The 56,803-nt window shown below is 59.9% G+C and carries 53 protein-coding genes and 2 pseudogenes (1 of these 55 running past the window's edge); 26 read left to right on the top strand and 29 right to left on the bottom strand.

Annotation, left to right across the window (positions count from 1 at the left end; translation table 11 throughout):
* Positions 1 to 200 precede the first annotated feature (200 nt).
* The 4 genes from BJF91_RS13540 to BJF91_RS13555 form a co-directional block, all read right to left on the bottom strand.
* Entirely contained in the window at positions 201 to 632 is a 432-nt protein-coding gene (locus tag BJF91_RS13540) for a hypothetical protein (protein WP_075615017.1), read from the bottom strand.
* A 188-nt stretch (positions 633 to 820) separates the two neighbouring features.
* Positions 821 to 1,243, bottom strand: a complete 423-nt coding sequence (locus tag BJF91_RS13545; protein WP_075615018.1) for a secondary thiamine-phosphate synthase enzyme YjbQ — start codon at positions 1,241 to 1,243, stop codon at positions 821 to 823.
* A 171-nt stretch (positions 1,244 to 1,414) separates the two neighbouring features.
* Positions 1,415 to 2,965 carry a putative bifunctional diguanylate cyclase/phosphodiesterase gene (locus BJF91_RS13550; protein WP_075615019.1) on the bottom strand — a complete coding sequence of 517 codons (1,551 nt, stop codon included), beginning with the start codon at positions 2,963 to 2,965 and terminating at the stop codon, positions 1,415 to 1,417.
* Positions 2,962 to 3,501 carry a heme NO-binding domain-containing protein gene (locus BJF91_RS13555; RefSeq protein WP_075615020.1) on the bottom strand — a complete coding sequence of 180 codons (540 nt, stop codon included), beginning with the start codon at positions 3,499 to 3,501 and terminating at the stop codon, positions 2,962 to 2,964. Before BJF91_RS13555 ends, BJF91_RS13550 begins: the two co-directional genes overlap by 4 nt.
* A gap of 320 nt (positions 3,502 to 3,821) precedes the next feature.
* Between BJF91_RS13555 and BJF91_RS13560 the strand changes: the two genes are divergently transcribed.
* Positions 3,822 to 4,424 (top strand): LysE/ArgO family amino acid transporter, encoded by a 603-nt coding sequence (locus tag BJF91_RS13560; RefSeq protein ID WP_075615634.1) that lies wholly within the window; start codon positions 3,822 to 3,824, stop codon positions 4,422 to 4,424.
* Positions 4,425 to 4,433: 9 nt separating this feature from the next.
* On the opposite strand, the gene BJF91_RS13565 is transcribed toward BJF91_RS13560, so the two are convergent.
* Positions 4,434 to 5,726: a DUF930 domain-containing protein gene (locus BJF91_RS13565; protein ID WP_075615021.1), complete on the bottom strand. Its 1,293-nt coding sequence runs from the start codon at positions 5,724 to 5,726 to the stop codon at positions 4,434 to 4,436.
* Between the two features lie 184 nt (positions 5,727 to 5,910).
* On the opposite strand from BJF91_RS13565, the gene BJF91_RS13570 reads away from it, so the two are divergent.
* Positions 5,911 to 7,161, top strand: coding sequence for an amidohydrolase (locus BJF91_RS13570; RefSeq protein ID WP_083943303.1), 1,251 nt, complete (start codon positions 5,911 to 5,913; stop codon positions 7,159 to 7,161).
* Here BJF91_RS13570 and BJF91_RS25340 read toward each other — a convergent pair.
* From BJF91_RS25340 to BJF91_RS13585, 3 genes and pseudogenes are all read right to left on the bottom strand, one after another.
* Positions 7,055 to 7,450: pseudogene (locus BJF91_RS25340) on the bottom strand (type II toxin-antitoxin system VapC family toxin); the annotation flags it as partial. The gene BJF91_RS13570 and the pseudogene BJF91_RS25340 overlap by 107 nt on opposite strands.
* Positions 7,447 to 7,707, bottom strand: a complete 261-nt coding sequence (locus BJF91_RS13580) for an AbrB/MazE/SpoVT family DNA-binding domain-containing protein (protein WP_075615023.1) — start codon at positions 7,705 to 7,707, stop codon at positions 7,447 to 7,449. The gene BJF91_RS13580 and the pseudogene BJF91_RS25340, both read right to left, overlap by 4 nt.
* Before the next feature lie 66 nt (positions 7,708 to 7,773).
* Positions 7,774 to 9,429, bottom strand: a complete 1,656-nt coding sequence (locus tag BJF91_RS13585; RefSeq protein ID WP_075615024.1) for a hypothetical protein — start codon at positions 9,427 to 9,429, stop codon at positions 7,774 to 7,776.
* 305 nt (positions 9,430 to 9,734) lie between these two features.
* On the opposite strand from BJF91_RS13585, the gene BJF91_RS24790 reads away from it, so the two are divergent.
* Positions 9,735 to 10,022, top strand: coding sequence for a hypothetical protein (locus BJF91_RS24790; protein WP_139310694.1), 288 nt, complete (start codon positions 9,735 to 9,737; stop codon positions 10,020 to 10,022).
* A gap of 171 nt (positions 10,023 to 10,193) precedes the next feature.
* On the opposite strand, the gene rpoD is transcribed toward BJF91_RS24790, so the two are convergent.
* From rpoD to dnaG, 3 genes are all read right to left on the bottom strand, one after another.
* A complete protein-coding gene (gene rpoD, locus BJF91_RS13595) occupies positions 10,194 to 12,239 on the bottom strand; it encodes an RNA polymerase sigma factor RpoD (RefSeq protein WP_075615026.1) in 2,046 nt (681 codons plus the stop codon).
* Between the two features lie 239 nt (positions 12,240 to 12,478).
* Positions 12,479 to 12,637, bottom strand: a complete 159-nt coding sequence (locus BJF91_RS25030) for a hypothetical protein (RefSeq protein ID WP_162843869.1) — start codon at positions 12,635 to 12,637, stop codon at positions 12,479 to 12,481.
* A 478-nt stretch (positions 12,638 to 13,115) separates the two neighbouring features.
* Entirely contained in the window at positions 13,116 to 15,173 is a 2,058-nt protein-coding gene (gene dnaG / locus BJF91_RS13600) for a DNA primase (RefSeq protein ID WP_075615635.1), read from the bottom strand.
* Positions 15,174 to 15,606: 433 nt separating this feature from the next.
* On the opposite strand from dnaG, the gene BJF91_RS13605 reads away from it, so the two are divergent.
* The 3 genes and pseudogenes from BJF91_RS13605 to BJF91_RS25575 all read left to right on the top strand — a co-directional run.
* The gene (locus BJF91_RS13605) at positions 15,607 to 16,095 is read left to right on the top strand and encodes a biotin transporter BioY (protein ID WP_267890157.1); all 489 of its coding nucleotides are present in this window, start codon (positions 15,607 to 15,609) and stop codon (positions 16,093 to 16,095) included.
* The gene (gene bioB, locus BJF91_RS13610; protein ID WP_083943304.1) at positions 16,092 to 17,114 is read left to right on the top strand and encodes a biotin synthase BioB; all 1,023 of its coding nucleotides are present in this window, start codon (positions 16,092 to 16,094) and stop codon (positions 17,112 to 17,114) included. Before BJF91_RS13605 ends, bioB begins: the two co-directional genes overlap by 4 nt.
* Positions 17,115 to 17,117: 3 nt before the next feature.
* Positions 17,118 to 17,208: pseudogene (locus BJF91_RS25575) on the top strand (class I SAM-dependent methyltransferase); the annotation flags it as partial.
* A 125-nt stretch (positions 17,209 to 17,333) separates the two neighbouring features.
* Here BJF91_RS25575 and BJF91_RS13615 read toward each other — a convergent pair.
* Positions 17,334 to 17,789, bottom strand: a complete 456-nt coding sequence (locus BJF91_RS13615; protein WP_075615028.1) for a GatB/YqeY domain-containing protein — start codon at positions 17,787 to 17,789, stop codon at positions 17,334 to 17,336.
* 342 nt (positions 17,790 to 18,131) lie between these two features.
* Here BJF91_RS13615 and carA point away from each other — a divergent pair, with 342 nt between their 5' ends.
* Entirely contained in the window at positions 18,132 to 19,382 is a 1,251-nt protein-coding gene (carA, locus tag BJF91_RS13620) for a glutamine-hydrolyzing carbamoyl-phosphate synthase small subunit (protein ID WP_075615029.1), read from the top strand.
* Between the two features lie 87 nt (positions 19,383 to 19,469).
* Here the strand turns inward: carA and BJF91_RS13625 are convergent, their stop codons facing one another.
* The 3 genes from BJF91_RS13625 to BJF91_RS13635 all read right to left on the bottom strand — a co-directional run bounded on the left by BJF91_RS13625 (position 19,470) and on the right by BJF91_RS13635 (position 22,888).
* Positions 19,470 to 20,105, bottom strand: coding sequence for a VC0807 family protein (locus tag BJF91_RS13625; RefSeq protein ID WP_075615030.1), 636 nt, complete (start codon positions 20,103 to 20,105; stop codon positions 19,470 to 19,472).
* Between the two features lie 196 nt (positions 20,106 to 20,301).
* The gene (locus BJF91_RS13630; protein ID WP_075615636.1) at positions 20,302 to 21,696 is read right to left on the bottom strand and encodes an MATE family efflux transporter; all 1,395 of its coding nucleotides are present in this window, start codon (positions 21,694 to 21,696) and stop codon (positions 20,302 to 20,304) included.
* A gap of 292 nt (positions 21,697 to 21,988) precedes the next feature.
* On the bottom strand, positions 21,989 to 22,888 hold the full coding sequence (locus tag BJF91_RS13635; RefSeq protein ID WP_075615031.1) for a LysR family transcriptional regulator: 900 nt from the start codon (positions 22,886 to 22,888) through the stop codon (positions 21,989 to 21,991).
* A gap of 101 nt (positions 22,889 to 22,989) precedes the next feature.
* On the opposite strand from BJF91_RS13635, the gene BJF91_RS13640 reads away from it, so the two are divergent.
* Positions 22,990 to 23,979 (top strand): aldo/keto reductase, encoded by a 990-nt coding sequence (locus BJF91_RS13640; RefSeq protein ID WP_075615032.1) that lies wholly within the window; start codon positions 22,990 to 22,992, stop codon positions 23,977 to 23,979.
* Positions 23,980 to 24,026: 47 nt separating this feature from the next.
* Here BJF91_RS13640 and BJF91_RS13645 read toward each other — a convergent pair whose 3' ends face one another.
* Positions 24,027 to 24,704, bottom strand: coding sequence for a glutathione S-transferase family protein (locus BJF91_RS13645; RefSeq protein WP_075615033.1), 678 nt, complete (start codon positions 24,702 to 24,704; stop codon positions 24,027 to 24,029).
* Between the two features lie 345 nt (positions 24,705 to 25,049).
* On the bottom strand, positions 25,050 to 25,763 hold the full coding sequence (locus tag BJF91_RS13650; protein WP_075615034.1) for a DUF1868 domain-containing protein: 714 nt from the start codon (positions 25,761 to 25,763) through the stop codon (positions 25,050 to 25,052).
* Between the two features lie 323 nt (positions 25,764 to 26,086).
* Between BJF91_RS13650 and carB the strand changes: the two genes are divergently transcribed.
* The 5 genes from carB (at position 26,087) to BJF91_RS13675 (ending at position 33,952) form a co-directional block, all read left to right on the top strand.
* Entirely contained in the window at positions 26,087 to 29,569 is a 3,483-nt protein-coding gene (carB, locus tag BJF91_RS13655; protein ID WP_075615035.1) for a carbamoyl-phosphate synthase large subunit, read from the top strand.
* Between the two features lie 181 nt (positions 29,570 to 29,750).
* Positions 29,751 to 30,989, top strand: a complete 1,239-nt coding sequence (locus BJF91_RS13660) for a DUF2235 domain-containing protein (RefSeq protein ID WP_075615637.1) — start codon at positions 29,751 to 29,753, stop codon at positions 30,987 to 30,989.
* Positions 30,990 to 31,469: 480 nt separating this feature from the next.
* Positions 31,470 to 31,946, top strand: coding sequence for a transcription elongation factor GreA (greA, locus tag BJF91_RS13665; protein WP_075615638.1), 477 nt, complete (start codon positions 31,470 to 31,472; stop codon positions 31,944 to 31,946).
* Positions 31,947 to 32,050: 104 nt separating this feature from the next.
* Complete coding sequence (locus tag BJF91_RS13670; protein ID WP_075615036.1) at positions 32,051 to 33,121, top strand: glycosyltransferase family 4 protein; 1,071 nt, start codon at positions 32,051 to 32,053, stop codon at positions 33,119 to 33,121.
* Positions 33,122 to 33,130: 9 nt separating this feature from the next.
* On the top strand, positions 33,131 to 33,952 hold the full coding sequence (locus BJF91_RS13675) for a glycosyltransferase family 25 protein (protein WP_075615037.1): 822 nt from the start codon (positions 33,131 to 33,133) through the stop codon (positions 33,950 to 33,952).
* Positions 33,953 to 33,961: 9 nt separating this feature from the next.
* Here the strand turns inward: BJF91_RS13675 and BJF91_RS13680 are convergent, their stop codons facing one another.
* From BJF91_RS13680 to BJF91_RS13695, 4 genes are all read right to left on the bottom strand, one after another.
* The gene (locus BJF91_RS13680; protein WP_075615038.1) at positions 33,962 to 34,717 is read right to left on the bottom strand and encodes a hypothetical protein; all 756 of its coding nucleotides are present in this window, start codon (positions 34,715 to 34,717) and stop codon (positions 33,962 to 33,964) included.
* Positions 34,718 to 34,815: 98 nt separating this feature from the next.
* A complete protein-coding gene (locus tag BJF91_RS13685) occupies positions 34,816 to 35,853 on the bottom strand; it encodes a glycosyltransferase family protein (RefSeq protein ID WP_075615039.1) in 1,038 nt (345 codons plus the stop codon).
* A 303-nt stretch (positions 35,854 to 36,156) separates the two neighbouring features.
* On the bottom strand, positions 36,157 to 37,059 hold the full coding sequence (locus tag BJF91_RS13690; RefSeq protein WP_075615040.1) for a hypothetical protein: 903 nt from the start codon (positions 37,057 to 37,059) through the stop codon (positions 36,157 to 36,159).
* A 36-nt stretch (positions 37,060 to 37,095) separates the two neighbouring features.
* Positions 37,096 to 37,563, bottom strand: a complete 468-nt coding sequence (locus tag BJF91_RS13695; RefSeq protein ID WP_075615639.1) for an Lrp/AsnC family transcriptional regulator — start codon at positions 37,561 to 37,563, stop codon at positions 37,096 to 37,098.
* Positions 37,564 to 37,841: 278 nt separating this feature from the next.
* Here BJF91_RS13695 and trxB point away from each other — a divergent pair, with 278 nt between their 5' ends.
* The 4 genes from trxB to BJF91_RS13715 all read left to right on the top strand — a co-directional run bounded on the left by trxB (position 37,842) and on the right by BJF91_RS13715 (position 41,864).
* Positions 37,842 to 38,816, top strand: coding sequence for a thioredoxin-disulfide reductase (gene trxB, locus BJF91_RS13700; protein ID WP_075615041.1), 975 nt, complete (start codon positions 37,842 to 37,844; stop codon positions 38,814 to 38,816).
* Between the two features lie 25 nt (positions 38,817 to 38,841).
* Complete coding sequence (locus BJF91_RS13705; RefSeq protein ID WP_075615640.1) at positions 38,842 to 39,738, top strand: LysR family transcriptional regulator VtlR; 897 nt, start codon at positions 38,842 to 38,844, stop codon at positions 39,736 to 39,738.
* Between the two features lie 659 nt (positions 39,739 to 40,397).
* On the top strand, positions 40,398 to 40,715 hold the full coding sequence (locus BJF91_RS13710) for an ArsR/SmtB family transcription factor (protein WP_075615042.1): 318 nt from the start codon (positions 40,398 to 40,400) through the stop codon (positions 40,713 to 40,715).
* Between the two features lie 33 nt (positions 40,716 to 40,748).
* Positions 40,749 to 41,864 (top strand): alkene reductase, encoded by a 1,116-nt coding sequence (locus tag BJF91_RS13715; protein ID WP_075615043.1) that lies wholly within the window; start codon positions 40,749 to 40,751, stop codon positions 41,862 to 41,864.
* A gap of 104 nt (positions 41,865 to 41,968) precedes the next feature.
* Here the strand turns inward: BJF91_RS13715 and BJF91_RS13720 are convergent, their stop codons facing one another.
* The gene (locus BJF91_RS13720; protein WP_083943306.1) at positions 41,969 to 43,045 is read right to left on the bottom strand and encodes an NAD-dependent epimerase/dehydratase family protein; all 1,077 of its coding nucleotides are present in this window, start codon (positions 43,043 to 43,045) and stop codon (positions 41,969 to 41,971) included.
* A gap of 96 nt (positions 43,046 to 43,141) precedes the next feature.
* Between BJF91_RS13720 and BJF91_RS13725 the strand changes: the two genes are divergently transcribed.
* Positions 43,142 to 44,050 carry a LysR family transcriptional regulator gene (locus BJF91_RS13725; protein WP_075615044.1) on the top strand — a complete coding sequence of 303 codons (909 nt, stop codon included), beginning with the start codon at positions 43,142 to 43,144 and terminating at the stop codon, positions 44,048 to 44,050.
* Between the two features lie 15 nt (positions 44,051 to 44,065).
* On the opposite strand, the gene BJF91_RS13730 is transcribed toward BJF91_RS13725, so the two are convergent.
* Positions 44,066 to 44,329 carry a DUF2188 domain-containing protein gene (locus BJF91_RS13730; protein ID WP_075615045.1) on the bottom strand — a complete coding sequence of 88 codons (264 nt, stop codon included), beginning with the start codon at positions 44,327 to 44,329 and terminating at the stop codon, positions 44,066 to 44,068.
* A gap of 348 nt (positions 44,330 to 44,677) precedes the next feature.
* Between BJF91_RS13730 and BJF91_RS13735 the strand changes: the two genes are divergently transcribed.
* Both BJF91_RS13735 and BJF91_RS13740 read left to right on the top strand, forming a co-directional pair.
* Positions 44,678 to 45,829, top strand: coding sequence for a calcium:proton antiporter (locus BJF91_RS13735; protein ID WP_075615046.1), 1,152 nt, complete (start codon positions 44,678 to 44,680; stop codon positions 45,827 to 45,829).
* Positions 45,830 to 45,999: 170 nt separating this feature from the next.
* Positions 46,000 to 47,238, top strand: a complete 1,239-nt coding sequence (locus tag BJF91_RS13740; protein WP_075615047.1) for an OpgC family protein — start codon at positions 46,000 to 46,002, stop codon at positions 47,236 to 47,238.
* A 131-nt stretch (positions 47,239 to 47,369) separates the two neighbouring features.
* Here the strand turns inward: BJF91_RS13740 and BJF91_RS13745 are convergent, their stop codons facing one another.
* Complete coding sequence (locus BJF91_RS13745) at positions 47,370 to 48,572, bottom strand: pyridoxal phosphate-dependent aminotransferase (RefSeq protein WP_075615048.1); 1,203 nt, start codon at positions 48,570 to 48,572, stop codon at positions 47,370 to 47,372.
* Positions 48,573 to 48,922: 350 nt separating this feature from the next.
* Between BJF91_RS13745 and BJF91_RS13750 the strand changes: the two genes are divergently transcribed.
* From BJF91_RS13750 to BJF91_RS13760, 3 genes are all read left to right on the top strand, one after another.
* Complete coding sequence (locus BJF91_RS13750; protein WP_075615049.1) at positions 48,923 to 49,378, top strand: hypothetical protein; 456 nt, start codon at positions 48,923 to 48,925, stop codon at positions 49,376 to 49,378.
* Between the two features lie 103 nt (positions 49,379 to 49,481).
* On the top strand, positions 49,482 to 50,372 hold the full coding sequence (locus BJF91_RS13755; protein ID WP_075615050.1) for a DMT family transporter: 891 nt from the start codon (positions 49,482 to 49,484) through the stop codon (positions 50,370 to 50,372).
* Positions 50,373 to 50,854: 482 nt separating this feature from the next.
* Positions 50,855 to 51,070: a cold-shock protein gene (locus BJF91_RS13760; protein ID WP_015916682.1), complete on the top strand. Its 216-nt coding sequence runs from the start codon at positions 50,855 to 50,857 to the stop codon at positions 51,068 to 51,070.
* 148 nt (positions 51,071 to 51,218) lie between these two features.
* Here the strand turns inward: BJF91_RS13760 and BJF91_RS13765 are convergent, their stop codons facing one another.
* Complete coding sequence (locus BJF91_RS13765; protein ID WP_075615051.1) at positions 51,219 to 51,866, bottom strand: MBL fold metallo-hydrolase; 648 nt, start codon at positions 51,864 to 51,866, stop codon at positions 51,219 to 51,221.
* A 152-nt stretch (positions 51,867 to 52,018) separates the two neighbouring features.
* Positions 52,019 to 52,219 (bottom strand): hypothetical protein, encoded by a 201-nt coding sequence (locus BJF91_RS13770; protein WP_075615052.1) that lies wholly within the window; start codon positions 52,217 to 52,219, stop codon positions 52,019 to 52,021.
* A 390-nt stretch (positions 52,220 to 52,609) separates the two neighbouring features.
* Between BJF91_RS13770 and BJF91_RS13775 the strand changes: the two genes are divergently transcribed.
* From BJF91_RS13775 to BJF91_RS13785, 3 genes are read left to right on the top strand one after another with little or no spacing between them, the layout of a single operon-like run.
* Positions 52,610 to 53,122 carry a MarR family winged helix-turn-helix transcriptional regulator gene (locus BJF91_RS13775; RefSeq protein WP_075615642.1) on the top strand — a complete coding sequence of 171 codons (513 nt, stop codon included), beginning with the start codon at positions 52,610 to 52,612 and terminating at the stop codon, positions 53,120 to 53,122.
* A gap of 5 nt (positions 53,123 to 53,127) precedes the next feature.
* Positions 53,128 to 53,826, top strand: coding sequence for a response regulator (locus BJF91_RS13780; protein WP_075615053.1), 699 nt, complete (start codon positions 53,128 to 53,130; stop codon positions 53,824 to 53,826).
* Positions 53,827 to 53,868: 42 nt separating this feature from the next.
* Entirely contained in the window at positions 53,869 to 55,251 is a 1,383-nt protein-coding gene (locus tag BJF91_RS13785) for a HAMP domain-containing sensor histidine kinase (protein WP_139310695.1), read from the top strand.
* A 371-nt stretch (positions 55,252 to 55,622) separates the two neighbouring features.
* Here the strand turns inward: BJF91_RS13785 and BJF91_RS13790 are convergent, their stop codons facing one another.
* The 3 genes in view from BJF91_RS13790 to BJF91_RS13800 are tightly spaced (at most 14 nt apart) and all read right to left on the bottom strand, a layout consistent with a single transcriptional unit that may run on beyond the window.
* On the bottom strand, positions 55,623 to 55,964 hold the full coding sequence (locus BJF91_RS13790) for a tRNA-binding protein (RefSeq protein WP_075615644.1): 342 nt from the start codon (positions 55,962 to 55,964) through the stop codon (positions 55,623 to 55,625).
* 14 nt (positions 55,965 to 55,978) lie between these two features.
* Positions 55,979 to 56,797: a pyrroline-5-carboxylate reductase gene (gene proC, locus BJF91_RS13795; RefSeq protein ID WP_075615054.1), complete on the bottom strand. Its 819-nt coding sequence runs from the start codon at positions 56,795 to 56,797 to the stop codon at positions 55,979 to 55,981.
* A 3-nt stretch (positions 56,798 to 56,800) separates the two neighbouring features.
* On the bottom strand, positions 56,801 to 56,803 hold the 3' portion of the coding sequence (locus BJF91_RS13800) for a type III secretion system chaperone family protein (protein ID WP_075615055.1). The gene runs 498 nt beyond the window's last position; only the last 3 of its 501 coding nucleotides appear in the window; its start codon lies off the right edge, out of view; its stop codon occupies positions 56,801 to 56,803.

Below are 56,803 nucleotides of genomic sequence, written 5' to 3' on the forward strand. Positions count from 1 at the left end.
CTGGCTAAAAACACAAAATAAATGCCGTCGGTCGTATGAAAAAGCACGACCTTTAAAAAGGGCATTGTTTGCCGAATGCGACGGTAAGTCCAGATATGTCGCCCCCGTGCTTTTCCGGGGGTAAAGTAGGGGCGCCACCGGACAGCAAAAAGGCGTGCGCCCGGTTGGACGCACGCCTATTTGAACATCGATACCGGCTCTTAATCCGCGAACGGGCAGCCTGGGCGATTGGCGAGCACGACGCGATCATATTCGCCGTAGCGCAGACCACCGACAATCACGCGGCGGGGCGTGACGCGCTCGATATTCGGGCGGCGCAGTCCGTCGCGGCGAGCCTGGCGGATAGCATCACCCGGCGAGCACATTGCACCGTAGCGAGGATCCGGACGATCCCAACGCGGCGGAGGCGGACCACCCCATGGCGGCGGTGGCGGTGGGCCACCCCACGGTGGCGGTGGTGGCGGGCGGCGGTAGCCATCCCCATCCCATGCCTGAACCAGTTGGGTAGAGCCATCGCCGATATAAACACCGACCTGGACATCCGACTGGGCTGCTGCCGGACCGACCGTGGCAACCGCGGCCCCGATCAGGGCGAGGCCCGCCAGAGCTGTTTTGGCAAAAATGTTGCGCATTGTCTTTCTCCTCGAAGGACGAAATCTCATCTCGCTCCCGACCAGCCCGGTTCGGCAGCGATTGATCTCACAGTAGTGTGTGAAGAGTGAACGCTGCCCGAAGCCCTTGTTCACAAACGGTTCATCAGTTTCACCTACCGGCTGTCGAACATTGTTGATACGTCAAAACAGTTTGACGAGCGTCATGCTCAAGCGCCTAGGTGCAGCGCGATTTCGCGCCTATGCGGCTGGTCGCGATGTTCGAACAGGTAGATCCCCTGCCAAGTTCCCAGTAGCAGCCGGCCCGCCGCAACGGGAATGCCGATCGACACCTGCGTCAACGCCGACTTGATGTGCGCGGGCATATCGTCCGGCCCCTCCTGACGGTGGCTGATCCAGGCCATGGACGGATCGATCGAGGGCGGCACAAGCCGCTTGAAAAATGCCAGAAGATCCCGCTTCACATCCGGGTCGGCATTTTCCTGGATGATCAGGGAGCAGGACGTGTGCCGCACGAAGACGGTGAGCAACCCGGTCTCGACACCGTTGCGCGCCACGAAATCGGCCGCCTCGTCGGTAAATTCGTACAGACCCTGACCCCGTGTAGAAAGCGACAGAGTGGTTTGCGGCATCACAGGCTCCCATCATCAGAAATCGACAACCAGCTCGGGCGCCGGCGGCGTCTAAAGCATTTCCAGCAAAAGTGCTTAGGCGTTTTGCGCCCGGAAATGCATTAAAAAACAAGTTAACCTGAAGATGGTCTCTTTCACCGATGCGTCAAGGGACGCACGGTTTTACGTCACTCACGAACGTTGCGCGATCCTGGCATCCTGCTCGATCTTGATCTCCTTCGGCAGCGTAAGCTGTAATTCATCGAACGGCGCAGGTCGGCCATAGAGGAAACCCTGATGCTTGCGACAGCCGGCCTCGACCAGCCAGCGCGCCTGCACCTCGGTCTCGATGCCCTCGGCGACCACGTCCATGCTCAGCGCCTGGGCCATCTGCAGCACCGCCTGAACGATCACCTGCCCAACCCGGTCGTCGCCAACCCGGCTGATCAGGCTGCGGTCCAGCTTCAGCCATTGGATCGGCAAGCTGCTGAGCGAGGAGATATTCGAATAGCCGGTGCCGAAATCGTCAAGCGCGATTCGCACGCCAAGCTGCGCCAGCTCCCTGAGTTCGCGCCGGGCCCGAGCGAGATCCGACATGATCAGGTCTTCGGTGATTTCAACCACCAGCGAGGTGGCGGGAAAGCCGGTCTGGTTGAGAATAAGACCGACCGCCGCGGCGATGCTACCGCTCTTGAACTGGCTCGGCGAGACATTGATCGAGACATAGGCGAGCTTGCCCGACCGCACCAGAGGCGCGGTTTCAGTACAGGCTTGCATTGCGATCTGGGTGAACAGCTGTCCCAGCAGATTTCGCTCTTCGGCGAGCGGCAGAAACACACCAGGCAGAACCAGACCGCGATAAGGATGATGCCAGCGCGCCAGCACTTCCACTCCGAGGACACGCTGATTGGCGCCATCGACGATAGGCTGATACCAGGGGCCGATCTCCTGGCGGTCCATCGCCAGCACCAGTTCCAGTTCCAGCAACCGGCGCTCATTGGCCTCGGCCCACAAATCGTCATCGAAACCGGTTGCCAGCGACAGCCCTGCTTTCTTGGAGACATAGAGCGCCAGATCCGCATGCCGCAGCAACTCGGTGGACGAGGCAGCGTGATCGGGAAGGCTCGCATAGCCGATCGAGGCGGAAACATCGAGCTGCCGGCTGTTGAAGCTGACAGGTTGACCGAGCATGGCGCCGAGCCGGCCAACGAAGGCCTGATCGGCCTCGCTGTCGGGCAAGTGATCGAGGATCAACGCAAATTCGTCACCGCCCAGCCGGGCTGCGGTACCGCCCTCGCAGGCGAGTGCCAGCCGGCTGGCAATCTCGCGCAGCACCACATCACCGGCTTCATGGCCGTGGGCATCGTTGATGATCTTGAACTGGTCCATGTCGATCAGCACGACCGTCACACGGCCACCGCTCAGGCGCCGTTTCTGGCATGCATCAGCCAGCACGGCGGTAAAGCTCCGTCTATTGGCGAGGCCTGTCAGCTGGTCCTGCTGCGCCAGCGCCAGCGCCCTTTCGCGCTCTTGCACCAGCTCGGCCGTGCGCTGCACCACCCGCTGTTCCAGCTCCTGTGCCTGGCGCGCCAAGGCACAATTGGCGAGGTAGAGTTGGCGCGAACGCTCTTCCAGCAAGGCTTCCGCCTGCCGCCGTGCCTCGCGCTCGCGGTCCAGCCGCCGCGTCAAACGGTCGATCCGGTCGGTTTCCGACTGGTCAGGCGATAAAGGAGGCTGCGTCACGACAGGCTCTCCGTAATCACGAACAAGGTGGCGCCATCGTCACGCCCCTGCCGTTCGACCTGTACCGGATGTCCGAAATGGCCGGCGGCTCCATGGATCAGCCCCTCAGCCAGGGCCTCCATGTGACGGCCGGAGCGATAAAGCATCGACAGGCTACCCGGCTGACGGTCGAGAATTTCGAACGACGGCAATTCGGCATCGGGATAAAGCTTTTTCACCTCGACATGAATATGGTCGTCGATACTGGCCAAAAAGCCGAACAAATTGCCTGCAGTGTCGAAGAACACCGGAAACATTGCGGCGAAACGGCCGGCCAGATGGCGGCCGAACGCCTCCTGCAAGGCATCGACGCCCAAGCCGGAGCGCGCCGACAAGGCACCCAGCAGCGTCACCATCTCTCGATGGTCATAGGTTCCAACACTCGTATATGCCCCGCCGCTCGCAAGCGAAGAGGACTCGATAATGTCGTCGGCCATGTCCTCATCCCAGGTCGCCGCGACAAATTCGAGCATTTCGGTAAACACGATTCCCTTCATGCGGCAGCCGGCCTCCCTTGTCTTGGCAAGAGATAATATGAGGAATTCCTTAACAACAAGGGATTGTATCTCTATCCCATCAAAGTCAAATCGAGATTGTGGTGAACGCGCTGTTACCCGCATCCGTCAGACCTGGAGGATCAATGGCAGGCCGCACTGAACTGCCGAAAGTACGCTTGCCGTCAGCCGAGCGAGTGCGCGACCGAGCCGCGTCGACCTGCATTGGATTTTCTTATGTTAGATGAGAATTATGCGCTTTTCTAATGAACGCCAGCGGTCTAGTCAAAGCCCGACCTTCTGACGCGCTAACGGATATTTCCATGCAGAATGCCTTTCTCTCTGGCCTTGGCCTCGGCCTCAGCCTGATCATTGCCATCGGCGCGCAAAACGCCTTTCTGCTGCGCCAGGGCCTGCGCCGCGAGCACGTATTCTTGATGTCACTCACCTGCGCACTGTCGGATGCGCTGCTGATCGCACTTGGCGTCACCAGCCTTGCTCGGGTAACGGCGATAATGCCGGCGGTCGAGCCAGTGCTGCGCTATGGCGGGGCGGCGTTTCTCATGCTCTACGGCGCCCGCCACGCCTATGCCGCACTGAAAACGGAGAGCGGCCTGACCCCGACCGAAGCCCCGCCCAGCCCGCTTGCCGCCAGTCTTGCTACCTGCCTGGCACTCACCTTCCTCAACCCTCATGTCTATCTCGACACGGTTCTGCTGGTCGGCTCAGTGTCCAGCCGCTACGGCGAACACAGAAACGCCTTTGGTGTTGGCGCAATGACTGCGTCCTTCGTGTTCTTCTTCTCGCTTGGCTATGGCGCAAGACTGTTGGCGCCGATCTTTGCCCGGCCATTCTCCTGGCGCTGCCTGGATGCCATCATTGCGGTTGTGATGGTCTGGATCGGCATCGGCCTGATCCGGGGGTGAGCCAATCTCTCAGTTGGCCGGGAACCGCCGCGCCTGCCACTGGCTTTTCGGCACGGCGGCGCCCAGCGAATAGCTGAAGCTGCTGATCGTCTCGGTTTTCGCATCTGTCTCGCAATGATAGCCGATATCGTACCACTGGCCCTTGCTGCGGAAGGCCGCGCCTGAGACATCCATCAGCCGCGCCGTGATCGTCTGGCGCGTCGAGGGCGAAGGGGCGATCAGGTCGGGCACCACGCCCGGCACTGCGCGGCGAATCTGTTCGAGCATTTCAATGCTGCAGATCTGCACGATCCGCTTTTCCGGCGGCAGCTTGCCCAGCGCTTGGCGCACGCGCGAGTCAGCCAGCGTCGCCTTTGAATAGATCCGCTTCGCCGGCTTCAGGCTGGAAACCGGCCCCGAGCTTTTCTCCGCCGGTGGGGCGGAGGGCACGGGCACGCCCGCGGGATTCTGCTGCGGCTGGCTGGCGCTGTTTTCCCCAAGCGAAAAACGTTCCTCCGTCACGACCCCGCCGTGCGGCTTTTCGATCTGATCCGGTGTTGGCAGGAGCGGGCTGAGCCCGGTCTCGGGCGGCGTCACATCCTTTGGCAAGGCTGGCGGTGCGGGAGGCTCGGTCTTTTGCGGATCGCCACTCGCGGATTTGTCTGGTCCGGTCTTTGCAGCCGTCGGCGGCGGCCCCTTGATGTCGGGAGCCTGTGTTTCCGTAGGCGGCGGTTCAGGCGCCTCCTTGTCCTCAGGTGCCGTTTCGTCCTTCAACGCCGATTCCAGCGCCTGCGATTTATCCTCGGCAGGTTTTGCCTGCGCATCGTCGGGTGATGGCGGTGGCTTGGCGCTGTCCTTGCTCTCGGTTTTTTTCTCCGGCGCCTTTTTCTCTTCCGCCTTTTTCTCCTCCGCCTGCTTCTGAGCAGAGGCAGACGGCGCCGGCGCATCCTTGGGCTGCGGCTTCAATTCCAGTTGCAGCTGCTTTTCCGGCGCGGGCTTCGGTTTTTCCTTTTCCGCAGGCGGCGGCTCGAGCGACACCGAGACAACCTCCTCCTTCGGTGCATCCGGCGCCCGGATCGGCCAGGGCACCAGCACGGCAACAAGCAGCAACCCATGCAGCAGCACAGACGCAGCAATGCCCCAGCGCACTCGCCGCGACAGAGGCATCCGCATTGCCGAAATGGGCTGCGGTCCATGATCTGGCGTCGACGCAGGATCCTGCGCGGCCACATCGGGCATCGCCTGATCGGCCAAGGTGCGATCGGTGAGATCCTGGTCAATCGATGCCTGATCGGACGGTATCGGGGGCGGCTGGTCCTGCATGGTCCGATCCATACACGGCCCGAGCCGCCCCCGCAAATCAGCAGACCGTGGCTATGATCCTGTCGGGCAGAAACGAAGTCATCTTCCAAAATGCAAAACGGCGGATACCTGACATAATCCCGCCCTTTCGAGCAGACGGACTGCATGCTAGCAATGGCTTACAAGCCGGACCTGCGGAGCAACCATGTTTCTCACCTCAGATGATCTCAACCACCTGATCACCCTGCGCCATACCATGCACAGCCAGCCGGAGATCTCTGGCGAAGAGGAAATGACCGCCCGGCTGGTCGTAGAAACACTGACGCCGCTGCGGCCAACGAAAATCCTCACCGGCCTTGGCGGTCACGGCGTGGCCGCTGTGTTTGCCGGCACGAGCCCCGGCCCGACCCTTTTGATCCGCAGCGAACTCGACGCTCTGCCGATCGAAGAAAAAAACGATCTGCCCTATCGCTCTACCATTGCAGGCAAAGGCCATCTCTGCGGCCATGACGGTCATGCGACCGTGCTTCTGGCGCTGGCGCAGGGCCTGTCGCGGCAGCCGCCGGCGCGGGGACGCGTTGTGCTGCTGTTCCAGCCCGCCGAGGAAACCGGCGCCGGAGCCGCCGCCGTCATAGCAGATCCGCGCTTTGAAGAGATCCGCCCGGACCTCGCCTTTTCCCTGCACAATTTCCCGGGTATCCCGCTCGGCCATGCAGCGCTGATGACAGGCCCGGTCAACTGCGCTTCGCGCGGGTTGAAAATTGCCTTCAGCGGCAAGACTGCCCATGCGTCCCAGCCCGAAACCGGGATCTCGCCGATGCAGGCGATCAGCCAGCTGATGCCTGCCCTCACCGCCCTCTCCCACGGCGCACCGCCAGCGCCCGACTTCCGGCTTGCGACCGTCACCCATGCCAAGCTCGGCGAACCCGCCTTCGGCATTGCACCCGGTGACGCCGAGATCTGGGTGACCCTGCGCAGCCTGACCGATGACGGCATGGCCAGCCTTTGCAAGCAAGCCGAGGCGCTCGCCCGCGCCACCGCAGAAAGTCACGGCCTCGGCCTGACCATGGATTACCACGACATCTTCCTGCATTGCGAAAACAGCCCGGAAGCCACCGCCCTCATCGCCGCCGCCCTCGATGCCCAATCCATCCCGCACGGCCCCCACGGCCTGCCGATGCGCGCCTCCGAAGACTTCGGCCGCTTCCGCACCTTCTGCCCCGCCGCCATGGTCTTCCTCGGCGCCGGCGAAACCCACCCGGCTCTGCACAATCCGGATTATGATTTTCCGGATGAGTTGATTGGGATCGGCGCGAGGGTGTTTATGACTGTCGTGCGAGGGACGTTGGGGTCAGCAGATGGGCCTGCCGTCCTTGGGATTGCAAAAGCTTCACCGCCTTTTTATCGAAAGACGCAAACACGTCGCCACCAAGCCATAGCCCCTCGTAGGCAATGACTCCGTCGGCAAAATCGCCGCCAGCGTCCAGCAATGCCAGCCCAGCTTCGACCGATGGCAGATTGGTGATTACATTCTCCGTATCGAGAAATGCACGAATCGCGGCGGAGACCATAGGGCGAGAGACACCATAATTCCGGGACAGCACCCAAGCCAATTCGCAAAAGGACTGGAGTGTGATTGCCACCAATTCCGCTGACGCAAGCAGGTCAACGACTGTCCGGGTCTGATCAGGATTGTCCTGCACTATGACGCGAACAAGAAGATTGGTGTCGGCAATAATTTTCATCCCTCGCCAGCCTCAGCACCTGCTTGCGCAATTGCCTCGTTCAGCTCGTCAATCGTCAACACCCGACCATTCGTCTTGCCCTTGAGGAAACCATGAAGATCATGAAATGTCTTGTTGCGCGCCGCCGCCCGCAATTGCGCCCGCCCATCCGGCAAAAGATCGATCTCGATCTTTTCGCCAGGCTGAATCCCAAGATGCTGCAATACGTCCTTGCGAAAGGTCACTTGCCCGCGAGATGTGACTGTCAACGTGGTCATGACTTACTCCTGTAGCCCACCAGAAAGTAAGGGAAATTCGCATTATTTTCAAGGTCTTTGCGGCAATCAATCCGATTTAAAAACCTGCTGCGTAATATAAAATGCCCATTGGACGTAAGCGAGCATTTCGGGAGAACTAGCAAAGAACACCAGTAGAGGGGATGCGAAATTATAGATGAAGGAAATTGCAGCTTTTAAAGATGGAAATCCAGATGCTGCGCTCACACCTTCAACGGCATCCTTAAATCCATAAAATACCGCCCAGCGTATGACAACTCTGACCGCATTTCGAACGAGCAAATAAGCAGCATAACCAACGCGTCCGGACGCCCAACCAAACTCCTGCACATAATTATTGACCGACCGATGCACCGCCCGCGTATCGTCATGCACCAAATCCGCGTTGGATGCCAATTCTGCGATCAGCGGATTACCGCTTTCCTCAAGGCCACGAGTTGTTTCGGTATCAAGCGCAAAGCGATCAGCGCGATCGACAAGATCACGCCCCTCCTCAAAGCCCATGATAAAAGCGCCATGCTGGCGGATCACGCTTTGTAAAAGCCCATCCACTTCCGGCTCAAGCGGCTCGGCAAGCGTTCGGTTCCGATTTTGCTCGCGAAACGATTGGGCAAAGCCGGCAAGACTGCTACCGACAGACCAGACCCCGGTAACGTCCAGTTCCGCTAGGGACGTATCCAGCAAGGTGCCGTATTCTCGGATGGAAAATGCCAGATTGGGGTGGCTGTTATCGATGCGATCAGCAGCATTGACCAGACGCTCCACATCACGCTGCAACCGCTCGAAGAGACGCAACTGAGGAGTAATCTCATCCTCCAAAGGTGCGCTTGCTACAATACTGAGTTTGCCGTCGATAATGTCATATTGCGGACCGGGGCCGGGCTCTGGTTCGGGAGGCTGTCGGGGCAATAATGTCAATCGCTCGAAAATGTCTTTCATCACGACTTCAGGATTGCGATCCCAAAATTCGTTACCTTCCTGACCAAGTCCGGTCACAACATTTTCAAATATGCCTCTCAAGTTTTCGAAGGGAAGCATTCCGCTTTTAACATGTGAATACCAATCCCAAATAGGTGTCCATTCCACTCCAAGGGAAGAAATGTCTTTCCAGAATGCAGCGTCAGCTTGCTTTACCTTTTCTGGAACTTCGCCACCCGGCCAAAGCGGTGACTGCAAGAGAGAATATGCACCAGCGTTCGCTATAATTGACAAATCATGCCGGACGAGATGCCAAACAATCGGGCGCTCTCCAACGGCGTAAATAGTACCAATTAAAACTCTTTTTGCTTGGTGAATAGAATCAATGTTGAGACGGTAAGTTGCTGAAGCTGCTGCTCTCGCCGACACTCGAGCACTGTCGATGAGAGTTAAAGCTGCTGTGTGAACTGATGCATTATGTGCTGCAACGTCCGAACTATCAGCAGCCACTGCGGCTGCGTCGATATTCAATTGAAGGTCGGCAATTTCATTGCGGTAGCGCAGATCCGCCCAACACAAAAAGAGCGCTCGAAAAGCCGAGACTCTTAATCGGCCAGCCAAATGAATGTCATTTCTCAAAAAAGCAGCTTGAGCCAAGAATGGCATAATCCTTAACGCCGACCGAAACGCTATAACCTGCGCCTCCTCAACAGGCCGCGTCCTCAGATAAGCCTCAAGCTTATCAACGTTATCAATCTCATCAATCGTCGGCGCGCGATCTGCCATAACACCCCTGCCCTCGGCCTCTCCGCACCATGCACAACCGGACCTTGCTCAACAAGGGGAAGTTGGGGAGCCTATAAAGCCGTACTAATCTTTCCACCGGCAATATTTAAAGTCCGCAACTGGACTGGAATACCTACCTTTCCGCCCATTCCCTAAAATTGTTCTGTTCTATATCAATCTTTCCTCATCTCCACCCGTCATAGTCGCAGCATGCCGACAGACGCCGGCAGATGGCGGGGCGATGGTTGTCCTGCCTGTTACCGGTTGCGCGCATGAGGCGACGGGGACCGGTTCAGGAGAGTTTGATGGCATCCATTTCCGCGATCAGTGCAGCCTTCGCCTCGGCCGCGACAGCACCGCCGCAACCGGCGGCAAAGCAGCAGGCGCCGGATGATACACCCCCGCCCCCACAACCGAAGCCGACGGTGCAGACCGCGTCGGCGGCCAATGTGCCCTCGTCGATTGCCGCCATGTCGGTCAGCGACAACAGCGCCAGCAATGGCAACAGCAATTCGACTTCGGCGCAAGCGGCGTCCAACGCCTATGCCAGCAGTACCAGCGAGAGCACGGCGACGGATTCGATTACGCTTTGATGGAAAGCTGTGGCCTGGTGAGCGGAAGTCATTGCCGCAGGCGGCGCACACGCGCCCCGCATGCATCCGCCAAAAAGCCGCCTATCAGGACGTGGCCGCAAAGCCTTGCCAATAGCAACAAAAAACCCGGCGTTTCCGCCGGGTTTTTCGTATGTCGCGTGAGCCGTAAACTCAGCTATCGAGGAAGCTGCGCAGTTTGCGCGAGCGGCTCGGGTGCTTGAGCTTGCGAAGCGCCTTGGCTTCGATCTGGCGAATACGTTCGCGGGTAACCGAGAATTGCTGGCCGACTTCTTCCAGCGTATGGTCGGTGTTCATGCCGATGCCGAAGCGCATGCGCAGCACGCGCTCTTCGCGCGGCGTGAGCGATGCCAAAACACGAGTCGTGGTTTCGCGCAGGTTGGCCTGGATGGCAGCATCGATTGGCAGAAGCGCGTTCTTGTCCTCGATGAAATCGCCCAGATGCGAATCTTCCTCGTCACCCACGGGGGTCTCGAGCGAGATGGGCTCCTTGGCGATTTTCAGCACCTTGCGCACTTTTTCAAGCGGCATGGCCAGCTTCTCGGCCAGTTCTTCCGGCGTCGGTTCGCGGCCGATCTCGTGCAGCATCTGGCGCGAGGTGCGCACGATCTTGTTGATCGTTTCGATCATGTGCACGGGAATACGGATCGTGCGGGCCTGGTCGGCGATCGAGCGGGTGATCGCCTGCCGGATCCACCATGTTGCATAGGTGGAGAACTTGTAGCCGCGCCGATATTCGAACTTATCGACCGCCTTCATCAACCCGATATTGCCTTCCTGAATCAAATCCAGGAACTGCAGACCACGGTTGGTGTATTTCTTGGCGATGGAGATGACGAGACGCAGGTTGGCCTCGACCATTTCCTTCTTGGCGATGCGGGCTTCGCGCTCGCCCTTCTGCACCATGGAAACGATACGACGGAATTCGGCGATGGAAATGCCGGTTTCGGTCGCGAGATTCTGGATTTCCTGACGGATTTCCCGGATCGTGTTGTTTTCCTCGCGGGCGAAATCCTTCCAGCCGCGGGCAGACAGGTTGGCAACCGACTTCATCCAGTTCGGATCGAGTTCGGCACCCTGATACTGTTCGAGGAAGCTGTCGCGCTTGACGCCATAGCTTTCGGCAAGGCGCAGCAGCCGGCCTTCGTTCTGCATCAACCGCTTGGAAATGTCGTAGAGCTGCTCGACAAGGCTGTCGATACGGTTCTGGTTCAGCGACAGCGACTTGACGGCCGTGATCAGCTGATCCTTCAATTCCTTATAGCGACGCTCCTGGCCGGACGACAGCGTGCCGGCACAGGCGAGACGCGCCTCCACCTGCTGATCCTGCAGCTTGCGCAGCTTCTTATAGGTATCGGCGATCAGGTCGAGGGTTTCCATGACCTGCGGCCGCAGCTCGGCTTCCATGGCGGCGAGCGAGAGGTTGGATTCGTCCTCGTCCTCCTCCTCTTCTTCCGGCATGGGCATGTCGCCGCCGACATTGGTGATGTCGTCTTCGCTGACACGCGTGCGGCGGGTCTTTTCCTTTTCCTCGGCAGCCTTGCGGTCGGCCTCGATCTTCTCTGGGCTCTGGAACTGCGGTGCAGCCTTGGCTTCCGGACCGGAATAGGTGGTTTCGAGATCGATGATCTCGCGCAGCAGCGTCGTGCCTTCGTTCAATTCGTCGCGCCAGATGATCAGCGCCTGGAAGGTAAGCGGGCTCTCACAGAGACCGGCAATCATCGTTTCGCGGCCGGCCTCGATGCGCTTGGCGATGGCAATTTCGCCCTCGCGCGACAGCAGCTCCACCGAACCCATTTCGCGCAGATACATGCGCACCGGGTCGTCGGTGCGGTCGGTCGGCTCTTTTTTCTTGGTGGTGGCAACGGCGGTGCCGCCGGTCGGCGCAAGTTCACCGCCTTCGCTATCGGCCTCGTCGTCGCTGTCGGAATCCTCGGCTGCCGGATCTTCGGCGTCCTCGTCCTCAACGACATTGATGCCCATGTCGGAAAGCATGGCCATAGTGTCTTCGATCTGCTCCGAGGTAACTTCCTCGGACGGCAGAACCGAATTCAGCTCATCCATGGTGACGTAGCCGCGCTTTTTAGCGGCCTTGATCATCTTTTTGACCGCGTCATCCGAAAGATCGAGAAGCGGACCGTCCGTCGCGCCGTCGCGCTCGTTCTCGGCTTCTTCGTTTTCCTTGACCTTGGTTGCCATCTATCTCGTCGCTTTCCCTGACGCTTTAATTTCCGCAGTGCCGGCGCCCGCCAGCTAGAACAGGAACCCAGTTTACGGGCCTCGTCCTGACCGCTTACCAACACTGGTTTGACCTACAGCATGTCCCGCATCGACCTTATGCGGGAAAAAGTCTGTAAAACCTTAACCTTCCATCTTCCGCAAAAGCCGGCAGCACTTTCTGCCGACCAGATGCAAACGATGGGTTTCGATGCTCGACATCATCTCAATCCGGCAATCCCTTGATGTGGGCCGGCCAAGGCCGGGTTCAATGGGAAGACGAAGATTGATCGCTCCATCTCTTCGCTTTGACGCGCTCCCTCAAGGGAAATCGCTAAATATTTCTCCTGGAAAAGCTCTAATTCCAGATCGATCACCATGGTTCCCGCAGATTGCGGCTCAACTACACAAACAGGCGACGAAGCCCGCCAGCATGGAACCGGCGCCACTTGCGTCACCTTCATTGTCTCAGTTGACCGTGATTCCCACAATTTATCGATACGTCAAGCCTTTTAAAGCGATTCTGCCTGTTGATATCGCGAAAAACCCATTCCCAACTCGCTTTAAGCTCCCTACTTCAACGTTCTACATTAGTCGAGCGTTCGAAGGCTATTTTGGCTCCAGTATCACGCCACTGCCGCGATTGCGGGCATGCCGTTCGTTTCGCAACAGAGCCTGAACTTCTCTCCGGTTCCGATTGAACCAGACAAACTTTCGCTTTTCCTGTTTTTGTTCGTCTTTCGGGAAAACCGGTTTCCGCTTCTCCCCGACAAACTCCAGTTGCAGTAAATTTAGGCAGTCGCATGGCCGTTACAAGAGGTCAGGTCGGTATCTGCCATAACAAAGCTTGCGAAACCGTTATGAATTGTGACCGTAAGCCGGCCCCTTCACCCGCCCTGACATGACGCCGAAGCCATCGATAATCGCCTCCTGGTTTTCCATCCGTACGATTTCGAGCTGAACCTCGCGCAGCATGCCCATGGCACTGTCATGCCGCTCGGCATCGCCGGCCTCGACGGCCTCGGCCATTTCCCGCTCCAACTCCGCCTTCTGGCGGCGCAGCGCTTTGGCCCGCTTATAAAGCGACAGCGCCTGCACATAGCATTCCCGGGCATCCTCAAGTGCTGCCACCGTGGTTGCGGTCCAGAGCCGCGCATTGCGAATCTGTTGGTCGAGCGCCTTGATCAAGCCATCGAAACCGCCAGTCGCCAGCCGCTGCTCAAGCTCTTCGCGAGTCAATTGCGCTCCGGTCTCGGCCACCGCCGTCAGCACCGCCGGCCACAGGCGCTGCAGATCACGGCTATCGAAATCGATGCAGGAAATCTCGTCATAATCCTCCTGCAGCAATTGCGGATGATTGACGATGGTCAACGCCAGCACGGTTTCGCGCAGTGTCGGCTGGTCATGGTTGCGGCTGATCATGCCCGAGCGCGCCAGCCGGTCTGACACCGCCATGGCCGCACCCGCCTGCCCATTGGTGCGCTGGCCGCCACCGCGCCCGCCTGCCCCGCTACCAAAACGGTTGCTCCCAGAGCGTTGGTCGGCAAAACCGCCGCCACCGCCTTCGAAATTGCCACGCCCTGATCGACCGTTGCCTTGGCCTTGGCCCGAACTCCGGCCCCGGCCTTGGAAGAACCCATAGAGCCGGTCGCGGACATTCTGCTGATAGTGGCGACGCACATTCTCATCGGCAATGCCATTGACGATCTGTTTCAGCCGCGCCTCAAGCTCGGCCCGCTGCTCCGGCGTATCGAACCGGCCCTGACCGGTCTCGCGCAGCCAGACCATTTCATCAAGTGAGCGGGCCTCGCCCAGCACCCGGTCAAAGGGCGCACGTCCGTCCTGCTTGACGAGATCATCAGGATCCTTCCCGTCGGGCAACATGGCAAAGCGCACGCTGCGGCCCGGCTTCAGATGCGGCAAAGCGAGATCGACAGCGCGAAACGCCGCCCGCTGGCCGGCACCGTCGCCATCGAAACACAGCACCGGCTGGGGCACGATCTTCCACATCAGATCCAGCTGGTTTTCCGTCAAAGCGGTGCCGAGCGGGGCCACGGCGTTGTCGATGCCGGCCTGGTGCAGCGCGATCACATCCATATAGCCTTCGACGGCAATGATGGTCGTCGCTCCATCCGCTCCCTGTAGTGCGCGGCGGGCGCGCGAGAAATTGTAGAGCACGCTACCCTTGTGAAACAGCTCGGTCTCGTTGGAATTCAGATATTTGGCCGGCGCATCCGGGGACATGGCGCGGCCGCCAAAGGCAATCACCTTGTCGCGCGACGACAGAATCGGAAACATGATCCGGTCCCGGAACCGGTCGTAAGAAACCGGAATATCAGGCCCATGCACGACAAGGCCGCAGGCCTCGATCTGGTCCTTCGGCACGCCTTTGCCGGCCAGATGCTCCTTCAATGCGTTGCGGCTTTCAGGCGCATAGCCAAGACGGAAAGTCTCGATGGTGCGACCCGACAGGCCGCGCTCGCGCAGGTAAGCCCGCGCCTTCGCGCCCTGGGCCGATTGCAGCTGATCCTGAAAGAACAGCGTCGCCAGTTCCATGACGTCCTGCAAGCCGGTGCGGGCCCGGTCACGCTCAACCTCGCGCGCGTCGACTTTCGGCATGGCGATGCCGGCCATGTCGGCGATCCGCTCGACCGCTTCGGGAAAGCTCAAGCCTTCGAGATCGGTGAGAAAGCGGAAATGGTCGCCCGAGACACCGCAGCCGAAACAATGATAGCGACCCTTGCGATCCTCACAGTGGAAACTTGGGCTTTTTTCGCCGTGGAATGGGCAGCAGGCCCAGTAATCGCCGCGCGCCACATTGGTTTTCTTGCGATCCCACGGCACGCGCGCGCCAATCACGGCCGAAATCGGCACGCGGTCGCGAATCTCGTCGAGGAAGTCGTTTGAAAAGCGCATGAGCCAACCTTGGAGTGATCGTCCCATATAGGCGCTTGGCAGCGTGAGCGCCATGGCTTTCATCGGCTGTGCCCGCTATCCACACCATGGCTCAAGCCCTTGAGGCACACGTGGCGCGTCGGTTCCAATGTCAGAAACGAGCGCAAGAACCCGCGCGATTCTTTGCAGCCTTGGCATTTTTAGCGAGGCTACCCCACCCTCTCAAGCGCTGGGCTTTGCCCACAGCACACCGCCCCTCCGACACGATGCCCCGTCAAAAGCACGAGGCCCCGTTGACAAGCCGTAAGTAGGCTGTAATTTTATCGATAATATTGACGTACCCAATACAAAATGGACATATCTCATGCAAAATTCATCTTTAGATTCTTCAAAGCTTTATGGAGCCGCTTATTTTATCGATAAAATAGCCATTCTAGCCGTTGGTACCCTGCTCATGGCATTGGCTGCCAAAATACAGATTCCCTTCTGGCCAGTGCCGATGACCCTGCACACATTTGCAGTGATGAGCTTTTCGCTGTTGTTCGGGCCGCGGATGGGCCTTGCCATCCTGTCCGCTTATCTGGCGGCGGGCGCCTTTGGCGCGCCGGTGTTTTCCGGTTCGCCGGAACGCGGTATCGGCCTTGCCTATATGGCAGGTCCGACCGGCGGCTATCTTGCCGGTTACTGGATCGCCGCCTGGGTGGCCGGTGCGCTTGGCTACGGTCGCGGACTGCTGATGCGCTTTGGCGCCAGCCTGGTTGCGCTTGCGGTTGTCTATGCACTGGGCCTCGTCTGGCTTGCGGCGTTCGTGCCCGCCAAGGCTCTGCTGGCGGCCGGGTTCTGGCCGTTTCTGGCAGGCGACCTGATCAAATGCCTGCTTGCAGCCCTTGTCGCCGGCGTCTGGCCGCTGAAAGCCAAGGCCCGTCCGGAGGCATCGCTATGAACCGGCCACAGCCCACGATCCGCCACGACTGGAGCACCGACGAAATCCTCGCGCTTCACAATCTGCCGCTGCTGGAACTGGTCGGCCACGCCAACGCCGTCCATAGCCGCCACCATGACCGCAACGCGGTGCAGAAAGCGAGCCTGCTGTCGATCAAGACCGGCGGCTGCCCGGAAGATTGCGCCTATTGTCCGCAATCGGCCCATCACCGCGAGGTCAAGCTGACCCGCGACAAGCTAATGGACCCGGCTGGCGTGCTGGCGCTGGCCAAGCGGGCGCGCGACGCTGGCGCCGAGCGCTTTTGCATGGGGGCCGCCTGGCGCCAGGTGCGCGACGGTCGTGAGTTCGACGCCGTGCTGACCATGGTGCGGGGCGTGCGCGCTCTCGGCATGGAGGCCTGCGTAACGCTCGGCATGCTAAAGCAGCACCACGCGGCACAATTGGCCGAAGCCGGCTTGACGGCCTATAACCACAATCTCGACACCAGCCCGGAATTCTACGGTGAGATCATCACCACCCGCACCTATGCCGACCGGCTGGAAACGCTGGCCATCGTGCGCTCTTTCGGAATCGACCTCTGCTGCGGCGGCATTATCGGCATGGGCGAAAGCCGGCGCGACCGCGCCTCGATGCTCCAGGTTCTCGCCACCATGGCGCCGCATCCCGAAAGCGTACCGATCAACGCTCTGGTTCCGGTCGAAGGCACGCCGCTTGCAGACCGCCCTCGGATAGACCCGCTGGACCTGGTGCGCATGGTCGCCACCGCCCGCATCGTCATGCCGGCGTCGACGGTGCGCCTATCGGCCGGCCGCTCGGCGCTCAACCGCGAGGCCCAGATCCTCTGCCTGCTCGCCGGCGCCAATTCGGTCTTTTATGGTGACACTCTGCTGACCACCCCCAATGCCGGCATTGGCGAGGACGGGGCTCTGTTTGCAGCGCTGGCGCCGCTGACGGAAAGCGACGAGCACGACCCGCTGCGGCAACCATCCTCAGAGCTTGTGACCGCTGCTGCGTCTTGATGTCCGGCTCACCTGCGGGTCACCGATCCCGAGGATCTTTTTCTCGCCCTGACGTCGTTCCCACCAGGCGATAGCGCAAGCGAGACGGAATTGTCTGCTCTGCGCGCCGAGATCACCAAAGCTTTCGACGCCGAAGGTGGTGTGCTCGATATGGAAAAGCAGTTCGGCCTGTTCATCAGTACCAAGGTGGGCTGACGAACAGGCCGGACACTAAGCTTCTTACTTCGTCAGCAATTCCTTCACCGCGCCCGACGCCTTGGCGAAATCCATCTGGCCGGCATAGCGCTCCTTCAGGGCGGCCATGACCTTGCCCATATCGCGCACGCCTTCGGCATTGAGTTCGGCAATGATGCCGGTAATGGCTTCGCGCACCTTGGCTTCGTCCATCTGCTCGGGCATGAAGCCCTTGATGATCTGCGCTTCCTCGCGCTCCTGAGCGGCAAGCTCAGGCCGGGCATTCTCTTCGTAGATCTTGGACGATTCGTCGCGCTGCTTGACCAGCTTGGCCATCAGCTGCAGGATATCGTCATCGCTGGCCTCGCCCTTGCCTTCGCCGCGATTGGCAATGTCGCGATCCTTGATCGCCGATTGCACGAGGCGAATGGTCGACAGCCGACGGCTATCCTTGGCTTTCATCGCTTCCTTGAGAGCGGTCGTCAGGTCCTCGCGTAGCATAATATGTCTCCTTCATTCTGAAGCGGTCTCGCGCGTGCGGCTTTCGACGCGCGACCGATGTCTGGCGTGGTGATACTCTTACCAGCCAATCCGCGCAATCGGCCACGCAATCCAGCCATGCAATCCAGGCGCAATCGAAGACGGCAAGGGAAAACGCCTCTTTTACAGCAGGAACAATTGACCCGGCCGACGCTTCTCGTCTATGTACCATCGCCTGCACAGACATCGACATCAGGTTTCCGCACGCGCATGACAATGCAGCGTCACGACACTTGGCACACATTCAAGGCCATGCGCCGCCGGTTTTAAAAGCCGGGGCAAGCGGCTGGAAAAGGAACGGACATGACCGCAACATCCGTATCAACCCAAAGCTCTTCGGCCCCTGGCGCTTCGGCAACCGCTCCCTGGACGACCAGCAAGCCCACAGCCCTGCTGGTTCTGGCCGATGGAACTGTCATCGAGGGCCAGGGCGTCGGCGCGACTGGCGATGTGCAGGCGGAAGTTTGCTTCAACACCGCGCTGACCGGCTACGAGGAGATCCTCACCGACCCCTCCTATCTCGGCCAGATCGTCACCTTCACCTTCCCCCATATCGGCAATGTCGGCACCAATGAGGAAGATATCGAAGACCTGACGCCCGCCGCCCGCCACGGCGCCGTCGGCGTAATCTTCAAGGCCGATATCTCCGAGCCGTCGAATTACCGCGCTGCCAAGCATCTCGATGACTGGTTGAAGGCCCGCGGCATCATTGGTCTGGCCGGCGTCGACACCCGCGCGCTTACCGCATGGATCCGCGAAAACGGCGCGCCCAATGCGGTGATTGCCCATGACCCGAACGGCAATTTCGACGTCGAGGCGCTCAAGGAAAAGGCCAAGGCCTGGAGCGGGCTTGTCGGCCTCGATCTCGCCAAGGTGGCCTCGTCTGGCCAGTCCTCCGTCTGGAACGAAAAGCCATGGGTGTGGAACGAAGGCTTTGCGGAGCTCGCCGAGAAGGACGCCTCCTATCACGTCGTCTGCGTCGATTTCGGCGTCAAGCGCAACATCCTGCGCCTGTTTACTGGCCTCAGCTGCAAGGTCACGGTCGTGCCGGCCACGACCAGTGCCGAAGACATTCTAGCGCTTAAGCCCGATGGCATCTTCCTGTCCAACGGTCCCGGCGACCCGGCTGCGACCGGCACCTATGCCGTGCCTGTCATTCAGGACCTGATCAAGACCGAGATCCCGCTGTTCGGCATCTGCCTCGGCCACCAGATGCTCGGGCTGGCCCTTGGCGCCAAGACCGAGAAGATGCATCAGGGCCACCACGGCGCCAACCATCCGGTCAAGGATTTCACGACAGGCAAGGTGGAAATCGTTTCGATGAACCACGGCTTCGCGGTGGATTCGAAGTCTCTGCCTGAAGGCGTTGAAGAGACTCACATTTCCCTGTTCGACAACACCAATTGCGGCCTGCGCGTCACTGGCAAGCCGGTCTTTTCCGTGCAGCATCACCCCGAGGCATCGCCAGGCCCGCAGGACAGCCACTACCTCTTCCGCCGCTTCATCAACATGGTGCGCGAGAAGAAGGGCGAGCCTGCACTGGCCGAGCGCTGAGACTTTATCATAAATTCAAAAAACCAAGGCCGGACAATCACTTGTCCGGCCCTTTCGATTCAATTTATGCAGTGGTTCGAAAATTAGTTAAACAGCATTTGATGGGCTAATCTCATTAGCACCTGATGGCATCGAAGCCTGCGATTGCGCCCTGGCTGTCATCCGCCGACCGTAGCGGTAGCTCCAGGCCGTCAGCAGCGTAAAGCAGCCGATCCACATGACCTCGCTCACCGGCAGAAACACGGCAATGGGCAGAAGCGGAATAAGGAGAAGGCGGAGCCCGGCTTCCAGAACCAGTCCCGCAAACCAGACGAAGGTGATGAGGCGCATGATCCGCCGATAGGCAGGCAACGTCTGCCACCGTGTCTCGGCATGCTCGCGCTCTTCCGGAGCGGCACTGGCGAGGTAGAAAACAAGCGGGCGCGGCGCCAGAAGAGACGCGCCGAAAACCAGACCGATAATCCCCGTGATCAGCGATCCCTTGGCAAGCGCCATAGCAGGGCTCTGGAAATAAAGACTGCCGATGACAGAAGCGAAATTGGCTGCAAGTGTAATCACGCCGATGACCTGCAGGCGCTTTTCACGCCAAGCAGCGACAATGATCGAAACGATGGGAAACAGCGAGCCAGCGACGAGGGCCATGACCATATCGACCCCGTAGGCGGTGAGCACGAGATAAGCCAAATAAGGCAGCACCGCACTGACCACGATATCCTTCAGCATGTGTCTTCTCCCGCTGTCATGATGAGGTCTATCGTAAAGCAGGACCAAGGCCGGTAACAAGATACCTATATTTTCCGGACAGGGACAACACATTGGTCGCGCAGACCGAAACGTTCCGTCTCTGTCGGTTCGGCCGGCGTATGCGTCCGATCATCAAGAACAGCTGCCGTTTTCCATCGGTCCTGCCCAGACGGGTTTATGCCGCCGCCAGCATTTCCCGCTTGAGCAGCCGATAGAAACGGTAGCCGAGCAGGCTTGCGGCACAGGTGAGACCGATCAGGAAGCCTATCCAGACGCCGATACCGCCGAGCCCAAGCGGGAAGCCCAGCACCCAGGCGAGCAGGAAGCCGACCGGCCAATAGGAAATCAGTGCCAGAATCATCGGCACGCGCGCATCCTTCAGGCCACGCAGCAGACCGCCGGCCACGGCCTGCATGCCATCGACCAATTGGAAAATGCCGGCGATGACCACCAGCGGCGCGGCGTAATCCAGCACGGCAGCGGCATCGCCGCGGTTGCGGTCGAGGAAAAGGCCGGAGAGTTCATTGGACAGGAAGAAGAACATCAACCCGCCACACAGCGAAATCGTCGCGGCAACGCAGACCACGGCCATCGAAGCCCGTGCCACGTTGATGACATCGCCACGCCCATGGGCAACGCCGACCCGCACCGTCGCTGCCTGCGCCAGGCCGAGCGGGATCATGAAAGCGATGGAGGCAAGCTGCAGCGCTATACCGTGGGCGGCAAGCTCGATCGTGCCGATGCTGCCCATCAGCAGCGAGGCCGCCGTAAACAGCCCGGCTTCGGCCAGAACCGTGACGCCGATCGGCAGGCCAAGCTGGATGACATCGCGCAGCGCATCCCAATCAGGCCGCCAGAAACGCACGAACAGCTCGTATTTGCGGGTCGTGGCGTTGAATTGCAGGAAGAGCGCCATCACCAGCAGGCTGAACCAGTTGACGGTGACCGCAACCCAGGCGGCCCCCAGCACGCCAAAGGCCGGCAGGCCGTAATGGCCGAGCACCACGCCATAGGCAAGGCCGGCATTGAGCAGCAGTGTGGCGATGGTGATGTAGAGCACCACCTGCGCCTTGCCGATGGCGCTGACCAGCGCCCGCATCACCGCAAACATCAGCGCCGCCGGCAGGCTCAGCCACATGATGCGGATATAGCTCGAGGCGAGATCGACCACATGCGGCACCTGGCCCAGCGCCAGCAGCACGTCGCGGGAATAGTGAAAGAGCGGCCACATCAACAGGCTGAAGGCCAGCGATACCCAGAGCCCCATGCGGATCGAGCGTCGCGCCAGCCGCACATCGCCCTTGCCATAGGCATTGGCAACCATGGGCATCACGGCAATGGCAAAGCCTGAACCGAAGATGAAGACGGTGAAAAAGAACTGCCCGGCCAGCACTAAGGCCGCCAGCGATTCGGCGCCAAGACGCCCGACGATGACAACATCAGTCGTATGAATTGCCAATTGCGCCAGCTGCGCTCCGACCAGGGGAATGCCAAGCGCCAAGGTTGCGCGAAAATGGCTGAGCCAACCGGAAACCGGCGCCTGGGTGGACGTTGAAGATGCAGCGGTCATGACGAATTCCAAAAAGAAAAAAAGCCGCTTCCAGTCGGACTGGTGAGCGGCGGGCTCCTGCATGCTTTCTGAACCGGAATCGATTTAGGAGAAAATCATGCAGCAGATTTAAAACATTGCAGCGACATGTTTTTCATGAGGCTCGCGGTGCTGTACCGTCTGGTTACGTCAAAGCTATGACGGATTCAAGACACGGGGCCATGCTTCATAAAAAGTCACGCTCCCATCAGCATGTTTGATGGATCGCAGATCTACGAGAACGGACCAGGATTCCAAATCGAACGAAGCCGGATCATCGTGCGCCGAGTTGGCGGACATGATCTATGAAGACCCGAAGTGGGACCGGCATCTGCCGACGGCTGTGATAATAAAGGAAAGGACCGGAAAACTCGTCCTCCCAATCGGTCAGCACGCGCACCAGCCGGCCAGCCGCAATGTCGTCGGCGACGAAATCCTCGAACGTGCGCATCAGACCAAGCCCCGCCCGCACCGCAGCCAGTTCGAGATCGACGGTTTCAGCAATCAACCGCGGCGGAGGAGTGACGTTGATCGTCTGGCCGCCTCGCTCGAACCGCCACTCATTGACGAGGCCTGCTGCAAATCGGTGCAGGACCGAATGATGGTCGACAAGCGCGCCTGGGTCTGCAGGCATGCCATGGCGCGCCAGATAATCGAGTGAGGCGACGCAGACATAGCGTTGCCGACGCGGTCCGATCGGCACGGCGATCATGTCGCGATGCAGCGACTCCTCATAGCGTATACCGGCGTCGAACCCTTCGGCGAGCACATCGATCAGTGCATCGTTGACGCTGACTTCCACGACGATATCGGGATAGGCCTGGAGGAAGCCGTTGACGATTTCAGGCAGCACGCAACGGGCGACTATGCCGGGCACATTCAGCCGCAGCCGCCCGAAGGGCCGTTCGCGAAACTGGTTGATGTCGTCAAGCGCAAGTTCGATCTCCGACAGTGTCGGACTCAATCGCTCCAAAAGCCGCGCCCCGGCGTCGGTCAGCGTCACGCTGCGGGTGGTGCGGTTGAGGAGCCGCACGCCGACCCGCGCCTCCAGCCGCCGCATCGCTTCGCTGAGAGAAGAGGCGGAGACGCCGCGCAACTTTCCCGCCGCCCGGAAATTCTTCAGGCGGGCAATGGTGGCGAAGGCATCGAGATCGGCCAGAGGAAGATCAGGCATTGTGCGGTTTTCCAAACAACCCATACAGATTTGCCCCAGTTATCGCACAAAGAAAAACAGCGTAAAACCCTCTTCGAACCGACTGACAAAGGAGATTGGACATGCAAACCGTAAAACTTGGAAAGACTGGATCACAGACATCGCGCATCGGCCTTGGCTGCATGGGCATGTCGGGCATGTATGGCCCGGCGGACCGCACGGAAAGCATCGCCACCCTGCACGCCGCCATCGATGCCGGGGTGACGCTGATCGATACCGGCGATTTTTACGGCATGGGCCACAATGAGATGCTGATTGGTGAAGGGCTGAAGGAGGGTCTGCGCGACAAGGTGCAGATCAGCGTCAAATTCGGGGCCCAGCGCGACCCGGCTGGCAACTGGCTTGGCTATGACGCCAGCCCTTCGGCGGTGAAGACGGCGCTGGCCTACACGCTGCAGCGGCTCGGCACCGACCATATCGACATTTACCGCCCTGCCCGGCTCGACCCAAATGTGCCGATCGAAGAGACGATCGGTGCCATCGCCGACATGGTCAAGGCTGGCTATGTCAAACACATCGGCCTTTCGGAAGTCGGAGCAGAAACCATTCGCCGCGCCGCTGCCGTGCATCCTATCGTCGATCTGCAGATTGAATATTCGCTGATCTCGCGCGGTATTGAAGACGCCATCCTGCCGACCTGCCGCGAACTCGGCATCGGCGTCACCGCTTACGGTGTGCTGTCGCGCGGGTTGATCAGCGGTCACTGGACCGCGCCGACTGCACCGACGGATTTCCGCGCCCACTCGCCGCGGTTTCAGGGCGATAATGCGCAGCGCAACCTTGCTTTGGTCGAGGCGCTGACCGCGGTCGCCAAGGCCAAGGGCATGACCACGGCGCAAGCCGCCATCGCCTGGGTTCTGGCCAAGGGCGAGGATATCGTACCGCTGATCGGCGCCCGCCGCCGGGAGCGCCTGGCAGAATCGCTGGGCGCGCTGGATCTCTCACTGTCGCCTAACGATATCGAGGCGCTGGAACAGGCCGTGCCGAAGGGTGCCGCTGCCGGCAGCCGCTATGCAGAAGGGCAGATGGCCCACCTCGACAGCGAGAAATGATACCAAAGCGAGGGGCGGATCGAGCCGCCTCCTCGCTCAACGGTTTTTCAGGTCTTCGAGAAGCGATAGGCTCCGCGCTCCAGGGCGCGCTGATAGGCGGGTCTGGAGCGGATCTTCTCGATATATTCGCGCAGCACGCTGATATCGCCGGTGTCGCCCGGCACCGACAGGGCAGCTTCGACTGGAAAGCTCATGGCGATATCGGCTGCCGTGAAATCATTGCCGGCGAAATAGCCTGTTCGCTTCAACTCGGCCTGCCAGAAGGCCAGATGTTCGCGGATCTGTGGATCGGCAAAAGAGGCGCTGATGCCATCGCAGATCCGCCGGGCCAGGCCACGCAGCAGGAACGGCGCCTGCTTATGGACCCTGGAAAATATCAGCTTGATGAAGAGGATCGGCATCGCTGACCCCTCGGCATAATAGGACCAGTAGCGATAGCGCTCGAAGGCCTCGCTCTGCGGCGACGGCCGCAGCGCTGGCGCTTTCTCAGTGCTGCCATAGGTATCGATGAGATATTCGATGATCGCGCCGCTCTCGGCGATGATCCGGCCCCGATCCTCGATAACAGGCGATTTGCCGAGCGGATGCACCGCCTTCAGCGCCTCGGGAGCGCGCATGTCGGGAAGACGCTTGTAGGTCTTCATGTCATAGGGAACACCCAGCTCTTCCAGCAACCACAGGATGCGATGCGCCCTTGAATGTTCGAGGTAATGGACGGTGATCATACGCATGTCTCCTGCCTGAATATATGTTTCAATTCAGATAGGCCGGAGCCACCAGCCCGCCAAGGGTCAGGACAGAAGGCCTTCGAAAGGTCGAAAACTGACAAACAGGAGACTGCAGGCAAACGAAAAAAAAGGCGAAAGACAAACATCAATAAAAGCCTAGCATGAAACGATTGAGAGACGGGCCTCATGGCCGGTCGTGGCATAATGTCCACGCAACCACGTTGCGCGCCGAAGCGGGGCAAGTCGACCGCTAAAACCGCAAGGCAGGCAGCTTGATACAGCAGGTCGCACGCCGTGATTGCGCCTGCTTTGTGGGTAACGGGGCGGCGCGACGCGCCCGCTTCAGGCGAGAACGACCAGCTCTTCGAAGTGCTTCATGTCCTCAAAAGCGCAGAACGCCGGGGGATTGAGGTCGACATGGTCGAAGCGAGCCGCAAATTCTTCCCTTGCCTGCGTCAGCATCGTCTGCCAGGCGAAAAGCGCGTCAAGCGAAAACGGCCGCACCATATAGGCGAAGGTTACGTGGAATTCATAGGTCTCGTGATCGGGGTGGCGATAGCCGAACAGATCGGCCAGCCGATCGCGCCACTCAGCCATAGCGCGACGGTCGGCCTCGGTTACCGGCACCAGCCGCAGCCCGGTTGGGCGGATCGTTGACACCGTGACCTTGAAATCGGGACCGGCACGAAAGTGCGCCAGCCGCTGTGCCAGGATTTCGGTCATGTCATCGATCGGCACATCGAATGGCAAGTCATGAGGCCAGAAAGGCGCACTGCGGCGATGTTCGATGATCCCCTGGAACAACGTCATATGCAGGCTTGAGGCAGGCGTGATCGCAAGATGATCAGCCTCCGGCATCTGCCGATAACGCTCCTGCATGCCGACGATCGCCGCCCGGCTGTCGCTGCCCTCGGTCAGATGGCAAACCACGGTATTACCGGGCTCCGGCAGGAAATGCCCCTTGTCGTCGAAGCGCGTGCCAATATGGCGCGACGGACCAGCGCCGTCTGCGGCCGAGAAGGCAATAAGGTCGGTTGAAAGCGCGGTCTGCGACATGCCGTTAGTCCCCTGAATCACGTGCGGTTCTGAATGACGACTGATCCTGCGCCACCTGCCTTAAGGCATGCCCTATGATATGGCTGCGAAGGCCATGTGACAGGCCGGTTCTGTGCCGCGTCGCCGCCCTATCAATCATGGGTTTCAGGAAGAGCTGCAACAGGCCTCAGGAATCCAGAGAAAAAGCGAAATCGGGGGTTCCGCTCGCCGCCACAATTCCCTATAAGCCGCTTCTAGCCTGAAATGACCATGATCTGCGCCCGGCCGGTGATGCCCTTCACCCTGGCCGGTTTTTCGCGCAGGTGAAGAGATCGGATAGAGACATGCCAAAGCGCCAAGACATTAAATCCATCCTCATCATCGGCGCAGGGCCGATCGTCATCGGTCAGGCATGCGAATTCGATTATTCCGGCACCCAGGCCTGTAAGGCGCTGAAGGAGGAAGGCTACCGGGTCATCCTCGTCAACTCCAACCCGGCAACGATCATGACCGATCCGGGTCTGGCCGATGCGACTTATGTCGAGCCGATCACGCCTGAGGTGGTCGCCAAGATCATCGCCAAGGAACGGCCAGATGCGCTGCTGCCGACCATGGGCGGCCAGACGGCACTCAACACCGCGCTTTCGCTGAAGCGCATGGGCGTGCTCGACCGCTACAATGTGGAAATGATCGGCGCCAAGCCGGCCGCCATCGACATGGCCGAAGACCGGGCGCTGTTTCGCGAGGCGATGGGCCGCATCGGGCTCGAAACCCCGAAATCCATGCTGGCCAATGCCACCGAAATCAAGGACGCCGACCGCAAGACCCATGAAGCGGCCCGCAACGAGCTGAAGGCCAAGCTGTCGGGCGATGCGCTGGACAAGGCACTGGACGAGCTGGAAAACCAGTGGAACCTCGGCGAAACCGACCGTAAGCAGCGCTACATGAGCCATGCCATGGCCGTTGCCGCGCAGGCGCTCGACGTCGTCGGCCTGCCCGCCATCATCCGCCCGTCCTTCACCATGGGCGGCACCGGCGGCGGCATTGCCTATAACCGCTCGGAATTCTTCGAGATCATCGGTTCCGGTCTCGACGCCTCCCCGACCACCGAAGTGCTGATCGAAGAATCGGTGCTGGGCTGGAAGGAATATGAAATGGAAGTGGTCCGCGACAAGGCGGACAACTGCATCATCATCTGCTCCATCGAAAATATCGATCCGATGGGCGTCCACACCGGCGACAGCATCACCGTTGCCCCGGCGCTGACGCTGACGGACAAGGAATACCAGATGATGCGCAACGCCTCGATCGCGGTTCTGCGCGAGATCGGCGTTGAGACCGGTGGCTCCAACGTCCAGTTCGCCGTCAATCCCAAGGACGGCCGCCTGGTCGTCATCGAAATGAACCCGCGCGTGTCGCGCTCTTCCGCCCTGGCATCGAAGGCAACCGGCTTCCCGATCGCCAAGGTCGCCGCCAAGCTTGCCGTCGGTTATACGCTTGACGAGCTGGACAACGACATCACCGGCGGCGCGACGCCCGCATCGTTCGAGCCTTCGATCGACTATGTCGTCACCAAGATCCCGCGCTTTGCCTTCGAAAAATTCCCCGGCGCCGAGCCGACGCTGACGACCGCCATGAAGTCTGTCGGCGAAGTCATGGCCATCGGCCGCACTTTTGCGGAGAGCTTGCAAAAGGCGCTGCGCGGCCTTGAAACCGGCCTCACCGGTCTCGACGAAATCGAAATCCCGGGCCTCGGTCAGGGCGACGACAAGAACGCCATCCGCGCCGCCATCGGTACACCCACGCCAGACCGGCTGCGCATGGTCGCCCAGGCGCTGCGCCTTGGCATGTCGGAAGCCGAAGTGCATGAAGGCTGCAAGATCGACCCCTGGTTCATCGCCCAGCTGAAGTCGATCACCGATCTGGAAGCCCGTATCCGCGAGCATGGCCTGCCGACGGACGCCGAAAACCTGCGCATGTTGAAGGCCAAGGGCTTTTCCGACGCTCGCCTCGCCAGCCTGTCAGGCAAGCGCCCGAAGGAAGTGGCTGAGCTGCGCAACGGCCTGAACGTGCGCCCGGTCTTCAAGCGCATCGATACCTGCGCTGCCGAATTCGCGTCGCCAACGGCTTACATGTATTCCACCTATGAGACGCCTTTTGTCGGCCAGCTGCGCTCCGAAGCCGAAGTCTCCGACCGCAAGAAAGTCGTCATCCTCGGCGGCGGTCCGAACCGGATCGGTCAGGGCATCGAGTTCGACTATTGCTGCTGCCATGCCGCCTTCGCCCTGAAGGATGCCGGGTTCGAAGCGATCATGATCAACTGCAATCCGGAAACCGTGTCCACCGACTACGACACCTCGGACCGCCTCTATTTCGAGCCGCTGACGGCCGAAGACGTAATCGAGATCCTGCGCGCCGAGCAGGAAAAAGGCGAAGTGGTCGGCGTCATCGTCCAGTTTGGCGGCCAGACCCCGCTGAAGCTCGCCGAAGCTTTGGAAAAGAACGGCATCCCGATCCTCGGCACCGCGCCTGATATGATCGACCTTGCGGAAGACCGCGACCGCTTCCAGAAGCTCTTGATGAAGCTGGACCTCAACCAGCCGAACAATGGTATCGCCTATTCGGTCGAGCAGGCCCGGCTTGTTGCGTCGGAAATTGGCTTCCCGCTGGTCGTGCGCCCGTCCTACGTGCTCGGCGGCCGCGCCATGCAGATCATCCACAGCGAAAGCATGCTGCAGAGCTACCTGCTCGACACCGTGCCCGGTCTGGTGCCCGAAGATATCAAGCAGCGCTACCCGAACGACAAGACTGGTCAGATCAACACGCTGCTGGGCAAGAACCCGCTGCTGTTCGATAGCTACCTCACCAACGCTATCGAGGTGGATGTGGACGCGCTTTGCGACGGCGAAAACGTGTTCGTGTCAGGCATCATGGAACACATCGAGGAAGCCGGCATCCACTCCGGCGACTCGGCCTGCTCGCTGCCCTCGCGCTCGCTCAGCACCGAAACGCTGGACGAGTTGGAACGCCAGACGGCGGCCATGGCCAAGGCATTGCATGTCGGCGGCTTGATGAACGTGCAATATGCCATCAAGGACGGCACGATCTACGTTCTCGAAGTCAATCCGCGCGCCTCGCGCACCGTGCCCTTCGTTGCCAAGACCATCGGCGCGCCGATCGCCAAAATCGCTGCCCGTATCATGACCGGCGAGAAGCTCGACGCAGCGATTGCCGCTTATGGCGCGAAGCCCGATCCGCGCAACCTCAAGCACATTGCCGTCAAGGAAGCGGTCTTCCCATTCGCCCGCTTCCCCGGCGTCGACACATTGCTCGGCCCGGAAATGCGCTCGACCGGCGAAGTCATCGGCCTCGACAGCAGCTTTGCGCTGGCCTTCGCCAAGAGCCAGCTCGGTGCCAGCGTCGAACTGCCGCGCGACGGCGCCGTCTTCGTCTCGGTGCGTGACGAGGACAAGGTGCGGGTCCTGCCGGCGATCAAGCTCCTGACCTCGATCGGCTTCAAGGTGCTCGCGACAGGCGGCACCCAGCGGTTCCTGGCCGAACAGGGTATCGAGGCAATCAAGATCAACAAGGTGCTCGAAGGCCGCCCTCATATCGAGGACGCCATCCGCAACCGTCAGGTCCAGCTCGTCATCAACACGACGGATAGCAACAAGGCGATCTCGGATTCGAAATCGCTGCGCCGCGCCGCCCTGATGCAGAAGGTGCCATACTACACGACCATGGCCGGCGCTCTGGCAGCTGCCGAAGCCATCCAGGCGCTGAAGAACGGCCAGCTGGAAGTACGCCCGCTGCAGAGCTACTTCTGATTGGCTGACCGGCTTTCGGGCCGGTCCATAGTCGGCGAATCATCATCGAAGCCCGCGTCTTCCCTTTAGAGACGCGGGCTTTTTCTTTGACGACTGCGCCCTGCTTACCCTTCAATCCCTGTGGATGCCGAGGCATGGCGATAATGCTATGGATGGCCTTTACCGCGACCGAGGGGCTAGCGTGGCAAAGAATATCGTCATCCTGTTTGATGGCACATCGAACGAAATTTCGGCTGATCGCACCAATATGGTCCGGCTGCTCGGTTGCCTGACACGCAGCGAAGACCAATTGGTTTATTACGAGCCCGGCGTCGGCACATTTGGCGCCGAGGATGATTGGCTGCGGCTGGCGCGCAAGACGGCCGAGGTCTGGGGCCTGGCCACCGGCTGGGGCCTCGACCGTAATGTCAAGCGCGCCTATCGGTTTCTGGTCGAAAACTACCGCCATGCCCCGCGCGACGAGGCCGGCAACAAGCTTGGCGAGGATGACCGAATTTATATCCTCGGCTTTAGCCGCGGCGCCTATAGCGCGCGGGTCTTGGCCGGCTTCATCAACAGCCTCGGCATCGTCACTCCAAATTTCATCAATCTCGTCGATTACACCTACCGCACCTACAAGACTATTCCGAAGACCCAGCGGCGCGGAGAGACCGCCGAACATACTCACGCTGCCCCTTCGGCCTTCGCCGCCATGCGCCTCTACGAGCGCACGCTGCGCGCCTATCGCCCGGCCATCGTCTTTCTCGGTCTGTTCGACACCGTCTCCACTGTCATCAACCAGACGCAAAACGGCCTGACCTTCCAGACCTTTCCTTTCACCACGCGCAATCCAAGCGTCGCCGCAGTGCGCCAGGCCCGTGGGATCGACGAGCGGCGCACCATGTTCCGGCCGGTCTATTGGCAGGAGGGCCAGGACTACTGGGGTGGACCGTTCAAGCCGCGCGATCTGCATATGATAAAGCCGCAGGACATCAAGGAGGTCTGGTTTGCCGGTTCCCACGGCGATGTCGGCGGCGGCTATCCGGAGGCCCAAAGTGGAGAGGCCAAGATCCCGCTGGCCTGGATGATTGAGGAAAGCCGGACATTCGGCATGCATTATGACGAGGATGTCGTGCGCGCCGTGGTCTATGGCAAGGACGATACCACCGACCGCGTCAGCCCAAGCGCGCTGGCACCGATCCATGATTCCATGACCTGGGCCTGGCGCATTCTCGAGATCGTCCCTCGCCGGGTGCCGTTCTCCTCCTGGCGCAGCCGACCACCAAAAGGCTGGTACCTGCCGCTCTGTGATCTTCGATACATCCCAAATGGAAGCCTCGTGAATCGATCCGTCATCGAGCGGCTGGGCAGCCCATCCCCCGATGGTCCCTATGCCCCGCCCAATCTACCGGCGAAGGATCATTATCGGGTCGAGCCATAGTTGTCTCTTCAATGAAAGGCTGAACCGGGATGCGACAGACGGTCCGAATTGGGACATCAGCGGCTCCGTCGTTTACAAACCCATATCCTTGATCGATGGTTAATGCTCACGATTGCCGAATCATAGGCTAGAGTCGCGAGCAGGTTCCGGCGATAGACGGCAGAAAAGATGACACCAAGAATGAAATACCTGCTGCTGGCCTTCGCAATCTCGATTGCGATGTGGTTTGTGGCAATTGCCCTTGTTAACGACATCTGGAACCTTATATCCTCCCGGTGAATCGGACAGGCACCGGGAAGCAAGCCCTGGCTGACCGAAAAAACGCTTGAACATGCGGAGATCCGAAATCTCTGGAAATTGAGTGTGACAGTCTGCTATATTGTCACGAATTTGATGTGTGGCTGGTTCCGTAGCTTTGCTTCGGGACCTGTTTTATTTTCATGACCACGCGTAGCGGGCATGAATGTGAAGGACGAGGACATGGTTGAAAAGGTACCGATGACACAGAACGGCTTCTCCAAGCTTCAGGAGGAACTGCGCTGGCGTCAGCAAGAAGAACGTCCTCGGATCATTGAGGCCATTTCCGAAGCGCGCGCCCATGGCGACCTCTCGGAAAACGCCGAATACCACGCCGCCAAGGAAGCCCAGAGCCATAATGAAGGCCGGGTAACCGAGCTGGAAGACCTGCTCGCCCGCGCCGAAGTCATCGACCTCTCGAAGATGTCCGGCTCGAAGATCAAGTTTGGCGCCACCGTCAAGCTGGTGGATGAGGATACGGACGAGGAAAAGATCTACCAGATCGTCGGCGATCAGGAAGCGGACGTGAAGGCCGGTCGCATCTCGATTTCCTCGCCTATCGCTCGCGCCATGATCGGTAAGGAAGCCGGCGACAGCATTGAAGTTGTTGCACCCGGCGGCTCCAAAGCCTATGAAATCCTGGCAGTGAACTGGGGCTGACCGCTCCTGATATCGCGCGAAACGCTTGACGAGGCGCGCCCTCCCGATACAAACGGGCGGCGTGCCTTTTCATGTGAGCTTATCATGACGAGAGGTGCCACCGCGTGCTTGATCCAGACCGTATCCGTGTGGTGGCGCCGCATTTCAAGCGGCGCCTGTCCGGCGTCACTTCCACCGTCGTACAGTTGATCCCTGCCCAGCGGCGTCGCGGTCTTGGCATCGCCACGCTCGGCCCTGGCCTGCCCGAGACCATGCCGGCGCTTTCTTTTGCCCAACTGCCGGCGCTGTGGAAAAAGCCAAAGGGTGCCGCCCATCGCGTCTGGCACGCCCGGCGCAATGTCGAGATGCTGGCCGGCATCGTGCTGCGCGACCTTCTGCGCATGCCGCTGAAACTGCTGTTCACCTCAGCGGCCCAACGCCATCACAGCCGCTATACGCGCTGGCTGATTTCGAAGATGGATGCTGTGGTCGCCACAAGCGCCCGCTCCGGCTCCTTCTTGAAGGTACCACATACGGTAATCCTGCACGGCATCGACACCGACCTGTTTCATCCGCCAGAAGGCGTCGACGACACCATTGCCGGCACAAGCCTGCCTGGCGAGCACCTGATCGGCTGCTTCGGCCGGGTACGTCATCAGAAGGGCACCGACCTGTTCGTCAAGGCGATGATCGAGCTGTTGCCACGCTATCCCAGCTGGACCGCCATCGTGTCGGGACGCGTCACGGCAGAGCACAAGGGCTTTGCCGATGGATTGAAGGCGGATATCGCCCGCGCAGGCCTTTCCGAGCGCATCGTCTTTCTTGGCGAAGTCGATGATATCAAGCCCTGGTACCGGCGCCTCACTCTGTATGTGGCACCGTCGCGTAACGAAGGTTTCGGGTTGACCCCGCTCGAAGCCATGGCCTCTGAAACCGCCGTCGTCGCCTCCGATGCCGGCGCCTATCGCGAGCAGATCGCCGAAGGCATGACCGGTGCCGTGGTCGCCGCCGGTGAGTACGAGCCGCTCCGCGACGCGATCGAGGCCTATCTGGCCGATCCTGGCCGCGCGCATCTTCACGCCAAGGCGGCTGTCGCCCATGTTCGCGCCGATTTCGCGCTGGCGGGCGAAGCCGCAGCTTTGGAAGGCGTGTACAGCCGCCTGCTAGGCGTGCCCGCCACGTCGCCCCAGTCGTAAGGCAGGCCGATGCGCATCCTTGTCATCAATCTCGATCGCGCCACCGAAAGACTGGCCTTCCAACAGGCACAGATGCAGGCCCTCGGCCTCAGCTTCACGCGCCTTGCCGCCGTGGACATAAGCTCGCTGCCGCAGGACATAGACGAGGCCTATTGGAACGGCTGGGAACGGCCGATGCGTCCGGCAGAGCGCGCCTGCCTGATCAGCCACCGCCGCGCCTGGGAGGAAATTGCCGAGGGCACTGAACCGGTGCTGGTGCTGGAAGACGATGCAGTGCTCTCCGACAAGCTCCCTGCACTGCTTGGCTCTCTCGAGGACCGCCGCGATCTTGACCACGTGACGCTGGAAACCCGGGGCCGCAAGAAGCTGCTGGCCAAGGACAGTATCGGAAGCATGCCGCTGCGCAGGCTCTACCAGGATCGCTCCGGTGCTGCCGCCTATATTCTCTGGCCATCGGGTGCCGCAAAGCTTTTGGCCCGCAGTGCCCGCCACGGCGCGATTGCCGACGCCGTGATCTGCGCGGCTTACGAGCTTGCATCTTTCCAGGCCGATCCAGCGCTGGCCGTCCAACTCGACCGCTGTGCCCATTACGGCCTGCCTGAGCCGATCACGACACGTTCGTCAATCTCAGACGTATCAAGCAAACGCGAAAAGCCGGCGCTATCCTTCCGGCTGCGGCGCATCAAGGCGCAGTTGCGCATGGGCCTGCGCCAGCTTGGCAATATCATCAGAGCCGAGCGCCGGCAGGTCGCACTGCGGCGTGAAGATTTTGCCTATCTCGAGCATTTCCAAGGAAAGTGGGAACCGGTTTCCCGTCCGGAAATGCGTTAAAGCAAAACCTTACTCTTCAGACCACCAACCCGTTCGGCCCCGGTGGTGCTGCGCCTTGAGGCGGGCGAAGGCAGTATCTTCCACCTGCAGGCGGTCGAACACGGTCTTCAGCATGAGCCCGACCGGGTCATCGGTCATCATCGTGTCCAGCCGCCAGCGCATGTTGCGCAACGTATCGTCGGTGCCGATGGTGAAGCAGGAAAGACCTGAAAACAGCGGGATCAACTCGGTTTGCAGCCGCTCCAGCTTTTGTGGGTCAGTTGGAGCAGGAGCGACTGATAGCATCCGCTCGGTCTCATAGATCTTTACCGTGTTAACCAGCAGCGATACCAGCATGGCCCGGGCCCTGACTTCGGCCTCGGGATGGTGGTCGATGAAACTGTCGGCGGCGGAAACCAGCCAGCGCAGATTGAGATTGGCGCAGAGAAATTCCGCCTCCGCCTCCCACAGCGCCTGCAATTGCTGAAATGTCTGCTCCACCTGAAACTCGCGGCGCAACAGCACAATCAGCCGGGCGTGATGCCAAAGCAGTTCCGGCTGGCCGGCGAATTCGCGCCGAAGGTTGTCCAGATGCAGGTCGAGCGATTTCTCCGAGCCGCGGGTTTGCTGGGCGCTGTCGCCCGCAACCAGCGTCTGTTTCAGCGCCCGGTAGTCGAGGTCACTCACAGCATGGCGTGCGGCACCCCAGCGCTTGCGATGCTGGTTGAGGGAGAAAAACCGCTCGATTCGGCTCTTCTTGCGAGGCCGGCGTTTTTTTCCAAACATGCCCTTATCCTGTCCCGGTCGTCTGCGTCCTGCCCCATCTCTACCGGTCAGAGAGCGCATGATCCAGCAGATAAACGCGCGGCGCTGTACGCGAAAGTTTAGAGCCCCTGCACTTTTAGGGATGGCGCCAGCAGCGGCGCTGCCACCGGCCGGGATTGGCGCACACCCGGCTGGCAGCGCTTCACCAAAACCGGTGCGAACCGGGCCCAGACTTCACCGCTGCGGATTTCTTCTGGCGTCCAATGCGCATAGGCGATGTCGTAGAACAATTGCTCGCGCTCAGGCAACGGCGGATCGACGACATCTTCGATGCGCCGCGAACAGACCGGGGCGGCGATATTGAACCGCGATAGCGTAATTACGGGGACGCCTGCGAGCAGAGAATCCAGCGCGAAGGACGACGTGTAGCAGATCGTGCAATGGGCCCGGGCGAGTTCATCTACCGAGGACAACGAATCGAGACCGGAAATCTGCAAATTGGGCACCTTGGCAAGCTCCGCCTGCAAGGTGGCGAAATCCTCGTTCTTCATACCCGGATGCGGGCGCACGATGATTGGCCGGTCAGTCAGCCGTCGCACGCTGCGTGCCGTCGCGCCCAGCCACTGGCAGACGTCCATACCGCGCATCGCCGCATCGCCCGGAATCTGGCCGATGATGAGTACATGCTCGCCGGCTTTGCGATAGGGTTTCAGCGTCAGCCCAAGCGCGGCGCTCTGTTTGTCCCACCGGTCGGATGGGCTATTGGCGTTGAGAAAATCGGCATCGCCCGGCAATGTGCCATCAAGCCCGATCCTGAAATAATGATGTTTGAACTTGTAAAAGCTGCGGCGATGGCCGAGCAGCTTATGGTACCAGTTGAAGGACCGCTTGATGGTCTCGCGGCCCCAAAAGCCAACCTCCACCGTCAGCAACGGGCCTTGGTGCTCGACGGCAATCGCCGTGCGAAAGGAATGCGTCGGTGAAGACGTGCGACCGAAGGAGCCGAAAAACACAGCGACGTCGCATGGCCGGTAGACAGGTTCATCGATCAGCGAGAACCGAAACGACGGATGGGGCTGCTCGGCAAACGCTTCAAAGGGAAAACCTTCTTTGCTTGCTCGAAACAAGTTGACCGTGATTGGTTGCGATAGCTGCATCCAGCGCTCCTCTACCTACGCGCTTCGACTCGTTCCAACATGCCCAGAAGTTGCCGGATCTGTAAATGATAGCGTTTTCATGACAAGTAACCATCCAACAGCGACAAAACGAGATGTCGCAATCAGAATTGTCCACATATTTTCATGAAAGCGTTGCAAATGTAACACGACGGGCTGGCGCCAGCCTTCAGACAAGCCTTCACACAAGCCACGAATTCACCAAATCGATATTGGACGGGCGAAGAACCGCCGCATAGTGAGCAGCGGAGCGCAGGCGCCTGCAACAGTCGATCGTCTATTCCCTCAGGTTCTGAAAATGGAATCCGCAGTAAAGGCCCTGGTAAAATCGTAGGTCGAAAGCGCCGTCATGAACTCTGGCGACAAATCGTTGCTGCCGCGTTCGTTGTCGCGTTTTCCGGATTTGTCCATGAAACTCTTCAAGGTTCGGGACGCCTGTTTCTGATCGACGAAGGGCCGCATCTTCTTCTTGCGCGGATAGTAGAACAGTCGGTCGCGAAGATCCCTCAGCACGGGTCGTGGGAAGCGAAAGATGCCATCCGGCAAAAACAGCGAGTTCAACGCGTGGTCCCTTGCCGTCTCGTACCGGGCGAGGGTCATCAGAACCTGATCCCAGACATGCGGGTTTTCCCGGCAAAGCTGCGCCCAGCGCTGAACCAGCCGGCCGGTGGCTGGTGTCTTGTTCAGATAGACGAAGCCTGACAGCTCGTACCAGCCTTGGCGGCGCACGATGGCGATGTCGAAAGGATTGTCATGGACGAACCATGGCTGGCGCAGCATTTCCGCATCCGCGTCCACCCAGCAGATCGGCCGATCGCTCTCCTGCCAGACCCGCTCGATGAAGGCGGATTTCAAGCCGGTATTGGCAACCCAGCTGCCGAGCGAGGAAATCGGCTCGATCCGGTGTTCGAGACCCAGCCGATCCAACGACGCCTTAAGCCTGGTAGCCAAGGCTTCGTAGGGCGTATCGGCGGTGTAATAGGAGACAAATAGAGGGCCACGCTTGGGATCGCGGGGCGTTTCGACGAGATCGATCATGGTGCGCAAGCCGGCATTAGCAACAAGATCCACGGATTGCGGCCGGCGGATATGCGCCAGGCCGTGGCTCTTCCCCTGCGCCGCGGAGGCCAATGCCTCGGGGACAGGATGCAAGCCGGTAGCCCCCAGGAAATCCTCGATCGTCGTCATGCCCTCACATCCTTTTCGCAGCGCGCGACACGCGCATCAAATATCAATCAGCCCCAGCCGCTTGACCTGGCGGATGGTCAAAAGCGTCTTCACCGTATCGACATGCTCATAAGCTGTCAGGGTTTCGATGACGAAATCCTGAAAGCTGGTGAGATTGTCGGCAACGCAATGCAGCAGGAAATCGCTTTCGCCATTCACCATCCAGGCCTGGCGCACCAACGGCCACTGTTCGGTTGCGGCGGCAAAGCTCTTCAGGTTGGCTTCCGACTGATGCTTCAGCCCGACCATGCAGAAGGCGACAAGGTCGAAACCGAGTTTTGGTCCGCTGAGCGCGGCGTGGTAGCCCTGAATGATGCCGCTCTCTTCGAGCTTTCGCACCCGGCGCAGGCAGGGCGGCGCGGAAATGCCGACCCGTTCCGACAGCTCGACATTGGTCATCCGGCCGTCGCGTTGCAGCTCTTTCAGGATCTTGATGTCTATGGCATCCAGTTCGGCACGCAGCACGAGGTTACCCTTCTTTGGCCAGGTTATGGCCCGTGTTATGGCCTTGACCGCGATTCCCGGCAAGAAGTTGACGGCGTGCGCGCAAGAAAATGTCGTTTATCCGCAGCAAAATTGCGGCAGGGCGCTGAGCAGGCGAATTGCCTTGTTGCAAACGCACACCTGCCCTTGAATAAATGCATGGAGCCTTCATAAAGGAAATGAAGAAAAGGCGAGACAGGCATCCTATATGCCGGTGACCTCAATGGACCTCGCCCATACTGCCTCTGAAAGGAAACACCATGTCCGCCCGTCACACCAAAGTGCTGATCATCGGCTCGGGCCCCGCCGGCTATACCGCTGCCATCTATGCTGCGCGCGCCATGCTGAAACCGGTCCTGATCGCCGGCATGGAACAGGGTGGCCAGTTGATGATCACCACCGACGTCGAAAACTATCCGGGTTTTGCCGATCCTATCCAGGGTCCCTGGCTGATGGGCGAAATGCTCAAGCAGGCCACCCATGTCGGCACCGAGATCGTCAACGACCTCGTGACCGAGGTGGAGACGACCCGCCGTCCCTTCACCGTCAAGACCGATTCCGGCGCTGTCTGGACCGCCGATACGCTGATCATATGCACCGGCGCCAAGGCGAAATGGCTTGGCATCGAGAGCGAGCAGCATTTCCAGGGCTTCGGTGTTTCAGCCTGCGCCACCTGCGACGGCTTCTTCTATCGCAACAAGGACGTGATCGTGGTTGGCGGCGGCAATTCGGCCGTCGAGGAAGCGCTCTACCTGTCGCATATCGCCAAGACCGTCACCGTCGTGCATCGCCGTGACAGCTTCCGCTCGGAAAAAATCCTGCAGGAGCGTCTGCTCGCCAAGGACAATGTCAAGATCCTCTGGAACACCGTGGTCGACGAAGTCACCGGCATTCCGGCCAAGCCACCGATGCCGCCATCGGTCACCGGCGCGCGGCTGAAGAGCCTGGAGACCGGCACGATCACAGACATGCCGATCGACGGCATCTTCGTTGCCATCGGCCATGCGCCGGCAGTGGAATTGTTCAAGGGCAAGCTGAAGCTGAAGCCGAACGGCTATCTGTGGACGGCACCCGATTCAACCGCGACAGACGTGCCCGGCATCTTTGCCGCCGGCGACGTGACCGACGACATCTATCGCCAGGCCATCACAGCTGCCGGCATGGGCTGCATGGCGGCGCTCGAGGCGGAACGATATCTGGCCGCGGAGATCATCCCGGCCCAAGCGGCGGAGTAGGTTCATGATGCGAGGCAGCAGCAATATACCGCTGGATTGGGACAAACTGCGGATTTTCCACGCCGCAGCCGAAGCCGGTTCCTTCACCCACGCGGCCGATAAGCTGCATCTCTCGCAATCGGCCATCAGCCGCCAGGTCAGCGCTCTCGAACAGGACGTGGGGGTGAAACTGTTTCACCGCCACGCCCGCGGCCTGATCCTGACCGAACAGGGCGAATTGCTCTACCGCACAGCCCATGACGTACTGCTCAAGCTGGAAACGGTGAAGATGCAGCTGACGGAGACGACGGACAAGCCGAGCGGCAAGCTGCGCGTCACCACTACGGTCGGGCTTGGCCAGGGCTGGCTCACCGACAAGGTGCAGGAATTTTTGCAGCTCTATCCTGACATGTCGATTCAGCTGATCCTCGACAACGAGGAACTCGACGTCAACATGCGCCATGCCGATTGCGCCATCCGCCTGCGCCAGCCGCAGCAATCGGATCTGATCCAGCGCAAGCTGTTTACCGTGCACATGCATGTCTACGCGGCCCCCTCCTACATCAACCGCTATGGCGAACCGCAGACCATCGAAGATCTCGATAATCACCGGATCATCACCTTCGGCGAACCGGCTCCGAATTACCTGCTCGACGTCAACTGGCTTGAGGTCGCTGGCCGCTCCTCGGACAATCGTCGCATTCCGCATTTGCAGATCAACAGCCAGACCTCGATCAAGCGCGCCTGCCTGCTTGGCATCGGCGTCGCATGCATGCCGGACTATATCGTCGGACGCGATCCGGGCCTGATTCAGCTGCCGATCAATGCAGACGTTCCATCCTTCGATACCTACTTCTGTTATCCGGACGAGATGAAGAACGCCGCAAAGCTAAAAGTTTTTCGCGATTTCATCGTCTCGAAGGCCCGCAACTGGAGCTTCTGATCTGCGCCCTTTTGCCTATGCGCATGTGCGCATACGCCTTGCAATCCAGACGCTGACGTGGCAAGACAACAACCCTGAGCTTCTTTCAAATGCGACACGCGTGGCAGACCTGCGACACGCGCATGCCTCCCATGCACAAAAAAGCATTGTTCACTGCACAAAAAACCACCATATCGCTCATAGCTGATGCACACGGTGGCTTCCTCCCAGTTCCCACCGCACCAGCTGTTCCCCTCTGGAGGTTTTTAACCTTCACACTTTAAGGGCCCTGGAGTAATCCGGTGGCCCCTTTTTTTTGGCTATCCGGCAGAGGAAGGGCAACGCGTTTTTCAGCTAGGGCCAACTGCCTCCTTGGATATCTATGGGACGTCACTCATAGAGTGGGCGGCGGCATGCAGTGCATGGGCAGAATTTCGGCTGCCAATCATTCGTATGTCGCACAAACTTTTTCGCGACACCTTGAAAGCTGAGGGAGCCACCCTATATCAGTGTATAGCTGCATCGGGACTATCTCTGGTGGTCTCTTCTCAGCTGTTCCCCTCTGGAGGTTTAAAGCCTTCAAACCTGTAGCACCCGTTCGCGGGTGCTTTTTTTTGCCCTGCAACATCTTCCTTTGGATCGCCCCTTGATATCGGATTTTGACGATCCATATATCGGCTATGGACGATACACACCTGATTGAGACCGAACTGGACGATGCGCTGAAGGCGCTTTCCCATCCCGTGCGCCGCCAGATCCTGCAATGGCTGCGTGAGCCGGAAAAGCATTTCTGCTCCCAGGCCCATCCTTTGGAAATGGGCATCTGCGCCGGTCAGTTCGAGCGCTGCGGTCTTTCGCAGTCCACGGTATCGGCCCATCTTGCCAGCCTCTCCAAGGCTGGACTGATTACCTCCCATAAGGTCGGACAGTGGATTTTCTACAAGCGCGACGAAGACGCTATCGCTGCGTTTGTGTCGCGGCTGTCCGCCCGACTCTGATTTCCCGTGAATACCCCAGGAAGGACCTCCTCAATGCCTAATCTTTTCGACCCCTTGCAGGTCGGCGACATCGCCGTTGCCAATCGCATCGCCATGGCGCCTTTGACCCGCAATCGCTCGCCGAACGCGGTTCCGAAGTCAATCACCGCCACCTATTATCAGCAGCGCGCCACCGCCGGCCTGCTGGTGACCGAGGGCACCGCGATCTCGCATCAGGCTCAGGGCTATGCCGATGTGCCCGGCCTCTACACGCCGGAAGCCCTGGAAGGCTGGAAGGCCGTCACCAAGGCCGTGCATGATGCCGGCGGCAAGATCGTTACCCAGCTCTGGCATGTCGGGCGTATCTCGCATACTTCGCTGCAGCCGAATGGTGGCAAGCCGGTCGCACCCTCGGCCATCACCGCAAAGGGCAAGACCTATGTCATCAACCCCGACGGCAACGGCGGCTTCGTCGAAACCTCCGAGCCTCGCGCCCTCGAGCTTTCGGAAATTCCCGGCCTGATCGAGGATTACCGCAAGGCGGCCCGCGCCGCCATCGATGCAGGCTTTGACGGCGTCGAGATCCACGCGGCCAACGGCTACCTGCTGGAACAGTTCATGCGCTCCTCCAGCAACCAGCGCAGCGATGCCTATGGCGGCTCGATCGAAAACCGCATCCGCCTGACGGTGGAAGTGGCGGAAGCCATTTCCCGCGAAATCGGCGGCGGTCGCACCGGTATCCGGCTTTCGCCTGTTACCCCGGCCAATGACGTGTCGGACCCGGATCCGCAGCCGGTCTATAACGCGCTGGTGGAAAAGCTTGCGCCGCTTGGCCTTGCCTTCATCCACGTCATCGAAGGCGCCACCGGCGGCCCGCGCGATTTCAGCCAGGGCGACAAGCCCTTCGATTGGTCTGCCTTCAAGAGCGCCTATCGTAATGCCGGTGGCCAGGCCGTATGGATCGCCAACAATGGCTATGACCGGCAGATGGCCATGGATACCATTGCCTCAGGCAAGGCCGACATGGTCGCCTTCGGCAAGCCTTTCATTGCCAATCCGGACCTGGTGCGCCGCCTGAAGGAAGACGCGCCCCTCAACCAGCCCGACCAGAGCACTTTCTATGGCGGCGGTGAAAAGGGGTATATCGACTACCCAACCCTCGACGCCTGATTAGAAATAGACTTCGAACCCCGCCTGCTCGTGAACTGCCCCCCGAAGGTTGGACACCCAACTTCGGGGGGCGCAGTTCACTCAGCGGGGTTCTTTTTTGGCTTTCACCCCGCTGCGACTGGTGACGCCATAGCGGGCTGTGAAGCCTCCACGACAGCAAGGCAGCCAAGGCTCCTCAACGTCGCCGCTACCGCCTCATCGAGCGCTGTCTGCGGCTCCTCGCCCAGCACCTCCAACAAGCGGCTGTTGTCGAGCAGGATCTCCTCGCGCCAGAGATAGCGCATCTCCAGGAGCTCGCGAAACACAGGCACGACCGGCGACAACATCGGCACCATCCACCAGGGAAAGCGCTTGAACGGTAGCCGGTCATTGCCGACCGCCCGTCGAATTGCCTGTGCCATGCCATAGCCGTCAGGATCGACATGACCGCGCATGTGGAAGCGGGCGAAGGCGGGCAGATCCTGCGCCCGCTCCAGCAGACGGACGAAGGTCTCGGCCATGTCAGGCAGATAGGTCCAGCTATGGGCGCGCCCCGGACGGCCGGGAAGACTGACGCTTTTCACCGGCTTGCCCGGCTTGATAAGCCCCTGCGCAAACCAGCTGTTGCCGGCACCGGGGCCAAAGAAATCACCGGCCCGTACCAGAATGACCGCCACGCCCTCTCCCGCCGCCTGCTCCAGCCGCTGTTCCAACGCTACCCGGATCCGACCCTTGACCGTCTGCGGGTTCTGCGGGCTGGTCTCGCCAAGCAGCGGAAAAGCATTGGGGCCGTAGTTGTAGATCGTGCCGGGCATCAGGATGCGGGCGCCACTGGCCTGCGCGGCAGCAACGGTGTTGTCGATCATCGGCAGAACCAGCTTTGCCCAATTGCGATAACCGGGCGGATTGACCCCATGGAAGATGACAGAGGCGCCGCTGGCGGCCGACACCACATCGGCGCGGTTCATCGCATCGCCCACGACCCATTCCGCAACCGCCTTGGAACCGCCACTCGATTTTCCATGAACCGTCCCCGCAGCTCGGTGCATGGCTCGCACGTGATAGCCTCGAGCGGACAGGGCGCGGGCAACGGCCCCGCCAATGCCGCCGGTTGCGCCCAGGACTAAAGCGATCGGCCGCCTGTCTTGCGGCACGCTGCCGTCGATCCCCGTCTCCCTGCCAAAAATCTTCTGCTCGGCCATTCCTGATCTCCATCGCTTCTTGTCGATGACCAAGTATCCACCAACGATCCTCCATTCGAAATTGTATATTTCTTTATCGATGCTATACAAAAAACCATGAAACCAGATCAGTTGAGTTGGGACCTCTACCGCAGTTTGCTCGCCGTGATCACGGAGGGCTCGCTATCTGCTGCCGCGCGCAGCCTTGGCCTTACCCAGCCGACGGTCGGCCGGCATATCGAGTTGTTGGAACAGGCTTTCGGCACGCCGCTGTTTCTGCGCAGCCAGCGTGGTCTCACACCAACCGATACCGCCCTGGCCATGCGCTCGCACGCCGCCTTGATGGCGGCGACCAGCACGTCGTTGGCAAGGATTGCCGCTGGCGGAAGCGAGAGTGGGCAGGAGAGCGACATCAAAGGCCCGGTGCGCCTTAGCGCCAGCGAAGTCATCTCCATCGAGGTGCTGCCGCAAATCCTGGCGCCCCTGCAGGAGCGGTTTTCGGGACTTGAGATCGAGTTGTCTGCCAGCGACACTGTCGAGGATCTGCTGCAACGGGAAGTGGATATTGCCGTGCGCATGGTGGCGCCGACCCAACTTGCTTTGCTCAGCCAACGGATCGGCGCGATCGGTATCGGGTTCTTCGCCCATGCCAGCTACCTCGAGCGGCATGGGACGCCCGAAAACCTTAGCGACCTCGCCCAGCACCGACTGATCGGCTTTGACCGACATCTGGCCTATGTGCGCGTGGTCCTGAAAAGCAGACCGGAGCTGGAGGCCCTGCATTTCGGCTTTCGCACGGATAGCAATCTGGCGCAATTTGCCGCAATCCGCGCTGGTCTCGGCATCGGCCTCTGCCAAGGAGGCCTCGGCAGGCGACACGCGGAACTGGTCGAGGTACTGCCCGGCAGCCTCGACATCGCGCTTGATACCTATGTCGTCATGCACGAGGATCTGAAACTCAGCCGCCGCTACCGTACCGTCTTCGACGCCGTTGTTACGGGGCTGAAGACCTATATAGCTCGGTAAAGCCGAAAGGCGCGATCAGCCCTGGCTCGAGCTCGTGTAATGATCGAGAATTTCCACTTCGGGATGGTCGTTGCCATTGCTCATTTCGGCACGCCATTTGCCATCGGCGTCCTGATAAACGATCCGAACCGGCTCATCGGCCTGGGCAATTTCCTTCATCACGATTCGCGCTGCTTCCAGCGCCTGGTCATGACTGTCGAACCGTTCCGAGTAGGCGCCATCCAATCGATAGGCCCAGCCTTCGTCATGCGGTACGATTTCATAAGTCACTTTCGCCATGTTTTGTTTTCTCCCTATCCACGACATTGCCAATCAACAGCTGCGCATGCGAAATTCCGCCTCGTCGCGCTGCACAACTATCGCACCTTAAAGACGGAACTGCAAATTGCATCAGCACGTTGAAGATGCAACAGAGGGGGCGAAAGCGAACGCGGCCGAATCGCCCATTCGCGACATCATCGCGTTTTTGGCGGGATGGATTGGCCGATACGCGGCAGTTCGCATTGCCAGTGCATGTCAGAGTTTCTTTTGAAGCCCTGAGGGGCACCGGTTGCTTTTTTATGCATTTCTGGATGGGAAGCCGGCTCCCACTGTCCCTGGAAATGCTCGAGTAAAGGATAAGATCACGTGACTGTTCTCTCTCGGGAAAAGACCCTGCTTCTGCCCATCGTGATTGCGGTGGCCGTGTTCTTTCTCGAGCATGCGGTCATGGAGGCAGGCTCCATTGCCAGCCTCGCGGCGGCTGCGGTGCTGGTCGGCGCTATCCTTGTGGCCTCGATCCGCGTTGCCCATCATGCCGAAACGCTCGCCCAGCGGGTCGGCGATCCCTATGGCACGATGATCCTGACGCTGTCGGCCGTTGCCGTCGAAGTGCTGATCCTGGCGATCATGATGCAGGGCGAAAGCTCGCCGACGCTGGTGCGCGACACGATCTATTCCGCTGTGATGCTGGACATTAACGGCATTCTTGGCCTTGCCGCCCTGCTTGGCGGCCTCAAGCACGGTGAACAGCCCTACAACGACGATAGCGGCAAGACCTATGGCGTGATGATCCTGACCGCCATGGGTATCTCCATGATCGTGCCGGAATTCGTGCCCCATGCAAAATGGAGCTACTATTCCGCCTTTACCATCTTCGCCATGCTGGCGCTTTATGCGCTGTTCCTGCGCATGCAGGTTGGTCGCCACAGCTATTTCTTCAGCTACAGCTATCCGCGCCGGGTCGCGACCCGGGCATCGAAGACCGCGGCGGCTCACGGGAAAGCCCCAGGCGATGTCGCTGCAGAAAGCCATGAAGCCGAGGAAGAGCATTCAGACGAAAAAGGCAGTATCTCCACCTCCATCGGGGTCATCCTGTTCGGCGTCGTTCTTATCGGCATTCTCGCCGAATTCATGTCAGCACTGATGACCGAGGGCCTTCATGATACCGGCGCGCCGCCGATGATGATGGCGATCGTCGTTGCCGCCATTTCCGCGGCGCCTGAAATCATGACAGCGCTGAAGGCGGCGCTGCGCAACCGCATGCAGGCGACCGTCAACATTGCCATGGGCGCTTCGCTGTCCACAGTCATCCTGACGGTTCCGGTCATGGAGGCGATAGCGCTTTATACCGGCCAGCCCTTCACTATGGCGATGACGCCGGTGCAGACGGTGATGATCTTCGTCACCCTGATTGCAGCGGCGATCAACCTCAACGACGGCGAGACCAATGCCATCGAGGGCATGACCCATTTCATCCTTTTTGCCACTTTCATCATGCTCTCGGCTCTGGGACTTTGATCCCCGAAGAGACAACCGAAGGGCGGTCACATCATTTTGATCCCGGAACCTTTCCGGGAGACACCCGTTGCGGACATGTGATTGGACGTCGTTCCAATTCGCCGCATTGTCACCACGATGAAGGGCAAGAACCCACCTGCTGGGCAGGACGTAAACCGGGAGCCGGGACCGTGAAAAGATTGGATGTCCTAGACGGAATGCGGGGATACTTCCTCGTTTTCATGATGTTGAACCACCTGGTCTTCGCGGGCGGTTATCTGCTTGTTGAGGTCAACCACCGCAATCTAACCTTCGTTGAAGACGCGCAAGGCTTCGTGTTCATGTCTGGCCTGCTGGTCGGCATGGTCTATGGCCGCAAGATGCTGAAAGCCGGCTATGAAGCCGGTCGCGAGCGCATCTGGGCCAGAGCCATCGAACTCTATCGCTATGCCATGGGCATTATCCTGGCCGTGCTCGCCGCGCGCCTGCTGATGCCTGGTGCTGCTGTCATCTGGCGCGACTGGCTGGGCGATATTTCGCTGAGCGATCCGCTGCGCCTCGGTTCGATTGCCACCTTCCTCTATCAGCCGACCTATATGGATATTCTGCCGCAATACATCATCTACATGGTGTTTGCGCCTGCTCTGATCTGGCTCTGCATCACCGGTCGCTGGGCAACCGTCGCCATCGGCTCGCTCGTTGTCTGGATGGCTGGCCAGCTTGGCCTGCACCGCCTGATCACCTACCCGCTCGACGGCTGGCTGAGCGCTGCCGAGAAGGAAGGCATCCGCGCCAGCTTCAACCTGCTCGGCTGGCAGATCGTGTTTTTCGGCGGCCTGATCGCCGGTAGCCTGACCGCGACCCGCAACATTGAATGGAGCAAGGTCTTCAGCCCGGAAAAGACGCTGATCCCAAAGACCGCGCTTGCAATCCTGCTGTTCTTCATGCCGCTGCGGATCATGACCGCGCATGGTTTGATGCCAGATTTCGTGCTGCAGAAATTCAGCATGATGGAAGTGCGCGCCGATTTCGGCCCGGTCTATCTCTTGAATTTTGCCGCCATGGCAAGCCTGGTTGCCTGGCTGCTGATTGCTGGTCCGAAGCATGATAGCGCTTTCGTGCGCAAAACAGCCCATGCTGTCAACAGCGTCTTCAGCCTCAGCTTTCTACAGCTGCTCGGCCGCCATTCGCTGCATGTCTATATCTGGCATGTGCTGATCGTGTTTGCCGTCCGCTATATCGACGGGCGGGTCGGCCCGTTCTCGGAATTGACCAAGACAGCAATCGCCGTCTTCTGTGTCTCGCTACTGGCCCTGCCCGCGCTCTACCGCGAACGCGACATCCACTTCGCACCTGCGCCAGAGCCTAAGCCCGTTCCGGTTCCGGCAGCCAGTGCGGCGGCTGGCGCCAAGCAGATGCGCAACGCTTGAAGCACTCATTTCCAGGAACCCTGTGAAGCGGCTTTCAGTCTGTCACCGCGTTAAACCAGAGCGAATGTCCAAACGAAAAGGGCGGGATGGTCAACCATCCGCCCTTTTCTCTGTCTTGATGGAGGTGCTGCTTACTTGCAGGCAGCGCAGAAGCGCTGGATGCGCTTGCAGGCCTCTTCCAGCAGGGTCTCCGAGGTGGCGTAGGAGATGCGGAAATTGGGGCCAAGGCCGAAGGCCGAACCGTGCACGACCGCAACGCCTTCAGTTTCCAGCAGTTCGGTGACGAAGTCTTCGTCCGTCTCCAGAACCTTGCCCGAGGGCGCAGTCTTGCCCATCAGGCCGGCGCAGGACGGATAGACGTAGAAGGCACCTTCCGGCGACGGGCAGGAGATGCCCTTGGCCTGGTTGAGCATCGACACAACGAGGTCGCGACGACCTTCGAAGATCTTCTTGTTCTCGGGGATGAAGTCCTGGGTGCCGTTCAGGGCTTCCACGGCCGCCCACTGGGCGATCGAGCAAGCACCAGAGGTCTGCTGGCCCTGGATCATGTCCATCGCCTTGATCAGCGACAGCGGGCCGGCAGCATAACCGATACGCCAGCCGGTCATGGCATAGGCCTTGGAGACGCCGTTCATGGTCAGCGTGCGGTCATAGAGCTTCGGCTCCACTTCCACAGGCGTAGCGAATTTGAAATCGCCATAGACCAGGTGCTCGTACATGTCGTCGGTCAGCACCCAGACCTGCTCATGGCGCAGCAGCACGTCGGTCAGCGCCTTCAGCTCGTCGTGAGTATAGGCAGCGCCCGAGGGGTTGGACGGCGAGTTGAAGATGAACCACTTGGTCTTGGGCGTGATCACCTTTTCAAGATCGGCAGCCGTCAGCTTGAAATTGTTTTCCTGCGTCGTGGCCACGAAGACAGGAGTACCGCCGCACAGCGATACCATTTCCGGATAGGAAACCCAGTAAGGCGTGGGGATGACGACCTCATCGCCCGCATTCAGCGTTGCCATGAAGGCGTTGAACAGGATCTGCTTGCCACCGGTGCCGACAATCGTCTGCTCCGGCTTATAGTCCAGATTGTTCTCGCGCTTGAACTTGTCGGCAATCGCCTTGCGCAGTTCCGGAATGCCCGAAACTGGGGTGTACTTGGTCTCGCCGCGATGGATCGCGTCGACGGCGGCCTTCTTGATATTGTCGGGCGTGTCGAAATCCGGCTCACCGGCGCCAAGGCCAATAACGTCACGGCCTTTCGCTTTCAGTTCACGGGCTTTCTGCGCCACGGCAATGGTGGCGGAAGGCTTAACACGGGAAAGGGCGTCGGCAAGAAAAGCCATGAAAATATCCTGAAGCTGTTGAACGTTTGCAAACCTTGGTTTGCCCAAGGCTTCAGGTTACAGCTGTATGACAACTATGCCCCCCGGTTTCAAGCGGAAAGGCTTGAGGCGGGCGCTTTTCTTGTCACGGTGACACGGGAGTGAAAATCCGTGATCCCGGCATGGGAAATCGGTCGAGACATCCGCCGCGCAGGGGCCTTTGGAGCGCCGTTAACCGGTCGCGACCACCAAATATTAACGCGCCACAATATCGCCTTATTTTTTGCAGTGCAGTGCCACAATCTGGTCCCTTTGCGGTCTATTTCCACCGGCTTTTATCCTCCTGCGGTTGGGCAGAAGGAAGCGGCACCATGAGACGGATCAGGACGGAAGAAACACCTTCCCAAAACTGGAATTTTGCACGCAAGACGCTGGTTGCGGCTTGGTTTGCGGTGTCCGCTTTGACCGTGTCGGCAGGCCTCACCGGCGCTGCTGCGGCGAGCGAGACGCACGGCGCCTCGGTCGGTCCGACAATCTCGTCCCGGGCAACGCCCTCTGCAACATCCGCCCTGGCGCCAGAAGATACGGTCGACGATATCGAGACCGGCAGCATCGCTCTCCCCATCACCCAGTCCGGCGTGCTGACGACCACCGTCGCCCGCAGCAGCGGTGTCGATAAGGCCGTTGCCGGCTCCGTCGCGTCGGTTCATGTGCCGGCCTATCTGTCTGTCCTTGCCGACCGGCGCGTTCTGGCCATGCTCTGCCTGTTCGGCCTGCTGATCGTCTGGATCAACCGTACGCCGCCAAAGAACAACCGGGACCTCTGACCAAGCCCTTCGGCACCACTTCCTGGTTGCCGTTTGGGAGCCGGCCTGATAGACGCGGCTTTTTTAAAGATCGTCGCCCGCCTTGACGGGATCAGGATGTCCAGTGACCCGCATTCAAGCCAATCTCCTCCTGCTTCTCGCCGCAGCCATTTGGGGCGGAGGCTTCGTGGCGCAATCGACGGCCATGGATCATCTGGAGGCAAACTGGTTCAATGCTCTGCGCTTCGGGATTGCCGCCATCGTGCTCGCTCCCTTCGCCCTGATCGAAGCCAAGCGCTCCCCCACACCTTTATCCTCCCGTGACATCAAAAATTTCATCATCATCGGCGTGTTGCTGTTTGCCGCCCAGACCGCCCAGCAATTCGGCCTGAAGACCACGACCGTCACCAATGCCAGCTTCCTCACCGGGCTCTACGTCGTGATCGTGCCGGTCATGGCCGTGCTCTTCCTGAAACAACGGCCGCACTGGATCATCTGGCCGGCCGCTCTCACCGCCCTCATCGGGATATTCCTGCTTAGCGGCGGCAGCATCAGTGCGCTCAGTGTCGGTGATGGGCTGACCATTGTTTGCGCCGGCTTCTTCGCGGTGCAGATCCTGCTCACCGGCCGGATCATCCAGGGCCTGTCGCGGCCTCTGGCGCTCGCCGGCATCCAGTTTGCCGTGACGGCGCTGCTCTGCACGCTTGCCGCTGCCCTTCTGGAGCCGATCACCCTTGCCAATATAGAGAACTCGCTGACCCAGATCCTCTATGGCGGGTTGTTGTCGAGCGGGCTGGCCTTCAGCCTGCAAATCATCGGCCAGCGCTATACATCCTCTTCGCAGGCGGCAATTTTCATGTCCTCGGAAGCACTGTTCGGCGCGCTGCTGGGCGCACTCATCCTGCACGAGTCCCTGCCGCCATCTGGCTATTTCGGCTGCGCACTGATGTTTCTGGCCATGCTGGCGGTCGAGCTCGTGCCGGAATGGGGCAAAAGTCGGGCCCTTGACTCATAATTTTTAAGGCACGGATTATTTTGCCTGCTTGAAAAACTTTACCGCCGCAACCCGCATATCGCGGGAGATTTGTATCGCCCGCAATGCATTTTCTGACCATTTTTAGCGAAAATAATACAGAAATGACCCGCAAAGGCACGAACCGGCTCGCCCTGATCCAGGTCAGATCATAGATTCGTAAAAAAACTTTTGCTTGCCAATTCCCTGCAAACCAAGCACTCTTTGGGGGTTCGGGCAATTTAAAGGCGCGGAAAGATCTAAATTTCGACTGGCACCGGAGACGCAGAAGTTCCGGGCATCCACAAGGGGATACGACATCTGTCGGTCTACGGTACGACAGAAATCGATCATAGCAGGTGGCTGCGGTAACAGGGACCTTTCCTCACAATTTAAGATTGCTCGACAAGACCCACGCCTAAATCAAGGTGGGGAGTGAGCATAGCTGTCCGCCGATCCCGGACAGAGACAAAAGGACCTGACGCATGGCCGAAACTGGCATTGTAAAATTCTTCAACAACGACAAAGGCTTCGGCTTCATCAAGCCGGACAATGGTGGTGCGGATATCTTCGTCCACATCTCCGCCGTACAGGCTTCCGGCCTCAACGGTTTGAGTGAAAATCAGAAAGTAAGCTTCGATACGGAACCGGACCGCCGCGGCAAAGGACCCAAGGCCGTCAATCTGCAGATCGCAGGCTGATTACCTCGTTCACGTTTTTCATTTCGCCCAGCGGCCCGGCAAGTCTTGCCGGGTTTTTTTCGTCTTAACCCACAGCGCCTTGCGCCATATATGGCGGACAAACATCGATTCCGATTTAAGGAATTATGCAGTAGCCCAAACGGCGATATCACAGCCCCTTGAGATACGGATTGGTGCGGCGCTCGTCGCCAATGCGGCTGCCGGGACCGTGACCGCAGATGAAGCCGACATCGTCGCCGAGCGGCAGCACCTTGTCGCGGATCGAATCCAGCAATTGCTGATGATTGCCGCCGGCCAGATCGGTGCGGCCGATGGAGCCGTTGAACAGCACATCGCCGAGATGGGCAAAATTCTGGGCCCGGTTAAAGAAAACCACATGGCCAGGCGCATGGCCGGGGCAATGCAGCACTTCGAATTGGTGACCGCCGAACCCAACAACATCGCCCTCTTCCAAGAAGCGGTCGGGCGTGACGTTGCGCAGTTTCATCGGCATGTTGAAGCGGGCGCCCTGCCCCTCCAGCGCATCGAGCAACGGCTTGTCATCGCGATGCGGCCCGATGATCTGGATCGACAAGGCGTCCTTAAGGTCTTCGGCACCGCCGGCATGGTCGAGATGGCCATGGGTCAGCCAGATCTCCTTCAGGGTGATGCCGTTGTCGCGCACCATCTGGAGGATCTGATCGACATCACCGCCGGGATCGACAATGACCCCTTCCTTGGTTTCGCTATCGAAAAACACGGTGCAATTTTGCTGGAAGGGCGTAACGGGAATGATCCCGGCCTGAAGCTGTCCCATAATCACCTCTGGCGCATCGCTACGGACGCGCAAAACCGACAAAAGAAATGCGGCAAGGGTGCCGCGCTAGATGTGATATAGTCAGGTCCGGGAAAAGCGGAAAGAGATTTCGACCAAGAATATCGAATCTGGAAAACAACCGGGAACGAGGCTCAGCGTTCGGAGAGCATCGTCTGCGCGTCGGCCGAATGCATGTTCGGCATCATCACGTTGCCGACCAACAAAGCAGCCACGGCGATTTTCAGCGTGAACACCAGAATCATCACAGGCTTCAGCGTGTTTTCCACTGCTTGACCGACGCCCTCATCGGCGGAAAAATCCGGTGCCGCTTGCGAAACGAGCTTAGATGACATGGCCGTCCGTCCCTTAATGTCTGCTGAACCGTCAGTCGCGAAACGCAAAAGGCCGGTCTGTTGCCCTCATAAAGCCGCGAGCGGCGTTTTGGTTGCATGATCCCGTCAATATTTCTTCAAGCGGGATCGAAGCTTGTCAGCCATCTTGGGAAAACAGGCTTTTTTGATGGCCTTTTCAACGCGCCCGTCATAGTTTTGCAACGCATTCGACACAGGCACCGCGATTGGTGGGCGTCTGTGTCGAAAACAACACATTTCGACAGAGTTTGCCTAAGAAAAATCGGACCCGGCTTTCGGGAATAGGCAAACGAAAACAATGAAATACATGGTCTTCCGGGCTTGATCGCAACCGGAGAGGCCCTGGAACGGCAGAGCAAGGAATTGAACAACGTGCAGAAAACGTCAGCGGCGAGAACGGCGAAGAAACAGCTGCCGGACCTGCCAAAGATCGACGACAAGAGTATCGATTTCGACACGATAGAGGCCTTTTTCTTCGCCTATCGCGATTTCATTTCCGATCCGGACGAGATTCTGGCGAAGATCGGTTACGGCCGCGCCCATCATCGAGTCGTGCATTTCGTCAGCCGGCAGCCCGGCATGACCGTTGCCGATCTCCTCGCCATCCTGCGCATCACCAAGCAGAGCCTGGCGCGGGTGCTCAAGGATCTGATCGATGAAGGCTATATCCGCCAGATGACCGGACCGGCCGACCGGCGCCAGCGGCGGCTCTATCCGACGCTGTCGGGACGTGAACTGGCGCTGGCCCTGTCCGATCCGCAATCGCGCCGCATTGCTCGAGCCTTCGAAGGGTTGTCGGGCGACCAGAAACAGGCGGTCCGCATCTTTCTCTCTGCCATGCGCAGCGAGAATGGTCCAACCGCTCCATCAGACGAGGAGACGTGAGCAGCATGAAGCGTGTTGACCTGACCGATGACGCCCCGCATCTCCTTGTCGTTGACGACGATACGCGTATCCGCGACCTGCTGCATCGCTATCTGACCGAACAGGGCTTTCGCGTCACCGTCGCCGCAGAAGCGCAGGAGGCAAGGCGCAAGCTCAATGGCCTCGCCTATGACCTGCTGATTGTCGACGTGATGATGCCGGGCGAAAGCGGCCTGTCGCTGACGAAATCGCTGAGCGACGAGATTACCGCACCGATCATTCTCCTGACCGCCCGGGCCGAGGCCGATTCGCGCATTGCCGGTCTTGAGGCCGGCGCAGACGACTATCTCGCAAAACCCTTCGATCCGCGCGAACTGGTGTTGCGGATCAACAATATCCTTCGCCGCAACAGCAGCACGGATGCTCCGAAGATCGAGCAGGTCATGTTCGGGCCTTACACCTTCTCCATTCTGCGCAAGGAGTTGAAGAAGGGGCCGGAGATTATCCATCTCACCGACCGGGAACAGGATATCATGCTGTTGTTTGCCAACCGGGCCGGCGAGACCATCCCGCGCCACGAACTGGTTGGTGAGGATACCGATGTCGGCGAGCGAACCATCGACGTGCAGATCAACCGCCTGCGGCGTAAGATCGAGGACGATCCGGCCAATCCGGTTTGGTTGCAGACGGTGCGCGGTATCGGCTATCGGCTCAGCCGCGATTGATCGAGCGCGACGAGACAGCAGGGCAAAGCAGTGGAAACGACGATGACGCTCAGGCAGGCCCTCGGCCGGTTGAAGTACCGGCGCATATCATGGATCGACCTGCGCTGGTTCAGCCGCTGGCTGCGCCGGCAGTTTCCGACTGGCCTGTTTGCCCGTGCGCTGCTGATCATCATCCTGCCGATCCTGATCCTGCAGACCGTGCTTCTGTTCGTGTTCATGGAGCGCCATTGGCAGATGGTGACGCAGCGGCTGTCGGCCGCCGTAACCCGCGACATCGCCGTGGTTATCGACCTGCTGGATACCTATCCGCAGGACGAGGCCCGCACCCTGAAGATGGCAACCACCAAGCTTGGCCTGACCGCAACCTTGGAAAAGAACGGCGAACTGCCGGCCCCGCGCCCCAAGCCGTTCTTCTCCATTCTCGACCAGCTTCTCAGCGACGAGTTGCGCACCCAGATCAAGCGACCGTTCTGGATCGACACGGTCGGGGATTCGCCACTGATCGAGATCCGCATTCAGCTGGACGGTGGCAAGGTTTTGCGGATCTTTGCCAAGCGTAATCAGGCCTATGCGTCCAATACCCATATCTTCCTGTTGTGGATGTTCGGGACCTCGCTGGTGCTGATCATCATCGCCACGCTGTTCCTGCGCGGCCAGATCCGGCCGATCCTGTCGCTGGCCGAGGCGGCGGAAAGTTTCGGCAAGGGCCAGAAGCCGCAGAAGGAATTCAGCCCGCGCGGCGCCGACGAAATCCGCCGTGCTGGCCTTGCCTTCATCCTGATGCGCGAGCGCATCGAGCGGCAGATGGAACAGCGTACCGCCATGCTGGCCGGCGTCAGCCACGACCTGCGCACCATCCTCACCCGCTTCAAGCTGCAATTGGCGCTGGCTGGTGACAATCCAGATCTCGAGCCTCTGAACGAGGATGTCGAGGCGATGCAGTCGATGCTGGAAGGCTATATGGCCTTTGCCAAGGGAGAGGCGGAAGAGAATGTCGCGCCCTTCAGCCTCAAGGAGATGCTGGAAAAGATCTCCTCCGACTACCGGCTGCATGGCAAGGGTTTCAGCTATATGCTCGAGGGCGACGAGCAGATCAAGGTCAGGCCCAACGCCTTCTGGCGGCTGGTCGGCAATCTCGCTGTCAACGGCCGCCGCTATGCCAATACCATGCATGTCGAGGCCCGCCACGGATCGAAATGGCTGACCATCGTCTTCGATGACGACGGCCCAGGCATTCCGCCGGAAAGCCGCGACGACGTCTTCAAGCCCTTCTTCCGGCTCGACGAAGCCCGCAACCAGGACGCATCAGGCACCGGTCTCGGCCTCGCCATCGCCCGCGACATCGCCCGCAGCCATGGCGGCAATGTCACGCTTGGCGATAGTCCCTTAGGCGGCCTGCGCGCCACGATCCGCATTCCGGTGTGAGATTCTTAGAGGCTGTCAGGTTCAGATTGAACCAAAGTACACGACGCAAAAATTTATGGGCTTCGGCCCCCTCATCCCCCTGCCGGGGACTTCTCCCCGCTGGGGAGAAGAGACCAAGACGTCGGTACCGAGCCCAACTCTATCGCCGATGACAAAGGGCTCTACTGAATTTTGCAACGCCGAGTATAGGCAAGGCGCCCCGGCAAGTCTCTTCTCCCCAGCGGGGAGAAGGTGGCGGCAGCCGGATGAGGGGGCGGTAGAGCCGCAAGAACGCGGTTAGCCTACTTTGAGATCGCAGCAGACAGACTATCTGTTCTATTGTTTTCGTTGTCTTTTCGGGAAACCGACTTCCACTTTTCCTCTGGCAAACTTCACATCATCCGCTTGCCGTTGGGCACGCCGCGTTCGACGCTGGCCAGCACGATCGCACCGTTCTCGTCCTCGAAGCCGAGTGTCAGCACTTCGGATCGAACCGGGCCGATCTGGCGCGGCGGAAAATTGACGACGCCGAGAACCTTGCGTCCAACCAGGGTCTCCGGCGTATAATGCACAGTGATCTGCGCCGAGGATCGCTTGATGCCGATCTCGGGGCCGAAGTCGATCTTGAGCTTGTAAGCCGGCTTGCGCGCTTCAGGAGAAGCTTCGGCCTCGATGATCGTGCCCACCCGGATATCCACCTTCTCGAAATCGCCATAGACGATCTCGGGCGACACCTTGTCGGCTCCGCTCACGAGGCAAGCTCCTCGGCCCGGCGCTTGGCAGCGGCGACAGCGGTATCGAACAATGGCTGCATGCCGTCCTCGGCCATCAGCACGGAGAGCGCCGCCGCTGTCGTGCCGCCCGGCGAGGTCACGTTCTTGCGCAGGGTAGCGGGATCGTCCGGGGACTGGTGCAACATTTCACCAGCCCCCGCGACGGTTTCCCGCGCGAGCCGCATGGCGAGGTCCGCCGGCAGACCGGCTTTGCGGCCTGCCTCAGCCATGCACTCGACGAGATAGAAAACATAGGCGGGACCGCTGCCGGAGACCGCCGTCACCGCATCGATATCGCCTTCGCTGGCCACCCATTCCACCGGACCGGAAACCGCAAGAAGCGCATGCACCCGCCCGCGCTGGTCAGCGCTGACCTTTGCATTGGCGTAGGCGCCGGTCACTCCGCGCCCGACCATGGCGGGCGTATTGGGCATGGCGCGCACCATGGCCGCATCCCCCAAATGGGTGGACATGAAAGACAAGGTCTTGCCGGCTGCGACAGAGACCACCACGGTCCCCTCGCCGACGACGGATTTGAGCGGCGGAAGCACGGCTTCCATCACCTGCGGCTTGACCGCGAGAAACAGCAGACCCGCCTCGATATCATCAGGCGCCTGGGCCACATGCCGCACGCCTGCCTCGGCAAAGCGGGCCTTGGCGGCATCGCTGGCGCCGGGATCAATCACCAGCATGCCTGCGGGGTCGATGCCATTCTTCAGCCAGCCAGAGAGCATTGCGCCGCCCATATTGCCGGCGCCGACAAGCACGATCTCAGCCTTGCGTCCCTTCGCCATGGCTCA

The sequence above is a fragment of the Gillisella taibaishanensis genome, from assembly GCF_001938985.1.
Classification (GTDB): Bacteria; Pseudomonadota; Alphaproteobacteria; order Rhizobiales; family Rhizobiaceae; genus Allorhizobium; species Allorhizobium taibaishanense.

Excerpts from the sequence above, each read along its gene's own strand:
- BJF91_RS13750 (WP_075615049.1), top strand. The coding sequence starts at position 48,923 with ATGAGACGGATCAGGACGGAAGAAACACCTTCCCAAAACTGGAATTTT.
- carA (WP_075615029.1), top strand. The coding sequence starts at position 18,132 with ATGACCGCAACATCCGTATCAACCCAAAGCTCTTCGGCCCCTGGCGCT.
- BJF91_RS13555 (WP_075615020.1), bottom strand. The coding sequence starts at position 3,501 with ATGAAGGGAATCGTGTTTACCGAAATGCTCGAATTTGTCGCGGCGACC.
- BJF91_RS13565 (WP_075615021.1), bottom strand. The coding sequence starts at position 5,726 with ATGCAGGACCAGCCGCCCCCGATACCGTCCGATCAGGCATCGATTGAC.
- BJF91_RS13730 (WP_075615045.1), bottom strand. The coding sequence starts at position 44,329 with ATGGCGAAAGTGACTTATGAAATCGTACCGCATGACGAAGGCTGGGCC.
- BJF91_RS13760 (WP_015916682.1), top strand. The coding sequence starts at position 50,855 with ATGGCCGAAACTGGCATTGTAAAATTCTTCAACAACGACAAAGGCTTC.
- BJF91_RS25030 (WP_162843869.1), bottom strand. The coding sequence starts at position 12,637 with ATGGTGATCGATCTGGAATTAGAGCTTTTCCAGGAGAAATATTTAGCG.
- BJF91_RS13645 (WP_075615033.1), bottom strand. The coding sequence starts at position 24,704 with ATGATCACCGTCCATTACCTCGAACATTCAAGGGCGCATCGCATCCTG.
- dnaG (WP_075615635.1), bottom strand. The coding sequence starts at position 15,173 with ATGCGCTTTTCAAACGACTTCCTCGACGAGATTCGCGACCGCGTGCCG.
- BJF91_RS13710 (WP_075615042.1), top strand. The coding sequence starts at position 40,398 with ATGGACGATACACACCTGATTGAGACCGAACTGGACGATGCGCTGAAG.
- BJF91_RS13650 (WP_075615034.1), bottom strand. The coding sequence starts at position 25,763 with ATGTCGCAGACCGCGCTTTCAACCGACCTTATTGCCTTCTCGGCCGCA.
- carB (WP_075615035.1), top strand. The coding sequence starts at position 26,087 with ATGCCAAAGCGCCAAGACATTAAATCCATCCTCATCATCGGCGCAGGG.
- BJF91_RS13780 (WP_075615053.1), top strand. The coding sequence starts at position 53,128 with ATGAAGCGTGTTGACCTGACCGATGACGCCCCGCATCTCCTTGTCGTT.
- BJF91_RS13580 (WP_075615023.1), bottom strand. The coding sequence starts at position 7,707 with ATGACCACGTTGACAGTCACATCTCGCGGGCAAGTGACCTTTCGCAAG.
- BJF91_RS13680 (WP_075615038.1), bottom strand. The coding sequence starts at position 34,717 with ATGTTTGGAAAAAAACGCCGGCCTCGCAAGAAGAGCCGAATCGAGCGG.
- BJF91_RS24790 (WP_139310694.1), top strand. The coding sequence starts at position 9,735 with ATGGCATCCATTTCCGCGATCAGTGCAGCCTTCGCCTCGGCCGCGACA.
- bioB (WP_083943304.1), top strand. The coding sequence starts at position 16,092 with ATGAACCGGCCACAGCCCACGATCCGCCACGACTGGAGCACCGACGAA.
- trxB (WP_075615041.1), top strand. The coding sequence starts at position 37,842 with ATGTCCGCCCGTCACACCAAAGTGCTGATCATCGGCTCGGGCCCCGCC.
- BJF91_RS13685 (WP_075615039.1), bottom strand. The coding sequence starts at position 35,853 with ATGCAGCTATCGCAACCAATCACGGTCAACTTGTTTCGAGCAAGCAAA.
- BJF91_RS13615 (WP_075615028.1), bottom strand. The coding sequence starts at position 17,789 with ATGCTACGCGAGGACCTGACGACCGCTCTCAAGGAAGCGATGAAAGCC.
- BJF91_RS13765 (WP_075615051.1), bottom strand. The coding sequence starts at position 51,866 with ATGGGACAGCTTCAGGCCGGGATCATTCCCGTTACGCCCTTCCAGCAA.
- BJF91_RS13770 (WP_075615052.1), bottom strand. The coding sequence starts at position 52,219 with ATGTCATCTAAGCTCGTTTCGCAAGCGGCACCGGATTTTTCCGCCGAT.
- BJF91_RS13725 (WP_075615044.1), top strand. The coding sequence starts at position 43,142 with ATGAAACCAGATCAGTTGAGTTGGGACCTCTACCGCAGTTTGCTCGCC.
- BJF91_RS13625 (WP_075615030.1), bottom strand. The coding sequence starts at position 20,105 with ATGCTGAAGGATATCGTGGTCAGTGCGGTGCTGCCTTATTTGGCTTAT.
- BJF91_RS13545 (WP_075615018.1), bottom strand. The coding sequence starts at position 1,243 with ATGCCGCAAACCACTCTGTCGCTTTCTACACGGGGTCAGGGTCTGTAC.
- BJF91_RS13715 (WP_075615043.1), top strand. The coding sequence starts at position 40,749 with ATGCCTAATCTTTTCGACCCCTTGCAGGTCGGCGACATCGCCGTTGCC.
- BJF91_RS13540 (WP_075615017.1), bottom strand. The coding sequence starts at position 632 with ATGCGCAACATTTTTGCCAAAACAGCTCTGGCGGGCCTCGCCCTGATC.
- BJF91_RS13605 (WP_267890157.1), top strand. The coding sequence starts at position 15,607 with ATGGCATTGGCTGCCAAAATACAGATTCCCTTCTGGCCAGTGCCGATG.
- BJF91_RS13785 (WP_139310695.1), top strand. The coding sequence starts at position 53,869 with ATGACGCTCAGGCAGGCCCTCGGCCGGTTGAAGTACCGGCGCATATCA.
- proC (WP_075615054.1), bottom strand. The coding sequence starts at position 56,797 with ATGGCGAAGGGACGCAAGGCTGAGATCGTGCTTGTCGGCGCCGGCAAT.
- BJF91_RS13690 (WP_075615040.1), bottom strand. The coding sequence starts at position 37,059 with ATGACGACGATCGAGGATTTCCTGGGGGCTACCGGCTTGCATCCTGTC.
- BJF91_RS13745 (WP_075615048.1), bottom strand. The coding sequence starts at position 48,572 with ATGGCTTTTCTTGCCGACGCCCTTTCCCGTGTTAAGCCTTCCGCCACC.
- BJF91_RS13630 (WP_075615636.1), bottom strand. The coding sequence starts at position 21,696 with ATGACCGCTGCATCTTCAACGTCCACCCAGGCGCCGGTTTCCGGTTGG.
- rpoD (WP_075615026.1), bottom strand. The coding sequence starts at position 12,239 with ATGGCAACCAAGGTCAAGGAAAACGAAGAAGCCGAGAACGAGCGCGAC.
- BJF91_RS13675 (WP_075615037.1), top strand. The coding sequence starts at position 33,131 with ATGCGCATCCTTGTCATCAATCTCGATCGCGCCACCGAAAGACTGGCC.
- BJF91_RS13720 (WP_083943306.1), bottom strand. The coding sequence starts at position 43,045 with ATGGCCGAGCAGAAGATTTTTGGCAGGGAGACGGGGATCGACGGCAGC.
- BJF91_RS13640 (WP_075615032.1), top strand. The coding sequence starts at position 22,990 with ATGCAAACCGTAAAACTTGGAAAGACTGGATCACAGACATCGCGCATC.
- BJF91_RS13635 (WP_075615031.1), bottom strand. The coding sequence starts at position 22,888 with ATGCCTGATCTTCCTCTGGCCGATCTCGATGCCTTCGCCACCATTGCC.
- BJF91_RS13585 (WP_075615024.1), bottom strand. The coding sequence starts at position 9,429 with ATGGCAGATCGCGCGCCGACGATTGATGAGATTGATAACGTTGATAAG.
- BJF91_RS13560 (WP_075615634.1), top strand. The coding sequence starts at position 3,822 with ATGCAGAATGCCTTTCTCTCTGGCCTTGGCCTCGGCCTCAGCCTGATC.
- greA (WP_075615638.1), top strand. The coding sequence starts at position 31,470 with ATGGTTGAAAAGGTACCGATGACACAGAACGGCTTCTCCAAGCTTCAG.
- BJF91_RS13570 (WP_083943303.1), top strand. The coding sequence starts at position 5,911 with ATGTTTCTCACCTCAGATGATCTCAACCACCTGATCACCCTGCGCCAT.